The sequence below is a fragment of the Fluviicola chungangensis genome, assembly GCF_007558725.1.
In the GTDB taxonomy this organism is placed as follows: domain Bacteria; phylum Bacteroidota; class Bacteroidia; order Flavobacteriales_D; family Crocinitomicaceae; genus Fluviicola; species Fluviicola chungangensis.
The window spans coordinates 1,984-59,654 of the sequence record NZ_VLPL01000001.1 but is presented as its reverse complement, the minus strand read 5'-3'; the positions used below and the strand labels follow the sequence as shown (position 1 = coordinate 59,654).

General features: G+C 41.7%; 50 protein-coding genes (1 of these 50 running past the window's edge). 42 read left to right on the top strand and 8 right to left on the bottom strand.

The window, feature by feature from the left end:
• Together FO442_RS00260 and FO442_RS00255 are read left to right on the top strand one after the other, a co-directional pair.
• A protein-coding gene (locus FO442_RS00260; protein ID WP_144331131.1) for a hypothetical protein crosses the window boundary here: on the top strand, positions 1 to 120 show its 3' end. The gene continues 495 nt to the left of window position 1, outside the view; the window shows 120 of its 615 coding nt (coding positions 496–615); its start codon lies off the left edge, out of view; it ends in the stop codon at positions 118 to 120.
• A gap of 105 nt (positions 121 to 225) precedes the next feature.
• Positions 226 to 1,575 (top strand): FAD-dependent oxidoreductase, encoded by a 1,350-nt coding sequence (locus tag FO442_RS00255; RefSeq protein WP_144331130.1) that lies wholly within the window; start codon positions 226 to 228, stop codon positions 1,573 to 1,575.
• A 137-nt stretch (positions 1,576 to 1,712) separates the two neighbouring features.
• Here the strand turns inward: FO442_RS00255 and FO442_RS00250 are convergent, their stop codons facing one another.
• Positions 1,713 to 8,492, bottom strand: coding sequence for a T9SS type B sorting domain-containing protein (locus FO442_RS00250; RefSeq protein ID WP_186279789.1), 6,780 nt, complete (start codon positions 8,490 to 8,492; stop codon positions 1,713 to 1,715).
• A gap of 762 nt (positions 8,493 to 9,254) precedes the next feature.
• Between FO442_RS00250 and rpsA the strand changes: the two genes are divergently transcribed.
• Complete coding sequence (gene rpsA / locus FO442_RS00245) at positions 9,255 to 11,054, top strand: 30S ribosomal protein S1 (protein WP_144331128.1); 1,800 nt, start codon at positions 9,255 to 9,257, stop codon at positions 11,052 to 11,054.
• Between the two features lie 82 nt (positions 11,055 to 11,136).
• Entirely contained in the window at positions 11,137 to 11,688 is a 552-nt protein-coding gene (locus FO442_RS00240; protein ID WP_144331127.1) for a hypothetical protein, read from the top strand.
• Between the two features lie 6 nt (positions 11,689 to 11,694).
• Here FO442_RS00240 and FO442_RS00235 read toward each other — a convergent pair whose 3' ends face one another.
• Complete coding sequence (locus FO442_RS00235; RefSeq protein ID WP_144331126.1) at positions 11,695 to 12,159, bottom strand: hypothetical protein; 465 nt, start codon at positions 12,157 to 12,159, stop codon at positions 11,695 to 11,697.
• Between the two features lie 202 nt (positions 12,160 to 12,361).
• On the opposite strand from FO442_RS00235, the gene FO442_RS00230 reads away from it, so the two are divergent.
• The 7 genes from FO442_RS00230 to nth all read left to right on the top strand — a co-directional run bounded on the left by FO442_RS00230 (position 12,362) and on the right by nth (position 19,920).
• A complete protein-coding gene (locus FO442_RS00230) occupies positions 12,362 to 12,694 on the top strand; it encodes a PadR family transcriptional regulator (RefSeq protein WP_144331125.1) in 333 nt (110 codons plus the stop codon).
• Positions 12,695 to 12,696: 2 nt separating this feature from the next.
• Complete coding sequence (locus tag FO442_RS00225; protein ID WP_144331124.1) at positions 12,697 to 14,190, top strand: PspC domain-containing protein; 1,494 nt, start codon at positions 12,697 to 12,699, stop codon at positions 14,188 to 14,190.
• Between the two features lie 599 nt (positions 14,191 to 14,789).
• Positions 14,790 to 17,234: an alpha-ketoacid dehydrogenase subunit alpha/beta gene (locus tag FO442_RS00220; protein ID WP_144331123.1), complete on the top strand. Its 2,445-nt coding sequence runs from the start codon at positions 14,790 to 14,792 to the stop codon at positions 17,232 to 17,234.
• A gap of 7 nt (positions 17,235 to 17,241) precedes the next feature.
• Positions 17,242 to 17,643: a hypothetical protein gene (locus FO442_RS00215; protein WP_144331122.1), complete on the top strand. Its 402-nt coding sequence runs from the start codon at positions 17,242 to 17,244 to the stop codon at positions 17,641 to 17,643.
• 232 nt (positions 17,644 to 17,875) lie between these two features.
• Positions 17,876 to 18,772, top strand: a complete 897-nt coding sequence (locus FO442_RS00210) for a hypothetical protein (protein ID WP_144331121.1) — start codon at positions 17,876 to 17,878, stop codon at positions 18,770 to 18,772.
• Between the two features lie 2 nt (positions 18,773 to 18,774).
• Positions 18,775 to 19,179, top strand: a complete 405-nt coding sequence (locus FO442_RS00205) for a hypothetical protein (protein ID WP_144331120.1) — start codon at positions 18,775 to 18,777, stop codon at positions 19,177 to 19,179.
• A gap of 96 nt (positions 19,180 to 19,275) precedes the next feature.
• On the top strand, positions 19,276 to 19,920 hold the full coding sequence (gene nth / locus FO442_RS00200) for an endonuclease III (protein WP_144331119.1): 645 nt from the start codon (positions 19,276 to 19,278) through the stop codon (positions 19,918 to 19,920).
• A gap of 89 nt (positions 19,921 to 20,009) precedes the next feature.
• On the opposite strand, the gene FO442_RS00195 is transcribed toward nth, so the two are convergent.
• On the bottom strand, positions 20,010 to 21,458 hold the full coding sequence (locus tag FO442_RS00195) for a hypothetical protein (RefSeq protein ID WP_144331118.1): 1,449 nt from the start codon (positions 21,456 to 21,458) through the stop codon (positions 20,010 to 20,012).
• Between the two features lie 216 nt (positions 21,459 to 21,674).
• On the opposite strand from FO442_RS00195, the gene FO442_RS00190 reads away from it, so the two are divergent.
• The 10 genes from FO442_RS00190 to FO442_RS00145 all read left to right on the top strand — a co-directional run bounded on the left by FO442_RS00190 (position 21,675) and on the right by FO442_RS00145 (position 29,621).
• On the top strand, positions 21,675 to 21,893 hold the full coding sequence (locus tag FO442_RS00190; protein ID WP_144331117.1) for a DUF4287 domain-containing protein: 219 nt from the start codon (positions 21,675 to 21,677) through the stop codon (positions 21,891 to 21,893).
• A gap of 12 nt (positions 21,894 to 21,905) precedes the next feature.
• Positions 21,906 to 22,676: a hypothetical protein gene (locus tag FO442_RS00185; RefSeq protein ID WP_144331116.1), complete on the top strand. Its 771-nt coding sequence runs from the start codon at positions 21,906 to 21,908 to the stop codon at positions 22,674 to 22,676.
• An 8-nt stretch (positions 22,677 to 22,684) separates the two neighbouring features.
• Positions 22,685 to 23,176, top strand: coding sequence for a cupin domain-containing protein (locus tag FO442_RS00180; protein ID WP_186279787.1), 492 nt, complete (start codon positions 22,685 to 22,687; stop codon positions 23,174 to 23,176).
• Between the two features lie 3 nt (positions 23,177 to 23,179).
• A complete protein-coding gene (locus FO442_RS00175; protein WP_144331114.1) occupies positions 23,180 to 23,827 on the top strand; it encodes a hypothetical protein in 648 nt (215 codons plus the stop codon).
• Positions 23,828 to 23,874: 47 nt separating this feature from the next.
• A complete protein-coding gene (locus FO442_RS00170; protein ID WP_144331113.1) occupies positions 23,875 to 24,183 on the top strand; it encodes a hypothetical protein in 309 nt (102 codons plus the stop codon).
• Between the two features lie 298 nt (positions 24,184 to 24,481).
• A complete protein-coding gene (locus tag FO442_RS00165) occupies positions 24,482 to 25,648 on the top strand; it encodes a hypothetical protein (protein WP_144331112.1) in 1,167 nt (388 codons plus the stop codon).
• A complete protein-coding gene (locus tag FO442_RS00160; protein WP_144331111.1) occupies positions 25,648 to 28,095 on the top strand; it encodes a T9SS type A sorting domain-containing protein in 2,448 nt (815 codons plus the stop codon). Before FO442_RS00165 ends, FO442_RS00160 begins: the two co-directional genes overlap by 1 nt.
• 2 nt (positions 28,096 to 28,097) lie before the next feature.
• Positions 28,098 to 28,598, top strand: coding sequence for a hypothetical protein (locus FO442_RS00155; RefSeq protein WP_144331110.1), 501 nt, complete (start codon positions 28,098 to 28,100; stop codon positions 28,596 to 28,598).
• Positions 28,599 to 28,607: 9 nt separating this feature from the next.
• Positions 28,608 to 29,111, top strand: a complete 504-nt coding sequence (locus FO442_RS00150; RefSeq protein WP_144331109.1) for a hypothetical protein — start codon at positions 28,608 to 28,610, stop codon at positions 29,109 to 29,111.
• 9 nt (positions 29,112 to 29,120) lie between these two features.
• Positions 29,121 to 29,621, top strand: a complete 501-nt coding sequence (locus FO442_RS00145) for a hypothetical protein (protein ID WP_144331108.1) — start codon at positions 29,121 to 29,123, stop codon at positions 29,619 to 29,621.
• Positions 29,622 to 29,862: 241 nt separating this feature from the next.
• On the opposite strand, the gene FO442_RS00140 is transcribed toward FO442_RS00145, so the two are convergent.
• Positions 29,863 to 31,260 (bottom strand): dicarboxylate/amino acid:cation symporter, encoded by a 1,398-nt coding sequence (locus FO442_RS00140; protein WP_144331107.1) that lies wholly within the window; start codon positions 31,258 to 31,260, stop codon positions 29,863 to 29,865.
• 44 nt (positions 31,261 to 31,304) lie between these two features.
• Positions 31,305 to 32,594 carry an MFS transporter gene (locus FO442_RS00135; protein WP_144331106.1) on the bottom strand — a complete coding sequence of 430 codons (1,290 nt, stop codon included), beginning with the start codon at positions 32,592 to 32,594 and terminating at the stop codon, positions 31,305 to 31,307.
• 145 nt (positions 32,595 to 32,739) lie between these two features.
• Here FO442_RS00135 and ribD point away from each other — a divergent pair, with 145 nt between their 5' ends.
• From ribD to FO442_RS00120, 3 genes are all read left to right on the top strand, one after another.
• Positions 32,740 to 33,777, top strand: coding sequence for a bifunctional diaminohydroxyphosphoribosylaminopyrimidine deaminase/5-amino-6-(5-phosphoribosylamino)uracil reductase RibD (ribD, locus tag FO442_RS00130; RefSeq protein WP_144331105.1), 1,038 nt, complete (start codon positions 32,740 to 32,742; stop codon positions 33,775 to 33,777).
• Between the two features lie 93 nt (positions 33,778 to 33,870).
• The gene (locus FO442_RS00125; RefSeq protein WP_144331104.1) at positions 33,871 to 34,728 is read left to right on the top strand and encodes an MBL fold metallo-hydrolase; all 858 of its coding nucleotides are present in this window, start codon (positions 33,871 to 33,873) and stop codon (positions 34,726 to 34,728) included.
• Between the two features lie 29 nt (positions 34,729 to 34,757).
• Complete coding sequence (locus FO442_RS00120) at positions 34,758 to 36,062, top strand: SPOR domain-containing protein (protein WP_144331103.1); 1,305 nt, start codon at positions 34,758 to 34,760, stop codon at positions 36,060 to 36,062.
• Positions 36,063 to 36,617: 555 nt separating this feature from the next.
• Here the strand turns inward: FO442_RS00120 and gap are convergent.
• The 3 genes from gap to FO442_RS00105 all read right to left on the bottom strand — a co-directional run bounded on the left by gap (position 36,618) and on the right by FO442_RS00105 (position 40,940).
• Positions 36,618 to 37,622, bottom strand: a complete 1,005-nt coding sequence (gap, locus tag FO442_RS00115; protein ID WP_144331102.1) for a type I glyceraldehyde-3-phosphate dehydrogenase — start codon at positions 37,620 to 37,622, stop codon at positions 36,618 to 36,620.
• A 100-nt stretch (positions 37,623 to 37,722) separates the two neighbouring features.
• A complete protein-coding gene (locus FO442_RS00110; RefSeq protein ID WP_144331101.1) occupies positions 37,723 to 40,590 on the bottom strand; it encodes a proprotein convertase P-domain-containing protein in 2,868 nt (955 codons plus the stop codon).
• Positions 40,587 to 40,940 carry a hypothetical protein gene (locus FO442_RS00105; protein ID WP_144331100.1) on the bottom strand — a complete coding sequence of 118 codons (354 nt, stop codon included), beginning with the start codon at positions 40,938 to 40,940 and terminating at the stop codon, positions 40,587 to 40,589. Before FO442_RS00105 ends, FO442_RS00110 begins: the two co-directional genes overlap by 4 nt.
• A 131-nt stretch (positions 40,941 to 41,071) precedes the next feature.
• Here FO442_RS00105 and FO442_RS00100 point away from each other — a divergent pair, with 131 nt between their 5' ends.
• The 18 genes from FO442_RS00100 (at position 41,072) to FO442_RS00015 (ending at position 57,202) form a co-directional block, all read left to right on the top strand.
• Positions 41,072 to 41,917 (top strand): transketolase, encoded by an 846-nt coding sequence (locus tag FO442_RS00100; protein ID WP_425459995.1) that lies wholly within the window; start codon positions 41,072 to 41,074, stop codon positions 41,915 to 41,917.
• 35 nt (positions 41,918 to 41,952) lie between these two features.
• The gene (locus FO442_RS00095) at positions 41,953 to 43,275 is read left to right on the top strand and encodes a vWA domain-containing protein (protein WP_186279783.1); all 1,323 of its coding nucleotides are present in this window, start codon (positions 41,953 to 41,955) and stop codon (positions 43,273 to 43,275) included.
• Between the two features lie 2 nt (positions 43,276 to 43,277).
• Complete coding sequence (locus FO442_RS00090) at positions 43,278 to 44,231, top strand: transketolase family protein (RefSeq protein WP_144331098.1); 954 nt, start codon at positions 43,278 to 43,280, stop codon at positions 44,229 to 44,231.
• A 4-nt stretch (positions 44,232 to 44,235) separates the two neighbouring features.
• Complete coding sequence (locus tag FO442_RS00085) at positions 44,236 to 44,799, top strand: RNA polymerase sigma factor (protein ID WP_144331097.1); 564 nt, start codon at positions 44,236 to 44,238, stop codon at positions 44,797 to 44,799.
• A 22-nt stretch (positions 44,800 to 44,821) separates the two neighbouring features.
• Entirely contained in the window at positions 44,822 to 45,349 is a 528-nt protein-coding gene (locus FO442_RS00080) for a hypothetical protein (protein ID WP_144331096.1), read from the top strand.
• Positions 45,350 to 45,377: 28 nt separating this feature from the next.
• Positions 45,378 to 45,872, top strand: coding sequence for a hypothetical protein (locus FO442_RS00075; protein WP_144331095.1), 495 nt, complete (start codon positions 45,378 to 45,380; stop codon positions 45,870 to 45,872).
• On the top strand, positions 45,784 to 47,058 hold the full coding sequence (locus FO442_RS00070) for an aspartate aminotransferase family protein (RefSeq protein ID WP_342777649.1): 1,275 nt from the start codon (positions 45,784 to 45,786) through the stop codon (positions 47,056 to 47,058). Before FO442_RS00075 ends, FO442_RS00070 begins: the two co-directional genes overlap by 89 nt.
• Before the next feature lie 119 nt (positions 47,059 to 47,177).
• On the top strand, positions 47,178 to 48,338 hold the full coding sequence (locus tag FO442_RS00065; protein WP_144331093.1) for a T9SS type A sorting domain-containing protein: 1,161 nt from the start codon (positions 47,178 to 47,180) through the stop codon (positions 48,336 to 48,338).
• A 163-nt stretch (positions 48,339 to 48,501) separates the two neighbouring features.
• Complete coding sequence (locus FO442_RS00060) at positions 48,502 to 50,661, top strand: FUSC family protein (RefSeq protein ID WP_144331092.1); 2,160 nt, start codon at positions 48,502 to 48,504, stop codon at positions 50,659 to 50,661.
• Positions 50,662 to 50,694: 33 nt separating this feature from the next.
• The gene (locus FO442_RS00055) at positions 50,695 to 51,294 is read left to right on the top strand and encodes a sigma-70 family RNA polymerase sigma factor (RefSeq protein ID WP_144331091.1); all 600 of its coding nucleotides are present in this window, start codon (positions 50,695 to 50,697) and stop codon (positions 51,292 to 51,294) included.
• Positions 51,281 to 51,571 (top strand): IDEAL domain-containing protein, encoded by a 291-nt coding sequence (locus tag FO442_RS00050; protein ID WP_144331090.1) that lies wholly within the window; start codon positions 51,281 to 51,283, stop codon positions 51,569 to 51,571. Before FO442_RS00055 ends, FO442_RS00050 begins: the two co-directional genes overlap by 14 nt.
• 117 nt (positions 51,572 to 51,688) lie before the next feature.
• Positions 51,689 to 52,483, top strand: a complete 795-nt coding sequence (locus tag FO442_RS00045; protein ID WP_144331089.1) for a redoxin family protein — start codon at positions 51,689 to 51,691, stop codon at positions 52,481 to 52,483.
• Between the two features lie 4 nt (positions 52,484 to 52,487).
• On the top strand, positions 52,488 to 52,949 hold the full coding sequence (locus tag FO442_RS00040; RefSeq protein WP_144331088.1) for a YHS domain-containing (seleno)protein: 462 nt from the start codon (positions 52,488 to 52,490) through the stop codon (positions 52,947 to 52,949).
• Entirely contained in the window at positions 52,946 to 54,277 is a 1,332-nt protein-coding gene (locus FO442_RS00035; RefSeq protein WP_144331087.1) for a DoxX family protein, read from the top strand. Before FO442_RS00040 ends, FO442_RS00035 begins: the two co-directional genes overlap by 4 nt.
• A 4-nt stretch (positions 54,278 to 54,281) precedes the next feature.
• On the top strand, positions 54,282 to 54,782 hold the full coding sequence (locus FO442_RS00030) for a DinB family protein (RefSeq protein WP_144331086.1): 501 nt from the start codon (positions 54,282 to 54,284) through the stop codon (positions 54,780 to 54,782).
• Positions 54,770 to 55,483: an NRDE family protein gene (locus FO442_RS00025; RefSeq protein WP_144331085.1), complete on the top strand. Its 714-nt coding sequence runs from the start codon at positions 54,770 to 54,772 to the stop codon at positions 55,481 to 55,483. Before FO442_RS00030 ends, FO442_RS00025 begins: the two co-directional genes overlap by 13 nt.
• Positions 55,480 to 56,556, top strand: coding sequence for an ATP-grasp domain-containing protein (locus FO442_RS00020; RefSeq protein WP_144331084.1), 1,077 nt, complete (start codon positions 55,480 to 55,482; stop codon positions 56,554 to 56,556). Before FO442_RS00025 ends, FO442_RS00020 begins: the two co-directional genes overlap by 4 nt.
• Positions 56,543 to 57,202 carry a LysE family transporter gene (locus FO442_RS00015; protein WP_144331083.1) on the top strand — a complete coding sequence of 220 codons (660 nt, stop codon included), beginning with the start codon at positions 56,543 to 56,545 and terminating at the stop codon, positions 57,200 to 57,202. Before FO442_RS00020 ends, FO442_RS00015 begins: the two co-directional genes overlap by 14 nt.
• Positions 57,203 to 57,671 lie beyond the last annotated feature (469 nt).

Below are 57,671 nucleotides of genomic sequence, written 5' to 3'. Positions count from 1 at the left end.
AACCATCATTATACTTATTTCCCGAAGCAATACAGCCAAAAACTGCTTCCGAATATCCGGGTCAATTTCTACTGGACTTTTAATTCCCTGTTTACCTATTACACTCCTGTAAGAGAGTAGTTCCTAATCAAAAATCACCCGTTACCTCTCCTTGTTATTTACTGCAAGAACTCGTTAAAATCTTCCTATCTTAGTCGTTTTAATCTACAGAAAAACAACTGCTGCATGCAATTTTTCAAACGTTTCCTTATCCTGGGATTTATTTTACTTTCTCTTCATTCATTTTCGCAAACCAAAATCGCAATAATCGGCGGTGGAATGGCCGGAGTTTCCGGGGCATATTTTATCTTCGAAATGGATTCTTCGGCGCAAATTATTTTATTTGAAAAAGAAGAAAAGTTAGGTGGAAATGCACAGACCGTTACTGTAAAAAACAAGGAAGGGAAGCTGGTTAATGTGGATGCAGGCCCACAATATTTCATAGAAGGCCCCTGGGACGATTACATTGCTTTCCTAACCAAAACGCTTGGCAAAAATCCTTACGAATATGAAACGTTGCGAGCCAGTTTGCTCATCCAACGGGAAAAAGAGCCAAACCCCTTACTGGTTTCTCCTTTGGGACTGAAACTGCGTGGTGAAAAACTAAGCAAGCTAGTCCAATTCAAACGATTTAACAAAGAAGCATACGCGATCTTTAAATATCCTGGTGCTTGGGACGGAATTACGGTTGAAACATGGGTAAAAGGCCTGGATTTTGAAGAAAGCTACAAAAATGAAATCATCTACCCTTTCCTGGCCGCATCTCTAGGCACAACTGTTCCTGAGATCAAAACTACTTCAGCCGTTGATATTGTAAAGCTTTTTGCTTTCAGAAAACCCAAAGCGAATAACCAATTCAAAGTCATGACGGATGGAATGGGAACTTTGATCCAACGTATCGGCGAAAAAATGAATTCCAATCAAGTAACAATTAAATGCAGTTCACCGGTGAGTAAAGTTGTGCGTTCGAAAGAAAAATGGTTAGTGACATATTCATACAATGGAGAAGAACAAACAGAATTATTCGATTTCGTAGTTTTGGCAACACATGCAGACCAGGCAGCAAAAATCTTAAAAACAGAAGCCAGTTTGACAGAAGCAATCCAAAGCCTGAAACACCTAACCTATTTTGAAGCCCGAATTGCTTTACATACGGATTCCACATTCGTAAACAAAGATAAACCTGCTTTCCTGAATATCGTAACAGACAGTTCCAATCAACTGATATCCAATACCATGAATTTAAGCATGATCTCCAAACGGTTGAATGGTATTTATAAAAGCTGGTTAAGTAAAGATGCGATCGAAGACTTGAGGAAATCAGGTAAATTACTGCATGTCACTTCATTTTGGCATCCGTTGATCACAACAGATTTCATTTCACAATTAGAAATCTTGCACAAACAAATTGCAAAAGTTCCCTCACTTTATTTATCCGGAGGTTGGTCCGAAGGCCTGGAAACACAAAATAGTGCCATTATTTCAGGGAAGCACGCAGCAGAAAAATACAGGACTTTCCTGATGAACAAAAAGTAATCTAAGCTTTTTAAAGATCCGGTTTTTGCAAATCCCTTCGTTATATAACGAAATCACGGTGCAAAGAAATCACGATATCAAAAAAAACCGCCTGTCTCAAAGAAAACAGGCGGTTTGTATCGTTATCAGTCTTTACTTTATTGCAGTTTATTCACATGCCCGATATAGCTCTCACTCTTATTCTTCAACCCGTCTTTCACATCGATCTTCCAGGTATACGTACCGTCTTTAACAAACTCATTGTGGTACGTTCCGTCCCATCCGAAATCAGGATCGTGTGATTCAAAGATCAATTCTCCCCAGCGGTTAAAGATCATTAGGTTATAATCCTCAATCAAACGGTCTTTGGAGAAAATCGGTTTAAACTGGTTATTAAACTCATCACCGTCAGGTGTAAATGTATTTGGAACCCACACCAGGAAGTCACCATAGAACTTGATCGGTCTGCAAATAGAATCCATACATCCGTATTCCGATATAGCCAGCAGACAAACATTCACGGTTTCATCCGGGGAAACCCCATAGAACGTATGCGATGGATTTTCAAGAGTCGAGGTTCCATAAGAAGTTCCGAAAGTCCAGTCAAAGGCAGTTGCCCCATAGGACAAATTGGTAAATTCCACGTGATTTTCCAGTTCGCTCGGTAACTGAGGAGCGTATGTAAAGTTTGCAGTCGGATTATCGTACACACATACTGCAGAAGTGAACGCTCCTGAAACCGGACAACCATCAGTTGTTGTTGCCGTGAATGCTGCATCATAACATCCGGGACTGGTAAACTGAGCATTGATACTTCCGCAACCGCTGAACGTTTGTCCGTCAGAGAATGTCCAGGTACAATTCTGAAGATTCGTAATTGCCAAATCATTTGAGAAGGTAATATTCAACGGACTGCACCCCGATGCCGCACTTGTAACAAACTGAGCCGTCGGAACCGCATACATATTCACCTGTACGTTCGTATCTGCTGTAACACATACATCCGAAATGCTTACACTGTAAAGTGTCGGCACAACCGGATTCACTGTAATCTGGTCCAGCGTATCATTCGCTGATGTACTCCATTGATAAACATATGCAGGAGCTCCATCCGTCACATTGACCTGAAGAACAAGGTTATTTCCACTACAGATAGAAGTATCTCCTGTGATGGTGAAAGCAAGGATTGGCAGCATGGTCAGGTTAACAGAACTCGGTGCGGCTGTTGTACACCCATTTTGGTCTGTTACCGAAACCGTGTACGTTCCCGGTACAGATTGTATTACGTCTTGTGTTTGTCCCACAAACCCGTTACTCCAGGTATAGGTATAAGGTGCAGTTCCTCCGAATGCAATCGCATACAACGGAATGGTATCGCCTGTACACATCAAACTGTCTGCCGTAGCGAACAATTGAACCGGAAGAGGTTCTTCAATACCAACCGAGCCGACAGCTATACAACCCGCAGCATTTGTTGCCTGAACCTGGTAAGCCTGGGCACATAGAGAACTTAATGTATTCGAAGGCCCGAATGTTCCTCCGTTGTCGAAACTGTACGAAACTGCTCCAACAGCATAAATGGTTGCAGTACCATCACAGAAAGTATTACAAGTCGCATTTGTATGACCAACTGAATCAATCACAAACTCCGCAGGATCGGAAATCACATACGTTGTATCGAAAGAACAGTTATTTGCATCCGTAATTTCCAGGGTGTAATTTCCGGAACACAGGTTCGGGTTTGTATTGGAAGCTCCCGCTACCCCATTCCAGTGATACGTATAATTCAATGTTCCACCGCTTGCATTTGCTACGGCAGAACCATTGCAGAACGCAAAGCAAGTCGGATCAGTAAGATTCAATGTTGCTGTTAACAAAGCCGGTTGAGTCAGTGTTTCCGTTCCGGTAGCCTGGCAATTGTTGTCATCCCGAACCACGACGGTATAATTACCTGCCGAAAGGACTTGCGCATTATTTACCAATCCGAAAGTAACCCCTCCATCGTAGGAATAATTGTATGGAGCTGTACCACCCGTAACCGTAACAGCAATCGCACCCGTTTGGTTTTGGAAACAAGTCAGGTTGGTTGCCATGGTGGTAAATGTTAAGGTATCCGGTTGATCAATCACAATATTCAATGTATCCGTACATGCATTCACATCGGTGATCACGACATCATAAGTTCCTGCACACAAACCGTTGAAAAGACTGTCTGTTTGAGAGACACCATTGATCATAAAAGATAAAGCTCCCGTTCCTCCCGCAGCGCTTACCTGTGCAATTCCATCACACACACTGTAACAGGTTGGTTCGGTAACATACACTCCGGAAATAACCGGTGAAGCCATATTCACAACCGTTACAAGCGAATCAACGCTGCAACCGTTTGCATCAGCTGCCAGCAAAGGATAATCATCCGCCATTAACGAGCTAAACACGTTAGTTGTCGTAAAATTCGCCCCGTTGTCAATACTGTAATTATAAGGCATTGTTCCCCCGGTTAAACTCATCGTGATTTCTCCGTTGGAGTTTTCACAGGTTGAGGGAGTCAGAGTAACTGTTAAGCTTACTCCTGCCGGCGAACCGATAATCGTTGTTACCGTATCAGCACAATTGTTAAAATCATTGACAATCAAATCATATGGTCCGGCACACAAATTGCTGAATGAACCGTTTGCATTGAAAATAATTCCGCCGTCTACGCTGAACAGGTAATTAACCGTTCCACCGCTTGCTGATCCGCTAATTAACCCGTCACAGGCATTGTTACACAAAACATCCGTTGGAGTTGCCGCAGCTACTAATGGAGCTGGTTCTGTCAAAGTAATAGTCGTATCCTGGAGACAGCCTTCTTGGTCCATGACAACCACATTATAGGTTTGTGCAGTCAGACTCGTGAATGAACTTGTTGCCGTAAAGTTTGCTCCATTATCTATTGAATACTGATACCCGGAATTTCCACCCGTTGCCCCCAGTTGAATGAATCCGGTACTGTTATTGAAACAGGTCAGGTCCACTTTGTTGTTTGAAATCTCGATCGGAAGTGTTTGGGTAATCACAACTGAACCAAACTCCATACAGCCATTCACATCTGTCATTGCCAGGTCATAGTTTCCTACCGGAAGATTATCAAAGAAACCTCCGGAGGAGAAGTTTGAACCACCGTCAATACTGAACATGTATGAAGGGGTTCCTCCTGTTGTATCCGTAAATTGAATTTCGCCGGTAGAAGCCCCGTAACAGGCAACATTTGTTACAAGCGGGTCAAAAACCAGAGGATCCGGTTGGTTCATCGTAAACGGAATGGTAAAGACACAGTTCCCTGCATCCGAAATGACCACAATGTGACTTCCTGCACCCAAACTTGGGAAGAATCCTGAGAACTGTGTCATCCCTGAATTATCCAATTCGTAGCTGATAGGTGCTGCACCATTTACATTAGTTACTTCAACTGTTCCATCCGTTGATCCATAACAAAGCGGGTCGGTTTGGGTAATCAAAATACCATCCATTTCAATATCGTTCACCCCGAAAAACTCATGGACTTCACAACCCAAAACATCCGTTGCAACCATGTCGTAAGCTCCCGCATACAAGTTCGAGAAAGTTCCCGAAGGTTGGCCCGGACCTCCGTTCATGGAATAAATGAATCCCGGGTTCGGACCGGTTGCCGAAACAATCAATTCACCGTTATTGAATCCGCAATTTGATTCGATCATATCTACCAGGTCAATCTGGATAGCTGGAGGATCAACCAGTACCGGATTTACTTCAAAAGTACACCCGTTCGCGTCCGTGATAACCACATCCTGAGTACCGCTGCACACATTTAAGATCGTATTCGATGGTTGTGACGCACCACCGTTCAGGCTGTAATTATAGGTTGGAACACCGCCCGAAGGTGTTACCGTAATCGAACCATCACAACTTCCATTACAAACCGGATCAATCGACGTAAATGTTGCTGAGAGTGGTGTAGGTTGCGTAATGTTAACCGTTGAATTGGTCAAACATCCTTTCGAATCACGGACCACCAATTCCACATTTCCTGCACACAGGTTTGTAATTGGATTCGCCGGTGTAAATGTCAACCCGTTATCATGTGAATAATCGTATGGGGCTGTTCCGCCTGATGGAGTAATTTGAATTTGCCCGTTACACAAACCGTTACAGGTTGCATTCGTTATGCTTGTCGTATAAGTCAACTGAGTCGGTTGAGTGATTGTCAATGGGACCGTTGCCGTACACCCGTTTATATCTGTAACGGTTGCCGTATAAGAACCGGCCGACAGGTTGTTAAATACGTTGGAAGACTGATTTGTCGGCCCGGGAGATAACGAAAAAGTATATCCCGGATTTCCTCCTGATACTCCAATAACCGCAGAGCCGTTAAATCCACCGAAACAGCTTACCGGCTGCTGACTTAAAATAGAAGCAGTCGGTGAAACGGTCGAATTGACCGTAACCGAAAGAGTCTTGGTACAACCATTCGCATCTGTTACAATAACAGTGTAAGTTCCCGGAGCAAGTCCTGAAAAAGTACCTGAAGGCTGTGTCACAGCTCCAACTGTAAATTGATAAGCAGGTGTACCACCGGAAGCACTGACCGTTAACGATCCATTGTTGGTTGCACAGGTTGACGGAACTGTTGAAACCAGGCTGAGAGTTAACACCGGTGGTTCCGTTACCGTTGTATTGACAGTGATGGAACAACCGTTCGCATCCGTTACCAGAACGGTATATGCCCCGTCACACAAAGCCGTATAACTGTTAGATCCTTGATTCGGCGCACCATTCAAACTGTATTGATAACCCGGAGTTCCTCCCGAAGCAGTTACCGCAATACTCCCGTTACACGTGTTATTACAGGTCGCATTGACTGTAGCCAAAGTTGCTGTAACAGCTGTCGGCGCAGTAATAGTGACATTTGCAGTCGTGTTGCATGTATTTGCATCCGTCATCACAACAGAGTAATTCCCTGCACATAAACCGGAAATATTTTGGGTTGTTGCTCCATTACTCCAGGCAAAAGTATAGGCCGGAGTCGTTGGAGTTGTAATATTCAACGCAACACTTCCATTACAAGGCGTTGCACAGGATAAATTGGTACCTGTCAGAGCAATTACTGGATTCGGATTGACAACAACAGCTAATAAAAAAGTATCCTTACATCCACCGGGAGTTGTGTAAATCACCTGGTAATTCCCGGAATGAGTTAATGCAGCGCTGGCAATCGTCGGATTGGCAGCAGTTGAAGTATAACCGTTTGGTCCTGTCCAGGCATACGTTCCTCCCGGAGTTGAAACAACTGAAGTAAAATTGATTGCATTCCCGACACAAACCGGAGTATTGACAGTTGCTGAAATATCTGTTACAGTATACGTAATAAAGGTACTTGGGATGGTTCCCGTCTGACCGGTCCCTCCATCAGTTGCTCCGTTCTGAACGAACTCGGTCAACGAACTGGATAAGGTCATCCCACTTTGTCCGCCTGCAATAATTTGAGTAGGAGAACCCGCTGTGATTGCAATATATCCACCGCCGCCGCCGCCGCCGGGTCCTTCGCTTTCGTTACCCAAAGCTCCCTGATCACCACCTTTTCCACCGGTAACATCCAGTGTAAGTGAGTTGGCAACGGTTCCCTTAATAATCACTGTTCCACCGCCGCCACCGCCAGCAGGCGCATCATTCCATGCACCGTTGGAAGTTGAAATTTGGTTAACCGCTGCACCTCCCTGAGCGCGAATACTACCCGAACCGGCAATATTCGGAGCAATGATATAAACGATTCCTCCTCCGGTTCCCCCCGGTGCATTTGAACCATTATTCGAATCACCGGCACCACCGCCACCCCCAAAGAAAATACGTGTTTGAGGAGAAATTACCAAAGGCCTTCCCCCCAATCCACCGTTCGGGTCGCGGTAATCCCCGCCCCAGTTTGTATTGCTTGGAGCAGTTGACAATGCATTTTGGTTGCTTGAACCATACGAATAACCTCCTCGTCCGCCTCCGGATGAAGTTGTCAGTACATTGCCATTGGCAACAACATACGGGTCCAGTAACCATGCCGCAGCACCAGGACATGAGGAACACATAATTCCCTGCCCGTTCCATGGAGTCCCGTTCAATCCGTTGGCACCACCGCCACCACCGGCGTTGTGACCATTTCCACCACCACCACCGTTGGCCGGTGCACCTCTATTATAAGCTCCGGTGGCATACTCGGTACCGAAACCAGCGATACTTTCTCCTTTTTCAGCCCCATCGTTTGAACTTGCTGAGACATAGGAAGCAACAAAAGTGGCACCTGCGGAACTCGTATTTTGTTCGGTTGCTCCCGGTCTGAAACCGGAGCCGTTTGCCTGGATCATTCCATTTACAGTAATTGTTCCTACACAATGGATTGCAACCACTCCACCTCGTCTGAAATTTCCTCCATCCTGCCAGATCATTGGAACAATAGATGCTCCTGCATTGACCGTTAGTGTTGTATATGAAGGTACTTTGATTAACTGAATTCTACCGGAAGCGGTGTAATTGTTTGCCAGCGGATTCTGAAGAGTTACTGTATTTCCGTTATACGCGGAAACATAATTAAACTCATACAATCCTGAACTATTATAAGCAGTAATATCACCATACGAAGGAGAATCCGAAGTATTAATCGATGCTCCCTGGGCCTGATAGATCATAACCATATCACCACATTCCCAGTTGCAATTATTTCCCCCGGAGTTATTTACAGTAACCTGATTTGATCCTGCCGTCACATTATTTGTGACGGGACTGTAACAGTTCACTACAGTATTCAGAGCAGTAATCGTTACCGCTCCATTCTTTCCTGGCTGTCCAAACACCAGAGATGCGGACAAAAAGAGAATGACGGAGAGCGCAATTCGAATATATCCCATATCCTGTTTTGCTGGTTGAATTTTCATTTTCATCGCAGTGTATTAGTTACTTTAAAGACGCTATAATGTTTTAATATGAGTGTTTCCATGAATATTTAGTGGTTTTAATCTATCATTTTACAATATCAATCGAATATTAACATTTAAGATTCCCATTTTTCAATGCAAAATTCGTCATTACAATTGAATTAATAAGCTAGTTTCAATAATTGACATCTAGTTAAATCATTGAAAATCAACATATTAAATTAAATTATGTGATATATCAATTAAAAAAGTTATGCTTGCATGGTTATTTTAACATTCCTAGATTTTATTTTACATTTTTCTTCACAAAAGTAATCAATTAAATCTACTTAATTAACAATTAGGATTTCAATATTTATTTTATAGAACAAGTCGGGGTTAAACAACTCATCCACTTCACATTCCCTTCATCCTGACACTCCCATAAAAACAATACTGAAAGACAATAAACAAGCAAAAAATAACGATCTAAAACTAATTTCACAGCTTTATTTTCACTTCTCAACTAAACCGATTAAATAAGCAAAATTTAATATTGAGATTCCAATAATTTAAAATCCAAGCAATTAAACCCTCCATCTCCCTGTTAAAGTTGATTAAATTATTTATCGAAATACTTTCGCAACCCTTTGTAAATAAAAGTAATAGTTGTATCTTTGCACCCGTTTTCATTGGGAAACACTGTAAGTTTCGTTTGCAGTTTATGTTTAATTTCTTTCAGGAATAAGCGAAACATCCTGAAATACAAGTAGAAAAAGCCAAATGGCAAAACAAATTAGCGCGCAGGGATCTGCGGATTTTGATTGGGACGCATTAGCGTTGGACGGGTACACTTTAGCAAAACGCGCAGAGCTTTCTGACGTTTACGAAAAGACCCTTACTTCAATTAACGAAAAAGAAGTAATTGAAGGTACTGTTATTGCAGTTTCCAAAAAAGAAGTAATCATCAATGTTGGTTACAAATCTGAAGGAGTTGTTCCTGCTTCAGAATTTCGTTACAATGCTGAATTGAAAGCTGGTGACAAAGTAGATGTATTTGTTGAGTGTCAGGAAGACAAAAGTGGTCAGTTGATCATTTCTCACCGTACAGCTCGTATGCACAAAGCATGGATTCGCGTAAACGAAGTATTGCGTTCAGGTGAGGTAATCACAGGATACGTAAAATGTCGTACGAAAGGTGGTTTAATTGTTGACGTATTCGGAATCGAAGCATTCTTGCCAGGTTCACAAATCGACGTGAAGCCAATCCGTGACTACGATGTATATGTTGGTAAAAACATGGAATTCAAAGTTGTTAAGATTAACCAGGAGTTCAGAAACGTAGTTGTTTCTCACAAAGCGTTGATCGAAGCAGAATTGGAAGAACAAAAGAAACAAATTATCTCTGGCCTGGAAAAAGGACAAGTATTGGAAGGAACTGTGAAAAACATTACTTCTTATGGTGTGTTCATCGATTTGGGTGGTGTAGATGGATTGATTCACATTACAGATTTGTCTTGGGGGCGTGTTAACCACCCGGAAGAAATCGTTGAGTTAGACCAAAAATTGAACGTTGTAATCTTAGACTTCGATGATGACAAGAAACGTATCGCTTTAGGTTTAAAACAATTACAACCACATCCATGGGATGCTTTAGATGCTAACTTAGCTGTTGGTGATAAAGTTTCAGGTAAAGTTGTTGTTTTAGCTGATTACGGTGCATTCGTTGAAATTGCTCCGGGAGTAGAAGGATTGATCCACGTTTCTGAAATGAGCTGGTCTCAGCATTTGCGTTCTGCTCAAGACTTCATGCAGGTTGGTGATACCGTTGAGGCTGTTATCCTGACTTTGGACCGTGAAGAGCGTAAAATGTCTTTAGGTATTAAGCAATTAATGCCGGATCCATGGTCTGCAATCGAAGCAAAATATGCTGTTGGAACGAAGCACCACGCGAAAGTTCGCAACTTCACTAACTTCGGTGTATTCGTAGAATTGGAAGAGGGTGTTGACGGATTGATCCACATTTCCGACCTTTCATGGCAGAAGAAAATCAAACATCCTTCTGAATTCTGTAAGGTAGGTGATGAAATGGAAGTAGTTGTATTGGAAATCGATCGTGAAAACCGTCGTATTTCTCTAGGACACAAACAATTGGAAGAAAATCCATGGGATGTGTTTGAAACAATCTTCGGGGAAGGTTCTGTTCACCAGGGTACTATTATCGAAACAAAAGATAAAGCAGGTATCGTAGCACTTCCTTATGGAGTTGAAGGAATTTGTCCTTCCAAGCATTTACGTAAAGAAGACGGTTCTAACGCGAAAGTGGAAGAAACGCTTGACTTTAAAGTTATTGAATTCAATAAGGAATCTAAGAAAATCGTAGTTTCTCATACACGTACGTTTGAAGACGGAACAGATGAGAAAGTATCCAAGCCGGCAGCAGGTGGTAAAAAAGGAGCAGCAGGAGCTGGTTCTTCTACATCTCAAGCTGTTAAAGCTAACAACTCAAGTAACGAGAAATCAACTTTGGGTGACTTGGATGCTTTAGCTGCATTGAAAGAAAAAATGGAAGGAAACGAGTAATCACCTCCTTCTTAAGATAAAAAATCCTTTCGGCTTGGCCGGAAGGATTTTTTTATTTCAGCAATTTTCGTAGATTTATTTTATGAAAATATCCTTCCTGCCTGCTACATTGCTTTTGGTATTCTTCTCATCCTGTCAGAAAAATGATGATTTAATCATTCAAGTTCGAAACGTATCTTTTCAAACGGCAAGCACCGAAAATGAATTTCATGCAGCTATTCCAACAACAGATTCTATTTCCGCACCCCATTTCATCCTGAACGTGAATTGGGATATCGAACGAACCAATGATGCGGATTACGATCCGGTCGAAACAGCAGTCATCAATGAAAACCCCGTCGATTCTATCAAGATCTGGTCCGACCAGAGCATCGCAGGAAGAAGTCCCGGCAGTTCTTTAAACACCTTATTTACACAATACTATTCTTTCAACGTAGCTGCAAAACCTTTGACGGAAAACGGAGGATTGATTTACTTTTCAATGTTCAATTCATTTGACGAACCCCTACGCAAAGTTTCATTCCTGCAACCAACCGTTCAAATTGAATCGGGCACGTATGATTTCTATTTCAGATGTGTATTAAGAGACGGAACCGTTATCTCAAATTCACTGACACATATTCTTATCAAATAAAAACAACTATTTCAATGAAAGAATATAAGCAGCAAACTCCTCCGATACATCCTTTGGTGTGATTCCGAATAAAGGCGGTTCGTCACTGGTCAGGAAAAGGTCGATTTTGTTAAGCAAACAATATTGTTCCGAAATACTTTTTAATTCATTCTTTACTTCATTGTTCAATGAATCAATCATAAGGGAAGCATTAGCCCAAACCAATTCCTGTTCCCGGACCAATCGCTCATGATCCGAATTCCATTTTTCGCACCTTGCTTCATCCCACCCTAATGTACAACCGCGAGGAAAATGATCATAAATCGAATCGTCATAGAGTCGAATCCGATTTTCAACTGAGTCATACGTACATATTAATAAATTGTACGAATCCAGTTGACAAAACACATCTTCCAAATGAACAGACACCACATTTTGCGCATCCGCGTTAAACGTAAAAATCCATACAAGAAAAAAAATGTACTTAAACATGATCAACTATTAACGCAATTCAGATCAATTCATTGTTAAAGATGTAAAAAGTAAATTATTCTTTCATTTTTTTTCAAATCACAAATCCCTTACTCCCGCTGAGTTTTAAGAAGCTTCAAAAAAAATATTTTCCATTTTTATAGTACTTTGTATTGCATAGTACCAAATTATACATATATTTGTGTCATAAATAGTACTTGTTATGAATGTAGAAAATACTCAGGCCCAAATGCGGAAAGGAATCCTGGAATTCTGTATTCTCAGCATCCTGAATTCGAAAGAAGCATATCCTTCCGAAATCCTGGACCAACTGAAACAAGCAAAGCTAATTGTGGTGGAAGGGACGCTTTACCCACTTTTAACACGCTTGAAGAATATCGAACTCCTCACCTATCGCTGGGAAGAATCCACTTCCGGCCCTCCCAGAAAATATTACTCCATCACAGAAGGTGGAAAAAGTACGCTGGAAGCTCTTCAAATTACCTGGAACGAACTCCAGCATGCTGTAGAAACATTAACTGCTAAAAAGAACTGATCATGAAAAAAACACTTTCAATACATTTAGGTCGTCAATTATTTGTTATCGAAGAAGATGCATACGACCGTTTACAGGCTTACCTGAAAAAACTGGAAGCCTCCCTGGCAAATGAATCCGGAATTACAGAAATCGTTGAAGATATCGAAATGCGCTTCGCCGAATTATTGATGCAATACCTGGGTGAAACACGCCAAGTGGTAACAATAACCGATGTCGAAAAGGCCATTGCTTCTTTAGGTGAACCGGAGGAAATCACGGAAGAAACCGAACAGCCGAAACAAACTCAAGCAACTTCCGAATCAAGTGGTCAAAAACGCATGTACCGCGATATGGATAATGCGATGCTGGGCGGGCTTGCCTCCGGATTTGCAGCTTACTTAGGCATTGACCCGGTAATCATTCGCATTATTTTCGTGATCTTCTTATTCATGGGATTCGGTTTCCCGGTGTATGTGATTCTTTGGATCATTATCCCCAGTGCAAAAACTCCTTCAGAACGCTTGCAAATGAAAGGGAAACCTGTCAATATCGACACGTTAAAGGAAGAGTTTGAAAAAACAGCCGGTCGCATAAAGGACGATACAATCCATGCCGCTAACCGGTTCAAAAATCAAAACAAACACCTTACAAATCAGGCCGCGAATGTTTTACGCTTCATGGGAAAGATTTTGGGAGTCATTTTAATTGCCGGTGCACTAATCTGGCTAATCGTATTCTCATTAATTGTAAGCGGTGTAATTGATGTGGTACCGATGACCGGAGATCAAAACTTTGCTTCCTTATATGAATTTCTGCAATTAGTGTCGCCGGTAAATAAATCGTTTTCTCTGATCTGGATGGGAATTCTGCTGGTTGGGTTTGCCGGACCGTTACTTTCTATTGTTTTCGGAATCAGGTTAATTATCGGGAAAGTAAATAAGTACTATAAACTAAATTACATTCTTCTTCCTACAATCATCTGTATTGGAGTTGTACTCGGATTTATGGGCGCTATCAATTCTGCAAGGGATTATGAAGTATATTCTGAAGTTGAGAACCAGCATCTGACAATCAATATTGATGAACTACAACTGGAAGAGCTTCCGATAATCGTCAATAACAGAAGAATTGTAAGTAATGGTGGAATTGATTTCATCTCAGTTAACAAGGGGCAAATCATGGAACACGGTGTTCATGTAAAATACAAAGAGTCAAACGATAGTTTGTTTCATGTTTCACAGGTATTCAGTGCACACGGAATTGACCGCACAGCCGCCCAGAAAAGAAGCATGCACATTAAGCACCAATTACGTGTGGAAGGAAACAAATTGCTGATCGACCCCTACTATTCCTTTCCTTTAACGGATGGATTGAGAAACCAGGAAATTGAGGTGGTCATTGAAGTGCCGCAAGGAAAAAAATTGTTCATCAATGATCGGGAAGTTAAAATAGATGAAAAAGAATACGTAGGAGTTATGTATGCAGACGAGGAATTTGAAGCATACGAAGACTAAATAAAACAGTCCCGGACGATCAAAAGAATGAATCTTCATATACTTTTGGTTTTGAAATCCGGAACTAGCTTAGAATCAATACCAACCCAACATAAGTAAAGTAAGCAAAGTAGGCGGTATTCGGGTAAAACTGAATGCCGCTTTTGCTTTTCCAAATAAAGATAAAGTTATGATAATCAAATAGTTGATTTGAAATCTGTTCGTATCTTTGCGAACACCCGAATTCACGAATTTTAGAATTTTACTCCTTTGATTGGATCAAGTTCTCAAAGAAGACCGGGGGTATGAGGATTAAACCGGGAATGTAAAAACAGAATTGATTTTATAGCGACCCAGACACAAAATGATTTGGAAAGATGCGTTAATCACCGTAAAAGCACTCGTCCCCGCTATTAGCAAGTTTACTAACTCACTTACAAAAACAAGCAACAAATTGTATATCATATAATTACCCGAAAGCAGTTAGTAAGTTTACTAACTTACTCACAAATACCGCTTTTCAAAATCACAGTTTATCAAAAACTTCCTCCCCAAATCCCCCACCATCCTCTGAATCTTGCCGAAGATTCATTATATTTGTGCAACTTTATAATAAAGCTATGGCAGCACAAACACCCCAGGAAGAACTGATCGCAGTTGATTTTAATACATTCAAATCGGAAGTTTTGAAAGACTTTCGTTTGGCAACTATTTCAAGAGAAACCTCGCTTCTAGGACGAAAAGAAGTGCTTACTGGTAAAGCAAAGTTTGGAATCTTCGGCGACGGAAAGGAATTGGCACAAATTGCATTGGCAAAACAATTCAAAGACGGGGACTTCCGCTCGGGATATTACCGCGACCAAACCCTGATGATGGCTATAGACCAATTAAACGTGCGCGAATATTTCTCCGGACTTTTCGGTCATACAAACGAAATCATCGAACCGCAATCTGCAGGACGCCAAATGGGAGGACATTTTTCCACCCGTAACCTGGATGAGAACGGTGACTGGAAAGACCTGACCAAACAAAAAAACTCATCAGCAGACATCTCTCCTACTGCCGGACAAATGCCGCGTTTATTAGGATTGGCTCAAGCTTCAAAAGTATACCGGGAACATCCTACTTTAAAAGACCTCGAAGCATTCAAAAAATTCTCCAACGGTGGAAACGAAGTTGCTTTCGGTACCATCGGTGATGCATCTACCTCTGAAGGCCCTTTCTGGGAAACCATCAATGCTGCCGGAGTGTTACAGGTTCCGATGGTTATGTCGGTTTGGGACGACGGATATGGAATCTCAGTTCCTCGTGAGCATCAAACAACCAAAGGAAGTATTTCAGAAGCATTGAGCGGAATGCAGCGCTCTGCGGATTCCAAAGGCTATGAGATCTTCGTAACCAAAGGTTGGGATTACGCCCACTTATGCGAAACATACGAAAAAGCAGTAGAATTAGCTCGAAACGAACACATTCCGGTATTGGTTCACGTCAAAGAGGTGAATCAGCCGCAAGGTCACTCTACTTCCGGGTCACACGAACGCTACAAAGATGCTGCGCGTTTGCAGTGGGAATCCGACTTTGATTGTATTAACAAATTCAAGGAATGGATCCTGAACTTTGATGCGGACGGTCAAAAATTAGCTACGGAAGAAGAATTGGCACAAATCGCGAAAGAAGCGAAAGAATATGTAAATGAGCAAAAGAAAGAGGCATGGACCATGTTTACCCAGGATCTGAAGCAGGATATGGACCGTGCGGTTGCAGTGCTGGAAACTCTTGCAAATGAAAGCTCAAACAGCGTCTTTATTAAACGTGAAATCGAACTGCTTCAAAAAACAATGAACCCGATTCGCAAAGACGTATTCAATACTGTTCGAAAAGTATTGCGCCTCGTTCGGGATGAAAATATTCCCTCAAGAACTGCTCTCATTGCCTGGCTGAAACAGGAAACTGAAAACAACGCAGATCGTTACAGCAGCTATTTATACTCCAATTCCGAAAACAGTGCCTTAAAAGTAAAAGCTGTTGCTCCTGCTTACGATGGAAGCGGGCACATGGAAGATGGTCGGATTATCCTGCGTGATAACTTCAAAGCAATCTTTGAAAAGCACCCGGAAGCATTGATTTTCGGTGAAGATGCAGGAAAAATCGGAGGAGTAAACCAATCACTGGAAGGGCTGCAGGAACAATTCGGAACATTGCGTGTTTCGGATGTCGGAATCCGTGAATGCACCATTATCGGACAAGGAATCGGAATGGCGATGCGCGGATTGCGCCCGATCGCGGAAATTCAATACCTGGATTACCTATTGTATGGAATTCAGATCATGTCTGACGATTTGGCAACAGTACAATACAGAACAAAAGGCGGACAAAAAGCACCGTTAATCGTTTCAACCCGCGGACACCGTTTGGAAGGAATCTGGCACAGCGGATCTCCAATGGGAATGATTATCAATTCCATTCGGGGAGTGCATGTTTGTGTCCCAAGAAATATGACAAAAGCGGCAGGTTTCTACAATACCCTGATGCAGGCCGACGAACCTGCTTTGGTAATTGAGCCGCTCAACGGATACCGGATCAAAGAAGAAATGCCTTCCAATATCGGAAGCTTCACTACTCCACTCGGAATCCCGGAAGTTGTAGCAGAAGGAACAGATTTAACGCTGGTTTCTTACGGTTCGACTTTCAATCTGTGTGAAGTTGCCGTAAAATCACTGACTGAAATGGGAATTTCGGTTGAATTGATTGATGCACAAACCTTACTTCCGTTTGACATCCATGGAATGGTTGCGGAATCGTTGAAAAAAACAAACCGTTTGATGATTGTCGACGAAGATGTAAGTTCAGGTGCAACAGCCTTCTTGTTAGACCAAATTCTGGTAAAACAAGGCGGATACGTTCATTTGGATTCAGCTCCGGTAACATTAAGCGCAAAGGATCACAGACCTGCTTACGGAACAGACGGGGATTATTTTTCCAAACCAAGTATTGATGACATTGTGGAAACAGCTTATTCTATTATGAACGAAGCGGACCCGGCAACTTTCCCATCAATTTACTGATAATGATTTGAAAAGAACCGCGGGCATATTGAGTATTGTTTTTGTAATTGCCTTACTATGGAAGGATATTGCGGCATTCTCATGGAACGTCTGGTTTTACAACAACCAGGTCGAACTCGCAGCAAAATACTGTGTCAATAAGAAAAAACCAATGCTTCATTGCGACGGTAAATGTTATTTGGCCAAACAGTTAAAAAAATTGGAACAGGAGGAAAAGAAAAATCAGCCTGTTCCGAAAATGCCTTTGAAACTGAAAGAAAATGTTTGGAATGCAGATTCTCAAAAACCGGTTCCTTTCGAAAACCTCTTTATTTCATCTTTAAAAGAAACGGCTGTTTTCTTTTATCAAAACCAGAAACTGATCTCCTTTTCAGGCTCCGTATTCCACCCACCTGCTATCGTAGGGTAAACTATTTTTTGAATATTTCCCGCTAATAGCACTGATTACGCTGATTTTATTGGTTACTCTTTAAATGAATTCGTTACTGCTAGTAGTATGCATATTCATTAAATATCACTCACATACGAAATAAATGTAGTTTAGCTCATCAAGTTTCTGAGAAATCTGCGTAATCCGCGGGCTAAAATGCTACATGCTCCTTTTCGTATAACTATTTCTCAGAATTTATTAATACAGCAACATGAAAAAAATCTTATCCTTTTTCGTGTGTTTTGTCGTGTACCAAAATGCACTGTCTTGTGACGTCTGCGGGTGTGGGGCTTTTAACTCCACCCATGGGTTGGGAACATTGGCACAAGGCAATCGAACGAGTATCGGACTGAATTATCAATACCGCCTCTATAAGAGCGAGCATCCGGAAGTTTTCGGAAATGGTATAGAACACAGCACTGATTATTTCCAGCGGTTGGATGTATTGGGACAACTGCGCCTTTCAAAAAAATGGCAGATCCAGCTTTCCCTGCCGATTGGATTCAATAAGCATGTAACCCGGGATACCGTTTCTCAGAAGAATGGCTTGGGAGATCCTACCTTAATGGTTAACTTCTTCCTGTTCAACAAACAAGACAGCGCAAAAGCACAATTATTTCGCTGGATTGTGGGAGCCGGGGTAAAAAGCCCGATCGGGAAATTTACGAATCCCAATGATATCGATTTGTACCTCTATCCCGGAACAGGAACTTTTGACGCGGTGTTTCAGAATTCCTTCTTTTTTCAAAAAAAGAAATGGAGTTTATTGCAGACATCCCAATACATTCTCCGGGGTGAAAATAAATACAAATACATCCCGGGATCCTTGTTTAGCGCCAGTTTGTTCGGGCAATACAAGTTCCGGACCTGGGGAATGTATGCCGGAACACAATATTCCTGGAGCGGTGTTGATTACCTGAACAGGAAAGCAATTTCCAGTTCTCCTACTCAGGGACAAGTGCTTACGGGAATTGTCGGAGCTTCGGTACAATTTAATTCCTGGGTGATCCAAGGGAATTACCACATTCCGATCGCTCAAAACCTGGGAGATGGAAACTCCCGTCAAAAAACCGCTTTTAGTATTTCACTTAATTATTTTTTCAATTAGATATGAAACCATTTTTTATAACAACAATTTTAGTAAGCTGCATCAGTTTAACCGCCTGCAAAAAGGATAAAACAACGGATGATGATCACACAGAAGAAGATCACCCGACCGCGGTGATTACCATTACCTCTCCGAATGAAAATGATACGATCCAGGGGAATTTTTCCGTTACCGGAAACATTGTAGGGACCGGAAATCTGCATGGATACCAGGTAACCGTTACAAACACATCGAATGATTCGATCATTTATCAAAATGATATAGATGATCACGTTGCTAACTTCACGATCAATCAGGCGGTAACCAACCCATACAGTGTTTACGCTCCATTAAAACTGGTAGTTGTGGCTGCATTGGACCACGAAGGGCATACGGAAACTAAAACCGTTCATTTCGTAGTACATTAATTAATTTAAAACTTGAAAATGTGGGCAGGCGATTAATCGCCTGCCCACATCAATCACCCATATTTTCCCACTCAAAATTGTTTACTTTTGTTCACCATGACAAAAAAAGAAAAAGCGCAATATGTAATTGATGAATTGGAGAAATGTTATCCGGAAACTCCCGTTCCGTTAGACCACTGGGATGCTTACACCTTACTGATTGCCGTTTTGCTTTCAGCACAATGTACGGATGAACGTGTCAACAAGATCACTCCGATTCTCTTCAAGCGTGCTTCCCGTCCACAGGACATGATCAAGTTGTCGGTGGAAGAAATCCGCGACATCATTAAACCATGCGGCCTTTCTCCACGAAAATCTCAGGCAATTTACGATTTGTCTCATCTCATCATTGATAAACACAACGGTGAAGTTCCGCAAACCTTTGAAGAACTGGAAGCATTGCCCGGAGTCGGACATAAAACAGCATCTGTTGTGATGTCACAGGCATTCGGAGTTCCGGCTTTTCCTGTTGATACACACATTCATCGGCTTATGACACGTTGGGGACTGACAAGCGGTAAAAATGTAGAAGAAACCGAACGTGATGCCAAGAAGCTCTTCCCGCGCGAATTGTGGAACAAACTGCATTTGCAGATCATTTTCTACGGAAGAAGCCACTCACCTGCCCGTTCACCGAAACGGGAAATCGATTACATCACAGCAGCCATCGGAACGAAGAAAGCTTTGGAGGAGTTGAAGTAGGATTTTTTATCCTTCTTCGATAAAATTCCAATAAGTAGTCTGAAATTAATTTTATGGAAAGCTGAATACCTGAATAAGTTGCTCTTCAGTTAATAAGTGATCCTCACCCATTTATTTTTATTGGTTTTCGTAAACTGGTAGCGGAGCAAATAATCGTTCGTGCCAAGTTCCGTAACCGGCCAAAAGAAGTCATATTTCCTGGACTGCAGATTAACGATCGGCTTATGAGAAACGATCTTTCCTTCTTCCAAATCAATGATCCGTTCCGTCAAAACAACCGACAAGCCGTCTGCAATTTCCCTTGAATCATCGTATAGATAAGTTCCCGTGGAGAAATTCTTCGCGAATTCTTTGGTGTAAACGTGTAATTCATCGTTTTGCAAAAAGAAAAAGGCATTGGTATACAATTCATTCGAAGAATACGGAAGGATTTTGGTCCATTTCAACTCACCGTCTGCCGAAATACACAGGATGAATTTACTATTCGTGATTCTCATGAAATTAGGAGAAGCAATCGTATTCACAACATACAAAGCGCTTCCGTCGCGCAAAAATTCAAAAAGCGAGACATTGGCATCTAAATTCAAGCGGGAAGCTTTTGACTCATCAAAGTCCGATTGGTTCATTACCTCCCGAGTGACCAATTCAGTTTTCTTCAGCGGTGCCAACTTCGTGAGCACAGATTTCCCTGATTCGTCCCATTCCTGGTAGACATACCCGTATTTCGAATCGGATTCAGTTGCTTCACCGGAAAATCCTTTTATCATAAAAATCCCCTTATAAACAGCTGATTCCTGATCAAAACGAACTTTCACGGAACGAATGTGAAATCCTTCTTCCAACTCATATTCCAGAGTCGTATTCAGCGAATCTCCTGAAAAATCGGCCCTCAAAAAAGTGATGGTTCCTTTTTGCAGTTTTCCCTGCTCCTTTGTTAGTGTTTTTTGAACAATCGGAACACACAACGCAGAATTTTCGTCCACCGAAATCTCGTTCAGATAAGGATTCAGACGGGATTCGTACGCACTCAGTTCCAACGAGACCAAAGGTTCCAGATCGTAGTCAAATCCTTTGATGAGCGTCGGGATAATTTCAGACGGATTACCAGCAGTCAGGTAATTCAGTCCTCTTCCATGAGACATGTACGAATAACCGAAACACACATAAAAACCTTCGTTCAGGGTTTTGACAAACTTGACTTGTGTATTCAGGCGGTTGATCATGCACTGATTGACAATCCGCATCGTTCTCAAGTCGCGCTTCACGATCACCGTGTACCCTTTTGCATTTCCGGCGTGTCCGGGCATAACGGTATTGGTAAAAACATAATACGTTTCATAAATGAAATTATCGTGAATAAAACACGTTATTGCAGCGGTATTTTTGGAATGTTCAACCTCCGGACCGATTTTGAATGTTTTGATTTTCGGTTGCACATCAGCTGTATCCAGCATTTTCAGTTCCAGGCCGAAAGCAGTATTACACGAAATCAGTTTACTTCCCCAAAAACCAATAATTTTCCCTCCTGATTCAGGCATTTCCCTGAAAATAGTGAGATCCTGCGAATAACTCCGGGATGTAAGAAAAATAAGAAATAAAGCTATGATCAATTGATTTAGGCGCATTCTGAATGTTTATGAAAATCATGGCAAAAATACCATTTTCAGAAGAATATCCATTCAATTTTTCAGTACTCCAAGCTCTCATCTTTCAGATTAATCCTACCTTTAATCCAAATCTTTTAATTCGATCACATGTCCTTTCAAGCATACATAGACAACATCAAAGCGAAAACCGGCAAAACTGCGGAAGAATTTCAAAAACTGGCTCATGAAAAAGGATTTCTGAAAGATGGAAAGTTGCTCGCGGAAACCAAAGCCGGACAAATTGTGGCCTGGCTGAAAGAAGAATACAACCTGGGACACGGTCACGCCATGGCAATTTATGCTTATTTCAAAGGAAAAAGATCCTAATACCCGAAACCGATGAAAATACACCACATTTTTTACTGCCTGTTTGCATTCATATGGGCAATACCTTCCTGTAACAAGGAAAAGAAATGTTCTAAAAACAGCGAAGAAATTCCTCTTTATGCAGAGAAAAAAACAGTCGTAGTTGGCTGGCCGATCAAGTTATCGACCCCAGCAGACGACTACGATCAATACGATTATCATTGGAAGGGACCGCATGTTGACCTCCTGAAACCGGAAACTGATAATCAACCCAATGTGTATGTTAAAGAAAGTGCGGATTTCAGCGATGCCGGAACTTATTCTGTAGAAGTAATAGACGGAAAATGCATAAAAAAAAGAGGAACCGTGCAAATTACAGTTATTGACCCGCCTTCAGAACCCTGCACAGTTCAGAATAATTATGCCACTCCTACAATCGTTCTGGGAGTTGGTGGAGTTACATATACTTCTATTCAGGAATACACCCAGTTTCCACCGGTTTACTTTATCGAAGCCACAAGCGGGCCCAGTACTGCATTGACATTTACCTTCAGAAACGGCGGTGTGCAACCTAAATTAGGGGTTTACAAATCAAACGGGCAATCAAGTCCGGATGGTGAGGACCAGGAAGAATTATCCGTTACTATCAATTCCGGATTCTATGAATTTGTTATGAAAGCAGGCTTTGAGGTGTATGTAACGCGCGTAAACGGCAAACTGCACTTGGCTTTTTGCGATGCTGAATTTGACAATCCCTTATCAAACGATCAACTCATTCTTTCAGGAAGTATTACTTTACCTTAAAAATGCTCATGAATAAGACCATACAAATTTCAAATAGCGCCTCCTCGGAAACCATTGCAATCGGGGCTTCTGCTTATACTATTTTATTAGGCAGTAATCATTCGGAAGGTCAATTGACCATCATTGAAATGCTTGTTCCTTCCAATGGCGGGCCAATCCCACACGAACACAAAGGATTCCAGGAGTGTTTTTATGTATTGGAGGGGGAAGTGGAAATGATCACGAAAGAAACCCGGATTCCTGCGAAACAAGGAGATTTGGTGCATATTCCCTTAGATGGGCCCATTCATTGTTTTAAGAATACAGCTTCTGTAAACGCACGGTTATTGTGCATTGTTGCCCCTGCCGGATTAGACCGGTTCTTTGAAGAGGCTGGCAGGAAAATTCCTTCCGGAACACTGCCGGATCCTGCTCCTCCAACTCCTGAACAAATTGCTTTTGCCAACCAAACGGCAGAAAAATACGGACAAAAGTTATATCCGAAAGATTATTTGGATTAAATCATGAAGCAGATCCGGTCCATACTGGTTGTTACCGTTTTCCTGGTTGGATTTTCCAAAACCACCCTGGCGGATACTATTATTCCAAAACGGGAAAGAATGTCCCTGCAAATCTCCCCGCTCTCATTCCTGGATTTCTTCAACGGATCCAGCTACAAACTGGGAACAGAAGTAAGAATATTCCGGACTTTTTATTTCTCAATAAACGGTGGAGGTTATTTTCCGAATTTCAATGCCCTGAAAAATATGAAAGGCGGTAATCTTGATTTCCGGATCAAATACCGATTCCCCCATTCAAATTCAGCTGTTTCAATTAGCTACTTCTATAAAAAGCAGTCTTTTGAATACCACGATGCATATGAAGAAGAACCCGATGTTCCGATCACAGTTTATACCCGAAAAACGGTCAGCTGTTTCAATTTGAATTACGAACACCGCGTTGGACAGCTTTTCAGGAAAGGATACATCGACGTTTTTGCAGGATTTGGAATGCGACTCAGGGACGTAAAATCCTCTTTTGAAACAAAACACGATTTCGATAGGCTCGTCAATGGCGGTGATTCTCAATCCTTGTATCTCGTTCTCATTCCCGGTCAAAAAACCTGGTTCAATCTGAATTTCGGCCTTCGTTTGGGTTATTACCTGTTCTAAACAAATCAAATGCACCATTCGTAATTCGTAATTCGTAACTTCACACTATGATCTCAGTAATTGTAAGCTACCGGATAAAACCGGAATTCATTGAAAAGAATAAGGAAAACATTCAAATCTTTTTAAAAGACTTCGAACAATTGGATACCTCGAAATTCAAATACAGCGTGTTTGTAAAAGAAGACGGCGTTTCATTTGTCCATTACTCGCAGTATGCAGATGAAAATATGCAGAACGAGCTTTTAAATGTGCCTTCTTTCAAAGCTTTCCAGGAAATGCGTGATGCCAGCGGATTAGACGGTTCACATAAAGTAGAAATCCTTCATTCGGTTGGTACAAAAGGAAACCTGGGATAATAATAACCGCAAAGAACTTAACTGCTTAACACGATTTAAAATGCCTTCTATATTATTTTTTCGCTTACAGACAGAACGTAAATAGATTACTATCGTGCAGACTACTTTTGTAACGAATCTGAAATAAGTCATTTAATATCCACAAAACAAATTATTCACTGATATGCTTCGAAATTCAACATTGAACAGCACCTAGAATCTTTTTCCCATTTTTTAAAAACTTAAATCATGCGTTGACATTCAAGCCGAAAATGTCTTTGTATTATACTAATATCGGCATTCTAAAAAACAAAAACTTATGAAAAAAATCACTTATTTGCTGTCAGTATCAGCTTTATTTATTTCAGGACAATTCTTTGCGCAAGAAAACACCATTTCAGAAAATGGAAATGTTGGATTAGGAACAGGTTCAACTGCACCAACTGCACGTTTGACTGTCGCGGGTTCAACACGTATTGATTCTACACTTACTGTGAATGATTCGGTAGTCATGGCATCCAACGCACTTGTTGGAGAAGATTTAAAAGTCGAAGGAGACTTATACCTACCTAATATTGCTCAATTGGATGGGCTTAACGGCGAAACAATTCTCGCTAGTGGTGAAAATGGAATCACTAAAAAACTTGCTGTCGGAACTTTAAGAGACATAATCTATTCCCGGAATTGTGATTTGGCCGGAGGTACCGTTACAAGTCCGACTTGGGCAAACGGACCGAACAAATTGTTCAGTGAATGCCCGCAAGTCCTTGTCGGAATCGGGACTTCCACACCAACCAGGCAGCTTGATGTTGTAGGTGAAGCGAAGGTAAGTTCCAATTTATGGGCTCAAGGTTCCATTTCCATCGGTTCTGATCTGAATACCTTTTCCAAATTGAGTATTGTCAATACAAACAGAACTGCTGCAATTCAGTCAAATACAGTGGGAAATACCAAGCCTTACCAGCGTTTGATGTATTTTGAATACGATAATGCCGATACTAAAATTATGGAAGTTGTCAATACTGCGACTAGTAGAACTCCATTTCTATTACAAGCTAATGGAGCAATGGATATAGACAACGGAACAACAACGATTTTCCATTTGGGTACAGAAGGTTCATTGGAACTTAGAAGTGGTTCATTGCAAACTTTCAAAGTTGAAACAACCGGATTGATTCGCGGACGCAGAATGAAACTGGATTTGGATACGTGGGCGGATTATGTGTTTGAACCGACTTATCACTTGATGCCTTTAAGCGAAGTAGAATCGTTTGTAAAGAAAGAAAAACACTTGCCTAACGTACCATCTGAACAAGAATTGAAAGTTGACGGTGCAGACGTTATGGAAATGAACAAGATTCTAATGGAAAAAGTAGAAGAACTGACTTTGTACCTGATCCAGCAAAACAAGAATACCGAAGTATTGAAGCAGCAGGTAGAAGTATTGCAGGCGAAATTGGCTGAATTGGAAAAAACACAGAACTAATGAGTAAGTATTTATTCTTAGTCCTTTTGTTGTTAGGGATAACAGCAAATGCAAACGCACAGGATATGATGCTGAACGGGAGCTTTGAAGAATGCGATGGAGTTGCACCGTCGGGAACCGTTGATGCTTATAATATCGAATATGGAGCATACTGGCACAATCTTATTGGCACATGCGATTTGATTAACCCTTGCGTTCCGAATTCGGTTACCGGAAGCTCTTGTTTTGGTGCGGGATGTGGTCGGTTCGGTCTTAATAGTACTGGTTACATAGAGTATTTGTACGGTACAACGCTGCCTTTAACTGCCGGACAGATTTATGAAGTATCTTTTTGGATCAAAAAAGATTACACAACAGAATCGTTGAGGAGAGTAGGTTTAGCAATTACTGAAACGGTTCCAACTCCTGCTATAACTTCAACTACACCATTAATTTCAGAAGTTATAACCAGTACACAATGTGTAAAGCTAAAAGCCTGTTTTACCGCTCAGAACAGTGTAACACATTATGTGACAATTGGTCCGTTTGGAGGAGCAGCTCCCGAAACTATTGTTTATTTGGTAGATAGTGTTAGCGTTATGACTATTCCTCCAACCACTCCACTTGCTCAAGCGAGTCTAAGTGCTTCCGAACCAGTACTTTGTTTCGGTGAACAAGTGACTTTGGACGGAACGGCTTCAGCAAATGAAACTTCTTACGAATGGAACATTTATAATACAACTACTGGAAACCAACTTTTTTATAGTTCTGGAATAATCCAAGGCACGGCAGGCACTTTAACTCCCACGTTACAATTTCCAATTCCGGGGAGTTGTTACAGGGCAGAACTAACAGTCTATGGTGTCTGTAAGGATGTCGCTACGGTAGAGTTTTGTATTGCAGACCCTGACATAGATTTCATCTTTGACGGCAACCCCGTCTGTGAGAATTTTCCAGTTGATCTGCAAGTCACAGGAGACAATGGATGGGTTTACACTTGGACTCAGACGAATGATACATTAAGTTCCGGTGTTGGATTGAAAACACTCACAGTAACGCCAACCGTAGGAAATGCAACTTATTCAGTTACAGTGACCACTCCGGAAGGATGCACGCATACGGAAACGTTGACTTTGAATGTCAATTCACAAAATAATATAGCACCATGGATGGATGGAATTAATGGGACAGGAGAATATACCTATTATGTAAGCCAGGGAGACGCTGTTTTTTTTAATTCATTGTTGTCTAATGATCATCCAAATGAAGAGATTGATCTTATACCAAACACCAATATTCCACCGGGATTTATTACTATTCCCCCTGGTTCATCTGGAGGAGTATTTTCTTTTAGTTGGATGACTTCATTAGGGACCTCCGTTGGTGAATATTACTATCAAATTACGGCATTTGATAACAATGCTTGCGATCCTGATACCAGTATTTTCAAGTTTCGAATTATCGTGGTTTGTGATCAATGTCCTGTTTGTATCAGTTATGAGAACAGAACCCCAAGCGGAACGCCACTTCCGGCAGAAACAAAAGCCGGGAAATGCATACAATCAGGTTTCACTCAGGTTGTTTCTACCGGAGATGCGAATGTAACCTTCATTGCAGGAAAAACTCTTGATTACGGTACTTTTTGGGATGCTGGACCAGGTTATGAAGGTATTATTGAACCGACAACGTGTATAACCGATTGCGAAGACTGTTGTTCCGATTGGGCTGGATTTACCTATGATGAATTACCCAACCCGTTTTTTATGAATTTTGGCGATGAAGACCCAACAAATGATTTCATTCAGGTAACAGATACTTATCATCCTTTTTGTGCCTTTAATGCAAAAGGATATAGTTTTGAAATCGTCGATAATCATCAAAATTTAATGAATAATATTGGGTCTACGGGACAAATAGGAAGTGCTTGTTGTTCTTTTGAATCCCCAGCACCGGAAAACCCGATTGCTCATTCTTCGATATGGTGGGATGGCTACACTGAAAACATGTGGGGCAACAATGTTAGACCAAATTCAGGAGTTTATACCTACGTTCTTACCCTCTACGGCTGTAACGGTCAGGAAGTAACTATGCATGGATTTATTGAGGTATTTGGAAGTAATGGAATGGTGCAAGCACCCGGAGGAACACAACAAGCCGAAGCAACACTTTCAGATTCACCTCTAGGACCTGAACAGCAAAGGCAGTTGGAGGAGTCTATTGCCGAACATGAACGTTTTGATAAAGAGCTAAGTTTATCCCCAAATCCGACAACTGATTTAGTAAAGATTTCAGGTACTGGATCAGATGACGTGTATTATCAGATATTCGACGATAAAGGCGTTATGCTCTCACACAAAGAGAAAGCGGAGAATTTAAGCTTTTCTTTAACAAATTATTCCAAGGGAACGTATTATATTCGTATATATTCCGGAACAACTTATGCTGTTCGGAAGGTAGTAAAAATGTAAAGATGGGTTTCATTAAAAGATACCAATTACTAATCCCGGCATTCATTGTCGGGGTTAGTATGTTTTTTGCCTGTACAAAGGAAAAAACGCCGACTCCCGTCACACCGGAACCAACTAAGTGGGAAAAAATTGCAGGACATTACAAGGTGTACGACACAACGGGGGTGTATTTGTACGACATGGATTTGATTCATAGTCATAATAATGCAACAAATAGAGATTCGATCCGATTCGAAAATTTTGATGGAGAATTTACTTTTACTACTCAACAAGAAGAGACTTCCAACGCACCAATGAATATTGCAATTGGAGTACATAATCTTCTTTATGATTCGAATTCTAAGAGGTGGAGAATATTTGGCCCAAGTTATTTAGATTATAATAATTATAGTAATGACACCATAAATCTCCGTTTTGATAAAACCAACATCAATTACTACATTTCGGATCTTACGCCTTATTATGCATGTGATTGTAAGCAGATTGCTGTGAAACAGCATTAATTCTGAAAGATGGGTTTCATTAAAAGATACCAATTACTAATCCCGGCATTCATTGTCGGGGTTAGTCTATTTTTTTCCTGTACCAAGGAAAAGACACCAACGCCCGTTACCCCTGAACCTACTAAGTGGGAAAAAATTGCAGGACATTATAAGGTGTATGACACAACGGGGGTGTATTTATACGACATGGATTTAATACATATTCATGTAAGTGAGCAAATTGATTCTTTGAGATTTGAAAATTTTGATTCCGAATTTACTTTTACTGTTAAGCAATTATATCCTAGTCCTATGAATTTCCCAATGTGTGTATCAATTGGTGGACATGATACCCTTTATGATTCGAATTCTAAGAGGTGGAAATTGAGTGCAGGTATATCTGAAGAATACAATAATTTCAGAAATGACACCATTCATTTAAATTTTCAGAAAACAAACATCAATTATTATATTTCTGATTTAACTGCTTATTATGCGTGTAATTGCAAGCAGATAGCGGTAAAACAGCATTGATTTGAGAAAATGAGTTTCATTCAAAAATATCATTTACTAATCCCGACATTCATTGTCGGGGTTAGTATGTTTTTTGCCTGTTCGAAGGAAAAAACACCGACACCGGTTACACCGGAGCCAACGAAATGGGAAAAAATCGCAGGACATTACAAAGTTTATGACACCACAGGTGTTTATTTATATGATATGGATTTAGTACATATTCATAATGATGCTACTAATGAAGACTCTATTCGATTTGAAAATTTTGATAACAATTTTACGTTTATAGCTCTTCAAGTAGATTTTAGTTCAATCCCTATGTATATAAGAATTGGGGGGGGGGATCCTTTGTATGATTCAAATAATAAAAGATGGAAATTGAGTGCTGGGATATCTGATTATTATAATAATTGGAATAACGATACAATTAAACTTCGTTTTAACAAGACTAATATAAATTATTATATCTCGGATGTAACACCTTATTACGCTTGTGATTGTAAACAGATAGCGGTGAAACAGCATTGATTTGAGAAAATGAGTTTCATTCAAAAATATCATTTACTAATCCCAACATTGATTGTTGGGGTTAGTATGTTTTTTGCCTGTACGAAGGAAAAGACACCAACACCCGTTACTCCGGAACCTACTAAGTGGGAAAAGATTGCAGGATCGGTTTTCATATAGAAACCGATTATCCGCCGAAACGGACTTTAAATCCTATTTACAAGACCATTAGAATACTGTAAATCTAAAAAATAATTCGGAATTACTTAAGGGCTTTCTTCAATGCCTCCGGATCCAATTGCTTTTCCCAGCGGGCCACAACAATCGTCGCAACGGCATTTCCGATTAGGTTCGTCAAGGCGCGGCATTCGGACATAAATTTATCTACTCCGTAAATAATCGCAATCCCTTCGACCGGGATATCGGGAACGACAGCCAATGTTGCTGCAAGTGTTATAAAACCTGCTCCTGTGACTCCCGCTGCTCCTTTGGAACTGAGCATCGCAACCAGCAAAAGGGTGATTTGCTGCGTCCAGGTCAATTCCACATTACACGCCTGTGCAATAAACAACGCTGCCAGTGTCATGTAAATATTGGTTCCATCCAGGTTGAAAGAATATCCTGTTGGTACAACCAAACCTACCACCTGACTGGAGCATCCTGCATTTTCCATTTTGGTCATTAATCCGGGCATGGCAGGCTCGGAAGAACTGGTTCCGAAAACAAGGAACAATTCATCTTTCAGATAGCGGAGTAATTTTAAAATATTGAACCCGTTGTATCGTCCGACCAGGCCAAGCACCACGACCACAAAGAATGCAGATGTCAAATAGAAGGTGCCGACCAGTTTACCCAAATCCCATAAAACCTGGATCCCAAAATTACCAACGGTAAACGCCATCGCTCCGAAGGCTCCCAACGGAGCTAATTTCATCAGGATAGCCATGATCTTGAAGATCGGATGAGTAAGCAGCTTCAGAAAATCAATAACCGGCTGACTCTTATCTGCAGTGAAAGCCAATCCAAGCCCGAAAAGAATTGCTACAAACAACACCTGGAGGATGCTCTCTCCCGTCAATGCCCCAAGGAACGTCTTGGGGATAATATCCAGGATAAATTTGGAGAACGAGTGTTCTTCCTTCTTTTCAACCGGTTTGGTCGTTACTGGTGTTTTGACAGCTCGCTTCAGTGAATCTTTCGTACTGACTGTAACAGTTTCTGCCGGATGCGAATCAGCAGTTGTTTCTCCTTCATGCTTGTACGAACTGATATAGGTATCTATTTTACTCGTATCCAGCTGTTTCGGGTCAATATTCATTCCGGCACCGGGTTGGATCAAATGACTGGAGACAAGTCCGATAATGAGTGCTAGGGTCGAAAAACTGATAAAATACAACAGCGCCTTTCCTGCTACTTTACCAACTTTCTTCATATCATTCATTCCGGCAATTCCCAAACTTACCGTCAGGAAAATCAACGGTGCGATCATCATTTTCACCAGATTGATGAACCCGTCTCCGAGAGGCTTCATGTCAATTCCCCAATCCCTGTTAAAATATCCAAGTAAGACTCCTGCAACAATTGCAACAATAACTTGAAAATATAAAGCTTTATACCACGGTTTCGGTTTGGAAGGTTTTGCGTGCAGATCTATTTCCATCAGGGATTTTCTTTTTTAAAAGAATAATTCGTTGAATATATTAATTATTGGTCAATTAGGTCTTCGTTCTTATAGGAATCTGTCTCAACAAAATCCAGGTCTCTTCCGTGTGTTTCGGAAATACTCCACGTACTGTATATCCCGATAGCAAAGGAAATAAACCCGACAATTCCCGCAGAAACCAAAACAGTGAACCCGGATTCCATGAGGGATTCAAATCCGATGGTCATCAAAATAACCGTTCCCCGCACCATATTCGGAATAGTCGTAGCTGCCGTAGAACGGATATTGGTCCCGAACTGTTCTGCTCCGATGGTTACGAACATCGCCCAATAACCGGTTCCGAAACCGAACCAGCAACACATCACATAATACATATCTGCAGTATGAATCGTACCTGAAAGGATCCAGATAACACTGATCAGGGTGAATGCCATCATCCATAAAATGGATTTCCTGCGCGATTTCAGCCAATGGCTCAAAATTCCACTGAAAATATCTCCCGCTGAAATCCCGATATATCCCCACATGATCGCATCGCCGGGACTAATCCCTCCTTTGATTCCCAACTCTTTTCCGAAAACATTTCCGAACATAGCCAGGATCCCGATGCAAAACCAGGTGGGAAGACCGATACCGATACAACGCAAATACCTCCAAAAACGGTTCCAGTTGGTAAAGAACATCCCGAAATTTCCCCTGCTGACCTCCCGTTTCCTGGTTTCATTAAAAATCCCGGATTCCAGGACTCCGATCCGGAGCAAAAGCAATCCGATCCCCATTCCTCCACCGATAAAATAGGCTATATTCCAATCGGGAGTAAGCTTTACAGTCAAATTGGCAACCACAGCTCCGGAAAGACCGATTCCGGCTACCAGCGAAGTTCCCAATGCCCGCAGTTCTTTTGGTAAAACCTCTGAAACAAGTGTAATTCCCGCTCCAAGTTCCCCAGCCAATCCAATTCCGGCAATGAAACGCAATGCAACATAGGTATAAGTCAGGTTCTCTTTGTCATTCGGAAAATAAGGCAGGAATCCGCACATGATATTGGCCAAAGAATACAGCACAATCGAACCGAAAAGAACCGACAACCTCCCTTTTTTATCTCCCAGGATTCCCCACAGGATTCCTCCCAATAATAAACCGCCCATCTGCCAGTTGACAATCCATGTGCCGACTTGTGTGACTTCGCTCTCTGTAAATCCAAGACCTTGCAAACTGGGAACCCGAACGATTCCAAATAGAAGCAGATCGTAAATATCTACGAAGTAGCCCAATGCTGCAACAATGACAGGCAGCGACCACAAAGGTTTGTAAGAGGTTATTTTTTCCAAAGCAGTTTGTTTGATCCGAAAGTAGTCATTGAAAATGTAAAATAGTCAATTGAAAAGAAGAAAAAGCCAAGCTTTTGATAAAACAAGCGGCAGCACAGTTTCCTTATCCATTTTACAATCAATCCGGAATTTGTAATTTTATACCATGAGTTCCGATGAAAAATACATGCTTCGTGCTTTGCAATTGGCGAAACTAGGAGGTGTTGCAACCGAATCCAATCCGATGGTTGGAGCGGTTATCGTTCTCAATGACACCATTATCGGCGAAGGATACCATCAAAAATACGGTGAAGCACATGCCGAAGTCAATGCCGTCAATTCCGTAGAGGACAAATCATTGTTGAAAGAAGCTACGATTTATGTCACGCTGGAACCCTGCTCCCATTTCGGAAAAACTCCACCTTGCGCCGATTTATTGATCCGCTCGGAATTCAAACGTGTGGTGATTGCTCAAATTGATCCTTTTTCGGAAGTTTCGGGACGGGGAATTGAAAAACTCAAAAATGCCGGAATACAGGTCGATTGCGGAATACTTGAAAAAGAAGCTCGGGAATTGAATAAGCGTTTCATCACTTTCCATACCAAGAAAAGGCCTTACATCACCTTAAAATGGGCGCAGACAAAGGACGGTTTTATCGACCGTGACAGGTTCTCCGAAAATCAAGCCGGAATCAACTGGATTTCACAACCAGAAACACAAGTTGTTACGCACCGGATCCGAAGTACGGAACAAGCAATCCTGGTAGGCTGGAGAACCATCCAAAATGACAATCCTTCCCTGACAACCCGTGCATTCAAAGGTCCGGATCCTCTTCGCATCATCATCGATCCGCAGTTGCAGGCGCCAAAAGAAGCTTCCGTATTCACGGATGGCAGAAAAACCCTCGTAATCAACTCACTGGAAGACAAAGAAGTCAACAATCTTCGGTTTATCCGCTTAAATGACCTGACTCCGGAATCCATTCTTAACACCTTGTTTCAGCTCGGTATCAACTCTGTACTAATTGAAGGTGGTGCCAATACACTCACCCGCTTCATTAAATCTGATCTTTGGGACGAGGCATTGATTATTACCGGAAACCAGGAATTCAAAGAGGGACTTAAAGCTCCTGCACTTTCAAAAATACCGGTGAAAAGTATTCCATTCGGGAAAGACAGCCTCTTGTATTTTCGGAATTTCTGATGCTAAAAATCGATAAACTATTGCCAAACCCTTTGAATTTTCTATTTTTAGTTCGCTGTAAGACGTAGATCGCATGCACTGAAATACAAAAAGATGAAAATTTACCCAATTGAAACCGGCACATTTAAATTAGATGGCGGCGCAATGTTCGGAGTTGTTCCTAAAACCCTTTGGTCCAAAACAAATCCCGCAGACGAAAATAACTTATGTACCTGGTCAATGCGTTGTTTATTGATCGAAGATGGAAATCGACTGATCTTGATTGATACCGGTATCGGAGACAAACAATCTGAAAAATTCTTTTCCCATTACTATTTAGCCGATACCAAAACATTGGAGCAAAGCCTGAACAAGCTGGGATTCGGACTGGACCAGATCACGGATGTTTTCCTTTCCCATTTGCATTTCGACCATTGTGGTGGCGCCGTTAAATGGAATTCGGACAAGACAAAACTGGAAACTGTTTTCAAAAACGCCATTTATTGGAGCACCGAAAACCACTGGAAATGGGCAACGGAACCCAATGCCCGTGAAAAAGCATCTTTTTTAAGTGAAAATATCCTTCCATTACAGGAAAGTGGTCAATTGAAGTTCATCGAACGAACCGGAAATTACGCGGAATCGGTATTTAACAATTTTGATGTCTTGTTCGTAGACGGCCACACAGAAAGTATGATGATTCCGCATATTCATTACCAGGATAAAACCTTGGTATTCATGGCCGATTTGTTGCCAAGTACCGGACATGTTCCTCTTCCCTATGTGATGGGATACGATACAAGACCTTTGATTACCCTGAACGAAAAAGGAACATTCCTGGAAAAGGCAGCGAATCAGGAGTTTGTGTTATTTTTAGAGCACGACTGCATCAATGAGTGCTGCACGGTAGAACAAACGGAAAAGGGCGTGCGCTTAAAAGATCGCATGACTTTTTCATCCATATTTGGATAAAATTGTAAATTAGAACAAAACTTCACATCATGAACAATTACTTACTGCAACTATTAAAAGAAGTCAAAACATTGATTATTCCGGGTCTTGGAGCGTTAACCGTTACCAATGAATCGACCGGGGAAATTCTGTTTATGCCTTATTTAAAATTTGATGATGGCACATTAGCCAAACACATTGCAAGTAAGGAAAACATGGACTTGAACGATGCGTCGAACCTGATTTCCAAATTTGTTCGTGAAGTAACTATTGAATTGGACAAAGGGAATTCATACGATATGTACCAGTTCGGTCGCTTTGTAAAAGTCGACGGGGAAATTGCTTTTGAAGCATGGACACCGAACTCCGGTGAACAGGGAAAAGCGCCGCTTTCAAAGTCAGAAACCGCACCTCCCCAAGAGAAAATAGCAGAGACACCCAAGGTAGAAACACCTCCGGTAGCAGAAACTCCAAAAGCGGCTGAACCTCCTAAAAAGGAAGAACCAAAGGAGGAAAAAGCAGTTCCTGCGATCGTTGAAGAACAGAAAACACCGAAAACCGAGCCTGTACCTATAAAAGAAGAGACAAAGAAAAAAGCAGAAGTTCCTCCGGTAATGGAAGAACCCAAAAAAGAATCCAAACCTGCAGAAGTACCGAAAGCACAACCAAAACCGGCTGCACAGCAAAAAGAGCCGGTAAAGAAAGAAAAACCGGTCAAAGAACCGAAAGCTCCGAAGGAAAAGAAAAAGAGCTCGGTCCTATCCTATATTTTGTGGGGATTCCTGGTACTTATCTTAGGCTCAGGGACTTTCATTGCCATCAAATTTGATACCCTGAAAAAAGACTTCCCTATTTTGGCTGATCTGGCAGGAGAAAATGACGATGCGGCGAAAGGCAGTGAAGATGTAAAGCAACTGGAAGACGAGCCGGATGTTAACATCAATTCCGAAACAGCATCGGAGCCGGTCCCGGAAGATGAAGTACAAGTGGTGGAAGATAAACTTCCTGAAGAGACTGTAAACGAATCAAATAAAACAACTGCTCCGGCTCCAAAACCCAAAACAACGGTGACTGTTAATAAGAAACCGGTAACAAAAACACAAAGCAGCCATTCGACAGCAACTTTTGACGGTTCAAAACATTTCCACGTGATTGCAGGTTCCTTCGGATCGGAGGCAAATGCCAACAGGCTGGCAGGAAAACTTCAATCCAAAGGATTTGCAGAAGCCTCGGTCACAATGAACGGTGGAATGTATCGTGTAAGTGTAAAAAGGTTTGCAACTCTGAATGAAGCAACCGCCGAAGCAGCGAGTATCCAAAGTTCCGTTCCGGGAGCTTGGGTATTGAAAATGTAAAAAATAATACTGCGTAACAAGTAGGCGCGCGATTAATCAGGGTATACGTATTATTCGCACCCAAACTATTTTATAATACAAACTGTGTTATATTTTACCACAAATGCACAAATATTGGAGGCGCTTACCAGTGGGAATTATATACTTTAAACAGGTAGTGCCAAAATATCCTAGGTGTTTCATCATTTCAGTGCCTGCTGGCAGGCACTCTTTATCTTTCCCACAGATGCACAGATTAACTGCTCGGCTACCGCACTCGCCTAAGTGGCGACTGGTAAGCGCCACAAATAATCAGCGCATCTGTGGGAAATTATCACTTAGATTCTTGGAGAAGATTTTTCAAAAAGAACCTATTTCATAAGTTACCTGTGTTAAGTACACAACTCCCCTTACCAGTCGCCTCTTCGTCTTGCAATGACTAATAAAACTATGTGTTTACACGATTCAAAAGCGAGTGCGGTAGCCGAGCTAAAATTTGCGCATTTGCGGTAAAAATTAAGTCTGGGTGTCAATTGTGATTAATTCCCGATTAATCGTGCGCCTACTTGTTTTTTGTCATCCTATTTTCAGCACCAGATCGATCAAACGATTGGAGAAACCGGCTTCGTTATCGTACCAACCTACTACTTTGATCATATTTCCAATCACCGAAGTCAATTCACTATCGAAGATGCAGGAATTGGGATCTCCCAAAATATCTACTGAAACGATCGGGTCTTCCGTATAACGAAGAATTCCTTTCAAATGAGATTCTGACGCCTGCTTAAATGCAGTATTGATTTTCTCTACAGTAGGCGGATCCTGTTTCACGATCACTGTCAAATCCGTCAATGAACCATCCGGAACAGGAACACGCATTCCACAACCTCCCATTTTCCCTTCCAACTCCGGAAAAATCCGGGTAATTGCTTTTGCAGCACCGGTGGAAGTCGGTACAATACTCTGAGCTGCAGCCCGTGCTCTTCTCAAATCTTTGTGTGGACTGTCGTGCAAACGTTGATCAGAGGTGTAACTATGGATCGTAGTAATATACGCTTCTTCAATATCACAAAACTCTTTTAGAACAGCAACCAACGGAGCAGCAGAATTTGTTGTACAGGAAGCATTACTGATGATTTTATGCTCATCCGTGATCAACTGATCATTGACGCCGATCACCACGTTAAAAATATCGTCCCCAACAGAAGGAGCACTTAAAATAACGCGTTTCGCTCCCGACTTTAAATGAACCCCTGCCTTCTCAGAACTTAGGAATAATCCGGTAGATTCGATGACAATATCAACACCCAAATCGCCCCATGGAATTTCCTCCGGGTTCTTATGCTGCAAAAAAGTGACTTGCTGGTCACCGTTAAAAATAAATTGGTTGCCTTTTATTTCGAATGCGTCATGCATTCTTCCGTGAACCGAATCATATTTTAATAAATGAACAAGTGTTTCGATTGGGGCCAGATCGTTGACAGCGACTAAGTCAATCCGGGGATTCATTAGTGCCAATCTGCTAAAATAACGTCCGATTCGTCCAAAACCGTTCACTCCTACTCTTATGCGTTGTTCCATCTGTTTTAGTATGAAATTAAAAAATCAGTGTGCAATGAATGTTTGATTGGTACAAAAATAAAAAAGGCTCTGTTTTCACAGAGCCTTTTAACATCATTTATTAGTGGAAGACTTGAACAAATCCTTGTTGTTGTATTTCTTCGCCTGTTTGCAGTTTTGCAGTAAAGTTGTAGAAGTAAGTTCCTTCGGAAACAACTTCGCCGTTTAAGTTTCTTCCGTCCCATGCAGCGCCCGGATCATCGTATTCGGTGATCAGGTTACCCCATCTGTTTACAATAGAGATATGGAACTCTTGTACTCCGTCATAAGAAAGGAAGAATTTATTATTTCCTGAAGTAGACGAAAGAACAATAATGTTCGGAGCAGTAATGTAACATACCTTACCACCGATGGTCATGGTTGCAGAATGTGAATTACATTCGTTGGTGGCTGTAACGGTATAAACACCAGGTCCGGCAAGAATATCATGTCCAACCGTACCATCACTCCAGACATACGAGTCATTTTGTGGGTAAACCCCGCAAGAAGTTAAAACAGTCGATCCCATACAAATTACGGTATCAACCGTATTTACGAATGCATAATTTATGAATTCAATCTGAGATGTTACCGAAGTATTACACTGGTTATCCGTAAAAGTCACCTCGAACGTTCCAGGGATACTGGATGTAATGATCGGATTCATTGCATTCGCATTCGGCATAAAGTGAATGTTCGTATCTGCACTTGACCACACACCGCCATTGGCAGCAACTGTTCCTGAAACATTGTAAATAAAATTACATGCCGATGTATCAGGGAAGATCTCAGGCAGCAGGAACAAAGTCACTTGGGAAGATGTTGAATTATTACATACATTATCCGTAAACGTTACAGTATACTGGCCGCTTGTCGTTGCTGTAATAATCGGGTTGGTTGTTGTATTATTCGGAAGGAAAATAACTTCGGGTGAGATCGCCGACCAGCTTCCTCCCGTAGGATAGACCAGAGTACCGGCTACCTGGAATTCATCCCCACAAAGCAGTGTATCATTGAATATCTGAGGATATGGCGGGAATATGATCGTCGAAGTGACGGTATCATTACACGCGTTATCAATAAACGAGACGGTATACGTTCCCGCTGAGTTGGCCGTAATTAATGGATTATTACTCGCAGAAGTATTAAAGTTCAATCCATTCGGAACAGCGCTCCATACTCCGCCTGCATAAGCTTGAGTACCGGCAACCTGGAAAGTCATATCACATCCAAGCGTATCATTGAAAATGTTTGGTAACGACAAGCTGAATACATCAAACGTTGTATCGTATTCACATCCGAAGTCATCAACTACATTATAGGTATAGAAACTGTGTCCGGCTGCATTGGTTTGAATAACAACCAACGTGTCGTTTTGTCCGGAAATAATATTCGGAGAAGGACTCCAGAAACCATCCGTATAATAATTTTGATAAGTTTCAAAGTTTGGATATAAAGATGCATCAAAAACAATTCCCCATTGGAAAATATATCCGTCATCAATCCCTTGATTATCCTGAACAGAAATAGTCCAGTTTCCATCCAAAGGACAACCGATAAAATCATTGAAGTCTCCATCCGGGGTATATGTTCCCGGAATCATGGACTGGTATCCGGAAGGATTCGTATAAGTATTTCCTAAATTGTTACAAACTGTACCAAAATCAGGATTCACAAAGCTAAAACAGTATGTCTCAATCGGAGAACCTGGTGCGCCACCATCTGTATCCGTATCGCTTCCTAAACCGATACCACCACCAAAACATCCTCCTGGAACCAGACCGTTTCCACCGTATGTATTCATCAATGAAACTTCTGTTCCATTCGGACAAGTCAATGTAATTTCAATATCGCCGATGTAAGAGTGCTCAATATCCAAACAAATAGAAGCAATATCAGAAGGTTGTGTTACTGTTCCGTTTCCTAGTCCGGAAATAGGAATAGTTGTTTGATACAGCTGACCGGTTCCATCAGGTAAGAAGGTCAAGCCGGCAAAACTTCCACCGATAGTAAACTCTCCTCCTGGCACATCAACACCAGCAGTATCCTGTGCCGTCACACCACCAACCAATATCGTCGGTGTACCGATACAAATAGTATCCTCCAGTGGTCCGGCAGTAGCAAACGAAGGAAGGATTGAAACGCGGACTTTAGCAGTGATTCCCTTTAGTTGAGGAAACTGATCTGTCATTTTCAAATCAATAAAATATCCCTGACGTGCTGTAGGTACAAACCAGACGGAATCATTATTGACACCCAAAGGTCCGATTGTAGAAATACTCCAGTTATAATTGAGATTCGTCAAAGTTTGTGAATAACCATATCCTGTAGACTCTAAAGAATACGGAAATAATGGTTTTGCAACAAATAAAATACTGTCACCCAAACATACGTTTACGTAACCGGTATCAATCGGGTTAAGCACGTTTTGAGGGTTTCCGTTAACATAAGCCTCCAAATGCGGATAATATGGCTGAGCCAGGTTACCACATGCAACTTTCGCGATCCATCCTGTTCCGTCACCAGCCCCATCGGTTTTAAATCGCACTGTCAAACAACCACTAGGGTTATTCTCAAAACTCGCTTGCCAGTTACCGCCCGTTGGGTTCGTTCCGCTATTTGCAGCCGTCAATAAGGGTGCTGAAGTATTCGGTCCGTCATAGATGTATAATGTATCTGTCGGGTGAATATCAAATTCATACCCAATATTGGTTGCAAAAGCAATCGAAACTTTTGTTCCTTGAGTTAAATCCGGACAAAACGTAATGGTATCATCAAAATTGGCAGAGTAGTTACCCGCCATATCAATAAAGTTTACACCTCCTGCTCCCAATGCCGAACAATCCAATTGGTTTGCTCCAACGTAATCCGGATCAGACATAGTCATTTGTCCGTATGAAACCGATCCCAAAAAGAGAGATCCTATCGCTATTAATAATTTTCTTCTCATTTATTCGCCGTTTTCATTTCGTTATCAAGAACCCAGGTGGATTTAACCACTAGTAGATCAGTCGTACCCGTAATTCCATAATACTGTGTTCTGTCGGTAATTTTAATTCCCATAGCCGCAGGATCCACCAATTTTGCTTTTTCAAGACTGATTTCCCCATTCGGAGTTAAATCTTTCCCTTGCGGTTTAGCAATGATATAAGTTCCTTTTTTGGCAGCATAAGCTTGCATTTCCTTAGAAACAACAGGACCTTGCGTGGTGGCGGACTTCGTTGCATCCTTGTTCAGGTTTTGTCCGTAAGACAAACTTGCACCAAGAAAAACAACTGCGGAAAACATTATTTTTTTCATGTTTATAGTTTGCAATTTATAATTCTAGACTGTTATATTAAAAAATAGTTGCATGAGGGTTTAAAAGTAGTTAAAAAAAAACGAAGGGCAAGCCAATATAAACCTTAGATTTGCATTGCCAAACAGGAATAATAATGGAAATTCAACAATTACAAGCAATTGCAACTCAAGTGCGAAGAGACATCGTTCGAATGGTTTCGGGTGCAAATTCAGGCCACCCGGGAGGGTCTTTGGGATGTGCCGATTTCTTAACCGTTCTCTACTTCGAAATGATGAAACACAATCCAAACCACTTTTCGATGGACGGGAAAGAAGAAGATTTGTTCTTCCTTTCGAACGGTCACATTTCTCCTGTTTGGTACTCCGTTTTAGCAAGATCAGGTTATTTCCCGATTGAAGAATTGGCAACTTTCCGTAAACTGAATGCACGTCTTCAGGGTCATCCGAGTACGGATAAAAAAATCCCGGGTGTTCGTATGGCTTCCGGTTCGCTGGGACAAGGCCTTTCCAATGCGATCGGAGCAGCGCTGACCAAAAAATTGAATCACGATAACAGAACGGTTTACACGTTGCATGGTGACGGTGAATTACAGGAAGGCCAAATCTGGGAAGCAGCGATGTATGCTGCGGCAAACAAAGTTGATAACTTGATTGCAACCATCGATTATAACGGACGCCAAATCGACGGCGATGTAGAAGATGTGCTTTCTTTGGGAGACCTTAACGGAAAATGGCAAGCTTTTGGATGGGAAGTACTCGAAATGGATGGGCACAGTTATCCGGATTTGATTGAAACACTCTCAAAAGCAAAAAGTATGACCGGGAATGGAAAACCGATTGTTATTATAATGAAAACTGAAATGGGACAGGGTGTTGATTACATGGTTGGATCCCATAAATGGCATGGTGTAGCTCCGAATGTGGAGCAACTGCAACAAGCTTTAATTCAATTGGAAGAAACGTTAGGAGACTATTAATGAGGTATTGCGCGGTAATTTGTTGTTTGTTTGTTTTGAGCTTTTCGAAAGTTCATGGACAACAACTGACCCGTATTTTGTTTATCCTTGATGCTTCCAATTCAATGAATTCGAAATGGGATGGGTCACAAACGCGAATAGATGCAGCTAAAGAGCTACTGATCAAAACCGTCGACAGTTTGAATGGAGCTGCAAACCTCCAGATTGGTTTGCGGGTTTACGGACATCAGTCACCGATTACTGCAACTTACCAGGATTGTAACGATACGAAATTGGAGGTTCCCTTCGGGCCGGACAATTTCACAAAAGTCCGCAATAAAATTAAAACCATTCTTGCCAAAGGCACCACTCCGATTGCCCGGTCTCTTGAGGCTGCAGCTGCAGATTTTCCCGACACCAATGCCCGGAATATTATTATTTTGATCACCGACGGATTGGAAGCCTGTGACAATGACCCCTGCGTTATTGCAAAAAAGCTGCACGACAAAGGAGTTAAAGTGACACCGTTCGTAATTGGTTTGGGATTGGACATCTCCTACCTGGATCAATTCAAATGTATCGGAAGTTATATGGAAGCGGAAACAAAGGAGTCTTTCAAAAATGTTCTTAAAACTGTTGTCGCAAAAGCAGTGATTAATACCACTGTGCAAATAAATCTCAATAACATTCACAAAGTACCCAACGAAACCGACGTAACCATGTTCCTGTATAAAGCAGGCACAAAGGAATTGATGTATACCTTCGTTCACACATTGGATCGCCAGGGAAATCCGGATACACTGACAATTGATCCTGCCTACAAATACGACCTGGTTGTCAATACCATTCCAAAAGTTCACAAAAACAATATTTCCATTATTAAGAATACACACAATGTCATACCGGTTGATTGTCCGCAAGGGTTTATTAAACTCCGCTTTACAAATGCCACCAGTCCTTACCAGGTTATTTCACGGATTTACAAAAAAACGGATCAGCAAACTCTGAACACCCAATTAGTCGGATCAACGGACAAATACATTGTAGGAACCTATGAAGTGGAAATACTCACCCTTCCACGCATTTATCACAGCATCAACGTGACGCAAAGCAGCACGGAAACAATTGATCTGCCGGCACCGGGACAATTGACTTATAGTACATCAAAGATGGTAGCTGCCCAAATATTTGTGGAAAATGATAACGGCACGATTGACTGGGTTTGTAACCTGGATCAGGTCAATTTAAAAGGGTTGATTTATCTTCAGCCGGGGAAATACCGGCTGGTGTACCGACAAAAACAATTGAGATCGACTACTTACACGGTAGAAAAGGAATTTAAAATACAATCCAATAAAACAACTTCGATTAATCTATAACAATGAAGCAATTTGAAATTTTAGGAAAGAAAGATACCAGATCTGGTTTCGGTGAAGGGTTATTAGAAATAGGTCGCCAAAACCCGGATGTGGTTGCATTGTGCGCCGATCTGACCGGATCTCTTAAAATGGACGCATTCCTAAAAGAATTTCCTGAACGCTTTTTCCAGGCTGGAATTGCAGAGGCGAATATGATTGGAATGGCAGCTGGTATGACAATCGGCGGGAAAATTCCATATACCGGAACATTCGCTAATTTCTCTACAGGGCGTGTCTACGATCAGATTCGCCAGTCTGTCGCTTATTCTCAAAAAAATGTAAAAATCTGTGCTTCTCATGCAGGTCTGACACTGGGAGAAGACGGTGCAACCCACCAAATCCTGGAAGATATCGGAATGATGCGCATGCTTCCGCATATGACAGTCATCGTTCCTGCTGATTTCAACCAAACAAAACAGGCTACCATGGCCATTGCAGATCATAAAGGACCTGTTTACCTACGTTTCGGAAGACCTGTTGTTCCGATCTTTGTTCAACCGGATGCGAAATTCACCATCGGTAAAGCAGATGTGTTGATAGAAGGAACGGATGTAACCATCATTGCCTGCGGTCATTTGGTATGGAAATCAATCGAAGCTGCACAGCAATTGGCTGAACAGGGAATCAGTGCCGAAGTAATTAATATGCATACCATTAAACCTTTGGACGAAAAAGCAATCCTAGACTCAATTAACAAGACAAAATGTGTTGTTACTGCAGAAGAACACATGTTGAATGGAGGTTTAGGTGATGCCGTCGCTCAAGTACTGGCGCGGCATTTACCAACACCACAGGAATATGTCGGAGTAAACGATACATTCGGTGAATCAGGAACACCTGATGAGTTAATGGTGAAATACGGTTTGGATACTCCGAACATTGTTGAAGCAGTTAAAAAAGTGATCAAACGCAAATAAATATATGACTCAGATTCCCGATGAAAATACTATCATTTCTTATTTTCATCGGGATGATGATTTCGCTTACAAAGCGTTTACCTGGATCGTAGATCTGCACAGTAAACGACTTTACACGACTATTCGCAGGTGGATAAACAACCACGAAATAACCAACGACATCCTTCAGGAAGTTTTTATAAAAGTATGGAATAACCGGAAGCAATTTCAGGGCAGCAGCGCTTTATTTTCCTGGATCTACCGGATTGCTTACAATGAAACCATCCATTTCCTGAAAAAAGAGAACAAACACAAAAGTCTAGACATTACCGACCCCATTGTAGCCTTCTCACACCAATCGGAACATTACGGTAAAATCACTTCCGAGGAAATTTCTCAGTTCCTTTTTGAAGCAATTGAAACATTGCCCGAAAAACAACGCATGGTATTCGAATATAAATACTTTGAAGATTTAAAATATGAAGAAATAGCAAAACTTACGGGCGGTTCGGTTGGCGGATTGAAAGCCAATTACTTCCATGCTGTCGGAAAGGTTGAGGAATTTTTAAAAAACAAATTAAACCATTGAACAAAGTGATAATCTTAGAGTTATGATTCAGGAAAACAAACATATAGTAGATGATTTAGAACGGATTCCTATTCAAATACCTTCAGACGCTTACTTTGAAGAACTGAAAAAAAATCTGTTGACTGAAATCGGAACACATCGTTTGAAAAAGAAAGGTGCACCGGGAATTATTTCCATGTATCGTCGCTGGTACGTTTGGGGATCTGCTGCAGCAATTCTTGTGTTCATCCTTCTATTTCCCTGGAACAATACAGGTACGTCGTCATCGGAACCCATCAACTTGTCTTCCGTAAGCAATGAAGAAATCTATGATTACCTCAACGAAAACATCGAGGATTTGGATGCAGAAACGATTGCGGTTCATTTAAGCACTGACGCTATTGCAGCTTCTGAGGATCCTGGAAAGGATAAAAACGCTTTCCTCGAAGAAAACAACGGAAGCCACTCTTACACATCGCCTTTATTGGAGCATATTGAAGACGAGGAGATTCTGGATTACCTGAACAATGAATCCGGTGAATTAGACGAATACCTGCTCATCGAAAGCTAACATTAGTGCAGATTTAAAAATGAAAAAAATGAAAACAATACAACAACTCGCATTCATCCTCCTCCCGATCCTGCTTACGGCAAATTCCTTTGCCCAGGGACCTGGTGATGACAAAGAAAAGGACGATAAAATTGAAGCACTGAAAGTGGGCTTTATTACCAAAGAACTGAGCCTGACAGCCGGTGAAGCGGAAAAATTCTGGCCCGTTTACAATGAAATGGAGGAAAAAATGAAAGAAATCCGCCAAAGTGTCCGCAAAATCAACCAGGAACTAAGGGAGTCGGAAGATAAAATCTCCAACGACGATGCCAAAAAAAAGCTGAATACGCTTTTTGAAAACGACCAAAAAGAATTGGATCTCAAAAAAGAATACAGCGAAAAATTTATTAAGCTCATCGGCGAAAAAAGAACCTTAAAACTCTTAAGTTTGGAACATGAATTCAGACGGGTTCTCCTGGAGCGGCTCAAAGATCGCAGGGAGGGACCTCCAAACGACAGAAGACCGCATGGAAACAAGCCGTAAAGAAGATTTTTTAACCCATTTGGGACAAACAAATCCCTTCCCCTATTTAATTGACGTTAAATCGGCGGAAGGGATTTTCATTTACGATAAATCCGGGAAACGTTATACCGATATGATCTCAGGCGTATCCGTAAGCAATATCGGAAATCGCCACCCACAGGTCATCAAACGCATACGCGAACAGCTGGACAAATACCTGCATGTGATGGTTTACGGAGAATTTATCCAGGATTCCTCCCTGGAAATGGCACGTTTACTGCGTAAATTCCTTCCGGAAGAATTGGATTGCGTCTATCCGGTAAATTCCGGGACAGAAGCCAATGAGGCAGCACTCAAACTGGTAAAACGGGTAACCGGCCGCTCACAGCTAATCGCTTTTAAGGGTTCTTATCACGGGAATACGCATGGTTCCTTGAGTGTTTCAGCCAATGAGATCAAAAAGACTCCTTTTCGTCCGCTCTTACCTGATGTCGATTTCATTCGACTGAATATAATGGAGGATTTACAGCGCATTACAGAGCGAACCGCCGGAGTGATCCTGGAAACCGTTCAGGGCGATGCCGGTGTAAGAAAAGCATCAGATGAATTTTTGAAAGCCTTGCGCAAACGCTGTGATGAAGTCGGGACTTTGCTCATCTTCGATGAAATTCAATGCGGAATGGGAAGAACCGGAAAAATGTTTGCTTTCGAGCACAGTGGAGTTGTTCCGGATGTACTCACTTTGGGAAAAGCACTTGGCGGAGGTTTGCCTATCGGGGCATTTATCTCGAAATACGCATACATGAACCAACTCAGCCATTCGCCGATGCTCGGACACATTACCACTTTTGGCGGAAATCCTGTCATCAATGCCGCAGCCTGGGGAACTTTAGAAGTTTTCGATACAGAAATCGACTTTAATGAAGTAGAAAGATTAGGTGCTTTGCTGGAAAGCTATTTAGAGGAAATCGACGAAATCTTCGAGATTCGACGCGAGGGAATGATGTTTGCCTGCGACATGGAAAGCGATGAACGTGTGGCAAAAGTAGTGGATCGTTTGCTTGAATTGGGAGTCATCAGTTTTTGGTTCCTCTCCCATCCATACAGCTTTCGTCTTTCTCCTCCTCTAAATATCACGGAAGAACAAATCCATGAAGTTGGAAAATTGATCCAACGGGCAGTTGCAGAAACCAATTATCAATTATGAATAAAATAATTATCAAGAGAGATTCCTTTCTTGATAATTCATAATTGATCATTTATAATTATTTCTGTCAGCACAAACGATTTTCCCAAATTCTGCGTTAGTCAAACAAACACGTTATCATGAAGGGAATATTTATCCTGTTCTTATGCTTTACCGCCACTATCCACGCTCAAACCTGGACTTCGGTTAGTTCTGTTCCAACAGCTGGACGGGATGATGGAATTTGTTTTTCCCTCAACGGGTTCGGCTATATTGTGACAGGATACCTCGGCTCCTTCAATGAAAGCAATAAATTATTCCAATACGACCCGAATACCAATTCCTGGAATGAAAAAGCAAGTTTTCCCGGAACCGCCAGGCAATATTCTGCCGTTTTTACATTACAGCATAATGCATACCTGGTTGGCGGGTACTCGGAATCCGGGCAGGCTTTGAAGGACGTATGGCAATACGACGGATTTACCGATTCCTGGTCCCAGTTGAATGATTTTCCCGGATTGGCACGCTGGCACGCAACCGCACTTCAAATACAAGAAACCGGCTATTTCGGAATGGGAACGACTGCTGATTCCACACTTGCAGATTTTTGGAAATACAACGTCGGTCTGGATTCCTGGTCCCGGATTGCGGATTACCCGGGAGGATCGAATCGCAGCGTTTTGGGATTTCAATTATTGAATGAAGGAATTTTTGGTGAAGGATTCGATATCAACCCGATTACCTATTCAAACGCCTGGTTTTCATACAATCCCGGAACAGATGCCTGGAGTGCCATTTCTCCCCTTCCTGCGGGTTTGCGTTCTTATGGAACGGCCATCAGCACAGACTTCAGCGCTTTGATCTCTGCCGGAATGGACCAGAACAGTATATTCCACAATGATTGCTACATCCTCGACCACACAAAAACATGGAAAGCAGTGGATCCACTCCCTGTAAGTGGAATAAAAGGAGCCAAAGGATTCGCTTTGAACGGGAATTTCTACATCGGAAGCGGTTTAAAAGACAATCTCACCAGGACTTCCGAGTTCTATAAAATGAACGTGCCGGTATCAACTATTCAGGAAAGTCAACTGTTCCCCAATCCAAGTAAAGACTATTTCAACCTGATATCAGAACCCAATGCAAAAGTTTCCGTTTTTTCAGTTGGCGGTCTGCTCGTTCAGGCTCTAAAGACAAACGATGCAGGCTTTTTGGAAATCCGTCAGCTTCCGGTAGGTTTGTATGTTTGCCTGGTAGAGGGTAAAAACACTTCCGAAATCATTAAAATTGCCAGATTGTAACTCATAAGCGGGTGATTTCAATCGGGAAACAACTTTTAATCCCCTTGAACCCGATACCTCTTTTTCCAAATCAAACCATTTTAACATTCTTTGATCGCTCCTCCTTTCGAAGATTAGTTCTTTCGATCCCGAGTGACTATCTTTGTTAGGAAATTCACTCCGTATGCGGTTTCAACCGATTAAGCAGTTTAATACCATTCTTCAGCAGGAATATTTGGAACCCACAATCAGTTGGTCCATCCGGGTGGTTCTGGCTTTAAACGTTCCCTTAATTGTTTTCCCGCTTTTCAGTGGTTTTTCCTATCACATCATTTGGGCCGCTTTCTCCGCTTATATGCTCACACTAATTGATTACAGAGGATCGCATTATAAAAAAATGCTGATCCAGATGGTGGAAGCATTCCTGATCCTGATTGCCGCAATCCTGGGAATGAACATTGGGAATTCTGTCGCATTATCTGTAATCGGTATGCTGGTAATTGGAGTTTTTGCCGCTTTAATCCGGAACTGGAGCGATTACGGGTCTACCATCGGTGTCGGAGTCGGGTTCTTTTACCTCTTTGGAATTTCCAATCCTACCAGTTTCACCGAATCACTGGTTTATGGAAAATACATCCTGTTTGGAGCTGTCTGGGCAATCGCGATCATTTTTCTTTCTTTCCCGTTTTCAGCGTCCAACCCCTTAAGACGATCGGTAGCAACCATCTGGAAACGGAACACCGATTACCTGGATGCTTTGATTGAACAATTTTTAAAACCCGCAGCAAAGGCAGATCTCCTAAAAATAACGGCCAAAGAAATTGAAATCCGCAGTGCGGTTGATAAATCCATTGAATTATTCAACCGGAGAAGCGAGGATTCCCGTTTCCAGGCAGAACACTACGACCAAATGATCGAGATCCGAAAATCAGCTGCTTATTTCGGAGCAAGTATCAAATTACTGCACGAAGAATTGGAATCCATTAAAAACGAACCCGTTTTATTGCAAAACCAATCCATTTTCTACAAAACCCTTTCGGCGCTATCCCAAGCTTCTGCCCGGTTATCCATTGTCATTTTCACTTTCAGGGGAGAAGATTTGACCATGGCAAAAGTGCGTATCAAACGTTTTGAGATTGCGGCCGGAATTCTGAAGAAAAATTTGCAGCACCAGGAATTATCGGAAGATCACAAATTAATTCTGAACCAATTCATTGTGAGCCTGAACCAATGTCAGCAGTTCATGGAAAATACGATCCGGCTGATGGACCAAAAACTGAGTTTCAAGCGCAGTAATTATTTTGAGAACTACAAACTGTCCTTCAATCATTTTATTGCCGGATTGCAACCGCGTGTGTTATTCCAGGTAGTTCGCGAAATTTTCAACTTTGATTCACAGCAATTCAAATATGCCTTGCGAGTCGGGTTGGGATTGGCGCTTTCTGTTTTCATTTTCAAATTCTTCAAAATTGACCATGGTCACTGGATTGCCCTGACCCTGCTTATTGTGATTCAGCCTTATTACGGTGCGACACGCAAAAAAGGATTTGAACGGATCATCGGTACCATTGCCGGAATCCTGGTCGGCGGGACCATTATGCTCCTACCGATCAAACACGAAACATTTGTCGTGATCCTCATCTTTATTTCCTTCTTCGTAGCCTATTACTTGCGGAACAATTACAAAGTCGGTGTATTCTTCGTAACCATCATGCTGGTGGTAATGATGCAGCTTTCCAAACAGGGTTCGTGGGAACTAATCTGGTGGAGAGTCCTTTCCACCCTGATCGGTTCCGCCCTCGCCATAGTTATCAGCTTCGCATTCTGGCCTATTTGGGAAAAACAGCGCTTCCCGGCTTTGTTGAATAGCTCTTTGAATCAAAACCTGTTCTTTCTAAACCAAGTGATTTTGAGTTACCAAAAAAAACTTCCACCCGGGATTACCTGGCACAAAAGCAGAAGACTCAGTGAGGCCGCAAACAACAATCTTTTTGCATGCATTCAGCGCATGTATGAAGAGCCGCAGGCGCATCAGCGGCAGATCGACATACATTTTGCCAAAGTAGGTTCCAATATCCGCATTTCCAGGGAAATTACCAGCCTGGCTTTTGCTTTGGAAAAGGAAACATCCGGTAAACTGGAGCAAGTACTGAACGAATATATGGAAGCCATCCAGATTATTTTTTACCGGTTCATTCAGCAACAAAAAGAAATGGATTTCAAACCGGTAAAAACCGTGATTCAGAATCCGGTTTTCGAAGAAAACGAGCAGTTCCAGGCCATCCAGGTTGATTTGGAGAAGATTGTATTTGAATTGGAGGCACTGAAAGCATTCAGAGGATGATTCATCTTCTTTAATCATTATATTAGCCGGCTGATGAGTTCCAATAAAAATACAGAACCTGCATTATGGGTAGAGCGCTTTGCGGATTACCTCTATTCTATCGCATGCATTCAGCTGAATGATAAAGAACTGGCAAAGGATCTGGTAAGTGAAACTTTTTTGTCCGCACTCCAAAACCTGGAAAAATTTCGGGGAGAAAGCTCCGAAAAAACATGGCTTACACGCATTTTAAACAATAAAATAATTGATCATTACCGAAAATCCAGTACCCGTTTAAAAAACCTGAGGCACTACCTGGAATCTTCTGATGAACAATTCTACCAGGCATTTTTTGAACCTTCTTATCTTTCTGATTACCATTGGAAAGAAAAGACTTCACCTGTTAAAAACGAACAATTCACAGATTATCTCATTACAAACGGTGAATTTCAATTGGCATTGGAATATTGTTTGAAACAGTTATCACCTAAACTAAAACCCGTTTTTATAGCCAAGTTTATTCACGAAGATGATTCTGAAACTATTTGTAAGGAATTTGAAATCAGTCCGTCTAATTATTGGATTATTATCCATCGGGCCAAACTGCTCATGCGCGCTTGTCTCGAACATAAATGGTTAAATGAAAGCAGATAAAATTACAACAAAGTCAAAATGGAACCTCAACTGCAAGGAGGCTACTTTCCTAACTGAATTAAGTAAGGAAAAGAAACTTTCTATGCTCTTACGGATCAGGTTGTGGTATCACCTGAGTGTTTGCCCGCCATGCAAACGATTCAAAAAACAAACGCTGCTTATGGCTAAAAAGCTAAAAGAACTTGGAACCTTTTCAAATTATTCGTTGGAGAATTCAGAAAAAAAGAAGCTTCAGGAGCAAATTCAACAAGCTTTGGCACAAAAGAACAAAGGATAATCTCACCGTAAACAAAGCCTTTCACCTTTTAAATCTTCTCTTTTTTTAAAAAAGTTTCTTTTTCTTGTAAGGAATCAAAAACCAGCCCGTCTGTTCTTTCATATTAAATGACTGAACATGAAAAAAACACTGAATTACCTCTTGTTTTCCTTCGGACTGGTTGCTTCATCCGGTAGTTACGGACAACTTCAAAACGGAAGCACGGCCCCAAACTTCACATTGACCGATATCAACGGAACCACGCATACCTTGTATGATTACCTGGATGATGGAAAAACTGTTTATCTCGATTTTTTTGCCTGTCATTGCCCGACTTGCTGGAATTATCATAATACACACGCTTTAGCGGACCTTTACACTACCTATGGTCCCAATACCAATACAAACGACGTTTTTGTATTTGCAATCGAACTCGATCCCAACAACGGGACCAATGAATTTTATGGAATCAGCGGTGTTACGCAAGGAAATTGGGTAGCCGGAACCAACTATCCGCAAATCAATCCGGAAGGAACAGCAAGAACAGCCATTATCTCAGACTTTGCGGTGAATTATTATCCCTTGATCTATGCCATTTGTCCCGATCGCACCATTACCGAAATCGGTAAAAAAACAACCGATCAATTATATGCGCATATACAAACATGCGAAAACGCTTTGGGCATTCAGGATTCAAACAAAACCTTCACTGTAAATCAACATTACACGCAAATAACCATTCAATCTTCGGTTGATTTCAGTGATTCCAATACCACTGTCGTGCTAACAGATATTCAGGGAAAACAAATCCTCCGGAAATCTTTCTCCGGAAAAATGGAAACTTTCACTACTGAATCCCTTAACCATGGAATTTACTTCCTTCAAATCCATCAACAAGCAACCATTCTTTATTCTCAAAAAATTCAATTATAACAACATGAAAGCACTTCTTTTTACAGCACTTATCCTTTTAGGAAATCATTCAATCGCTCAATCTTCCAATCGGAAATCACAATTCAACCTGGAACATGGCCTGGCTATTCAGGGATATGACCCGGTAAGTTATTTCAATGGAAAACCACTTCCCGGGAAAAAGGAATACAGTTTCATTTTCGAAGAAGTCACCTACCGGTTTGCAAGCATTGAAAACAAACGTGCTTTCGAAAAAAATCCAAAGAAATACGAACCGCAATACGGTGGTTGGTGCGCATACGCAATGGGAAACAATGGCACCAAAGTAGAAGTGAATCCGAAAACCTATAAAATCACTGACAATAAGCTCTATTTGTTTTACGACTTCTACTTTACCAATACCCTTGAAGACTGGAACCTGAAGGAAAAAATGCTGAAAAATAAAGCTGATGCCAACTGGGCAACTTTTTATAAGGAAAAACCATGAAAAAGTATCTTCCATATATCGCTGCCTGGTTAGCTGCTGCAATCATGGCGCAAACGCTTTATTTCAAATTTACCGCTCAAAGCGAATCCGTGATCCTATTCGAAAAATTAAACATGGAACCATACGGCCGAATTCTCATTGGAATACTGGAACTCATTGCATCGTTCTTGCTGGTAATTCCAAAAACGAGATTTATAGGTGCCTTTATCGGAATCGGTTTAATGAGCGGTGCCATTTTCTTTCACCTCACAATAATCGGAATTGAAAGCAACGGGGATGGTGGAATGCTTTTTTTTCTGGCGTTGATTGCCTGGCTTTGTTGTTTTTATTTAAGCTTCAAACCTACCTTGAAACTAGTCAAATCCATACTGGGGAAGCGCACGAATATACTGATCCTGGCAGGTATCGGAATGATTGCTCTTGCCTCCGCCAAAAGCTTTGCTCAAGGATGCAGTGATGCCGGCTTTTGTTCCGTTGGGACCTTGAAAAGTGAAGCAACAGATTCAAGTAATGTGTCGCCGTACAAAAACAAAATCAGCCTGATCCCTTCTATCGGAATTGGGGAAGACAATACATTTATTCTAACCCCCGCACTTCAGTACGACCGGCAGTTCAATCAATCCTGGAGCATTCAGACCAAATTCACTGTTAATTACGCCAACGGGAATTTAGGAAAAGCCTTTGGACTTGGTGATGTCATTCAAAGTTGTTCTTACCTCATTCCGTCGCAGCAGAAATGCAGGGTAAGTTTTACGCTGGGAGCAAAAATTCCATTGAGCAACAGCAACCTGACTCAAAACGGCAGTGCGCTTCCTATGACTTATCAAAGCAGTCTCGGGACCCTGGACCTCATAGCCGGAATTGGTCTGAAACTCTATGAGTTTAAAGCAGCCTTTGGACTGCAAGCGCCGCTTGTAAATCTGTATTCATCCACCGGAACCCGGAGTGCCAATACCTATCTTCCGGAGAAATCAAATCCGGAATATGCAGATCGATACCCGGCTACCAATGGTTTTAAAAGAGCTTCGGACCTCCTTTTTAAATTGGAATACAACTGGAAAACAGGTAAACGATTGAATCTCATACCCGGCGCACTTGCCATTTACCATCTGGCCAAAGACAGTTACCTGGATCAAAGCCATTCCACTATCCCGATCACGGGTTCAGACGGGCTTACGCTAAATCTCATTGCAACGGCCGCTTATAAGATCACTAAAAGTTTAAGAGCTTCCATTACAGCAGGTTTTCCGGTAATTGTAAGAGAAGTTCGCCCCGATGGATTAACACGTCGGTTTGTAGTAGGTCCGGAAATCAGTTATCAATTTTAAATCTATGACAACAATTATCTCCAAATTATCCTTTCAACTCCATTCCATTGCTGCTCTTTTACAAGGAATTGATTCCATCGATTACACACTTCCGATCCAGGAAATGGGAAATGCAACGATTGGACAACACGTTCGCCATACCATTGAAATTGCTCAAAGCCTGGTCAACGGATACATTTCGAATGAAATTAATTATGAAAACAGGAAGCGTGATCCGGAAATTGAAACATCTCTGAATTATGCCGGCAAGTTATGCTTCGAACTGGTTTCCTTAATTGCCAGAACAGACAAACAGCTTGTACTTGTGGAACAGAATGACGCAGGCGAAATCACGCATATCAACAGCAATTATGCCCGGGAACTTCATTTTGTCCTGGAACATACCATTCACCACATGGCCCTCATAAAAACGGGACTCCAAATTCTGAAAAAAGATGTCACGGATCCGGATTTCGGTGTAGCCTATTCCACGATTCAACACCGCATAAAGTCATGTGCACAGTAATCTATATCCCCTCTGAATCCGGAGCATACATGTGTTCTGTGCGGGATGAGAATCCCATGCGGGAACGTGCACATTTTCCAAAAAAAATCACGGAGAAACAAGCTGCTTTCTGGGCACCCATTGATCCGAAAGGCGGCGGGACCTGGTGGACCATGAATGAAACGGGAGACCTGACAATTTTATTAAACGGTGCCTTTCACAATCATTTACCGAATACACGTTCATACCGGAAAAGCAGGGGATTGATCGTTATTGAATTGAGTCAGGAGGTGAACTTTAAAAACGCCTGGGAAAACCTGGATTTGAACGACATCGAACCTTTTACTTTGGTTCATAAATGCACCAGTCAACTGATCGAATGCCGGTGGAACGGAACAAACAAGTTTTGGAAAGAAGTAGCAATCGATCAGCCTCATATCTGGTCGTCTGCAACGCTTTATCCACTCGAAATAAGAAGAAAACGCGAATTGCTTTTTTACGAATTCCTGAAGACCCCGGTTTCCAAAGCACTGGAAATTGAACCGTTTTTATTCAAACACGCCGAACCGGTTAACGGATTTATCATGCATCGCCTGGAAACCCTGCGCTCATTATCCGTATCCATCTTGGATATCCGTAAATCTTCCGCTGAGATCTATTACCACGATTTGCTTTCTGAAAAGCATCAATCAAACACCATTTCATTGAAAAAAACACTATGAGAGATTACCTGAAACAGCAACTGATCCGTTTAAAGCATTGGGAATATTGGAATTCGGGGATTATTTATCTTCCCGTCTTTCCCTACCTGCTCTTTTTAATGATTAAACGCAGGGATCCGTTTTTTTTCATCGCAGCAAACCCCGGAATTGAGAACGGTGGATTTACCCTGGAATCCAAATGGAAAATCCAGGATCAAATGCAACACAAATGGTTCCCCGAAACACGTTTGATTCTGAAATCGACAGCTCCGGATCAAATCAGGGAACAAATCCGTGACATCCAATTCCCTTGCTATTTAAAACCGGATATCGGTGGAAAAGGACGCGGTGTGGTACAAATTCAGTCGATGGATGAACTAATCGAATACCACGCCCACTGTCCCATCGATTTCCTGGTGCAGGAGAAAATTCCTTATCCACTTGAAATCGGTGTTTTCTTCATTAAAAACCCGCTGGATTCATCCGGAACTATTTCCGGGATTGTGTTGAAGGAATACATCTGCCTCACCGGTGACGGAACGAGTACCATTGCAGAATTACTGCGGTCAAATCCGAGGTATTTTCTCCAATTCAACCGATTAAAGAAAGCATACCCTGAAAAACTCACCCAAGTTCCCGGCAAAGGAGAACAGGAAATCCTGAGTGAAATCGGAAATCATGCGCTGGGATCAGCTTTCCGGGATTGTTCCAATCAAATTACTCCTGCTTTAACCGATCTCATCAATGAACTTGCTTCCGAACTACCGGATTTTTATTTCGGCCGGTTCGATATCCGCTTCAATTCATGGGAAGAACTGAACCGGGGCGAACAATTTGCCATTGTGGAACTGAACGGAGCCGGTAGCGAACCAACGCATATCTATGATTCTTCTCACAGCCTCTTTTTTGCCTGGTCGGAAATCATACGCCACTGGAAAGCCATGAGCCTGATCAGCAAATCGGTTAACCGGCAAAAAAGACATAAAATTTCATTCATCGAAGGAATTAAACTATTTAAAAACCACGCAAAAGTGATGAAACAACTGGACCGTTTTTCCAATTCAATTCAATTAAAAAAGCATGAGATTTTTTAAAAACTGGAAACACATCGGATTCATCGGCGGATTCATCAGTCTGATGGGAACATTGCCTTTCGGTGTACTGAATGTACTGGCATTTACTATCGGGGCAAAAGAATCTGTTGCGGATGCCCTGCTATTTTCTTTCGGGGTGATTATCGCCGAAGTGGCAATCGTTGCATGCTGTTTAAAATGGTTTCTATTCCTATTCCGAAAAAAGCGTCTGTGGGAAATGCTTCAATACCTAATGATCGGATTCATCTTTTTCCTGGCGATTCAGCAAATACAGCAAATCGGAACTCCTTTGGCTCAAAAAACAGATCTATTGGCTTCTAAATTTCCCCGATTCTTCCTGGGTTTGAGTTTAAGCGCACTTAATCCGAGTCAATTTCCGTTTTGGATTGCCTGGAATACCGTATTGAAAGAGCAGGGACTTCTTTCTGAACGCCATGCCCGAAACAAGTATTTAATTGGCATTGGTTGTGGAACATTCCTGGGACTGGTTTGTTTTATTGCCTGTTCCCAACTCATTGATGATGCTTCAGGGCTTCTGGAGTCTCCCGCATATCATCTGATTATCGCGTGCCTATTTGCCGGTATCGGACTACTGATTCTCTTCAAATCTTTCTGGAAAAGATGGTATTCGAATGGGTGGCGTTGAAGGTGTTTAGAGGGGAATCTCCAGGAGAGAGAGTAATTCCCCCTTTGAAGGGGGACTAAGGGGGATGGCTAGCGCGGGCGTCCTCCGCACAACCGGCTAATGCCCTAATCGGTCTTCACGCCACCTCTCAATCCTCAGCCCCCCCTCTCGGTCTCCCCTCAAGGGGAGAGGACTTGAGAATATCTCTTAATATTAAATAGCAGTACTTCTTATTGTTATGATAGGCGGTCTATTCTATCTCCCCCTTTGAAGGGGGACTAAGGGGGATGGATAGCGTGGGCGTCCTCCACACAAACGGCTGCAGCCCTATTCGATTCCTCAGGCCACCTCTCAATCCTCAGCCACCCCTCTCGGTCTCCCCTCAAGGGGAGAGGACTTGAGAATATCTCTTAATATTAAATAGCAGTACTTCTTATTGTTATGATAGGCGGTCTATTCTATCTCCCCCTTTGAAGGGGGACTAAGGGGG

Excerpts from the sequence above, each read along its gene's own strand:
- FO442_RS00255 (WP_144331130.1), top strand. The coding sequence starts at position 226 with ATGCAATTTTTCAAACGTTTCCTTATCCTGGGATTTATTTTACTTTCT.
- FO442_RS00250 (WP_186279789.1), bottom strand. The coding sequence starts at position 8,492 with ATGAAAATTCAACCAGCAAAACAGGATATGGGATATATTCGAATTGCG.
- rpsA (WP_144331128.1), top strand. The coding sequence starts at position 9,255 with ATGGCAAAACAAATTAGCGCGCAGGGATCTGCGGATTTTGATTGGGAC.
- FO442_RS00240 (WP_144331127.1), top strand. The coding sequence starts at position 11,137 with ATGAAAATATCCTTCCTGCCTGCTACATTGCTTTTGGTATTCTTCTCA.
- FO442_RS00235 (WP_144331126.1), bottom strand. The coding sequence starts at position 12,159 with ATGTTTAAGTACATTTTTTTTCTTGTATGGATTTTTACGTTTAACGCG.
- FO442_RS00230 (WP_144331125.1), top strand. The coding sequence starts at position 12,362 with ATGAATGTAGAAAATACTCAGGCCCAAATGCGGAAAGGAATCCTGGAA.
- FO442_RS00225 (WP_144331124.1), top strand. The coding sequence starts at position 12,697 with ATGAAAAAAACACTTTCAATACATTTAGGTCGTCAATTATTTGTTATC.
- FO442_RS00220 (WP_144331123.1), top strand. The coding sequence starts at position 14,790 with ATGGCAGCACAAACACCCCAGGAAGAACTGATCGCAGTTGATTTTAAT.
- FO442_RS00210 (WP_144331121.1), top strand. The coding sequence starts at position 17,876 with ATGAAAAAAATCTTATCCTTTTTCGTGTGTTTTGTCGTGTACCAAAAT.
- FO442_RS00205 (WP_144331120.1), top strand. The coding sequence starts at position 18,775 with ATGAAACCATTTTTTATAACAACAATTTTAGTAAGCTGCATCAGTTTA.
- nth (WP_144331119.1), top strand. The coding sequence starts at position 19,276 with ATGACAAAAAAAGAAAAAGCGCAATATGTAATTGATGAATTGGAGAAA.
- FO442_RS00195 (WP_144331118.1), bottom strand. The coding sequence starts at position 21,458 with ATGCCTGAATCAGGAGGGAAAATTATTGGTTTTTGGGGAAGTAAACTG.
- FO442_RS00190 (WP_144331117.1), top strand. The coding sequence starts at position 21,675 with ATGTCCTTTCAAGCATACATAGACAACATCAAAGCGAAAACCGGCAAA.
- FO442_RS00185 (WP_144331116.1), top strand. The coding sequence starts at position 21,906 with ATGAAAATACACCACATTTTTTACTGCCTGTTTGCATTCATATGGGCA.
- FO442_RS00180 (WP_186279787.1), top strand. The coding sequence starts at position 22,685 with ATGAATAAGACCATACAAATTTCAAATAGCGCCTCCTCGGAAACCATT.
- FO442_RS00175 (WP_144331114.1), top strand. The coding sequence starts at position 23,180 with ATGAAGCAGATCCGGTCCATACTGGTTGTTACCGTTTTCCTGGTTGGA.
- FO442_RS00170 (WP_144331113.1), top strand. The coding sequence starts at position 23,875 with ATGATCTCAGTAATTGTAAGCTACCGGATAAAACCGGAATTCATTGAA.
- FO442_RS00165 (WP_144331112.1), top strand. The coding sequence starts at position 24,482 with ATGAAAAAAATCACTTATTTGCTGTCAGTATCAGCTTTATTTATTTCA.
- FO442_RS00160 (WP_144331111.1), top strand. The coding sequence starts at position 25,648 with ATGAGTAAGTATTTATTCTTAGTCCTTTTGTTGTTAGGGATAACAGCA.
- FO442_RS00155 (WP_144331110.1), top strand. The coding sequence starts at position 28,098 with ATGGGTTTCATTAAAAGATACCAATTACTAATCCCGGCATTCATTGTC.
- FO442_RS00150 (WP_144331109.1), top strand. The coding sequence starts at position 28,608 with ATGGGTTTCATTAAAAGATACCAATTACTAATCCCGGCATTCATTGTC.
- FO442_RS00145 (WP_144331108.1), top strand. The coding sequence starts at position 29,121 with ATGAGTTTCATTCAAAAATATCATTTACTAATCCCGACATTCATTGTC.
- FO442_RS00140 (WP_144331107.1), bottom strand. The coding sequence starts at position 31,260 with ATGGAAATAGATCTGCACGCAAAACCTTCCAAACCGAAACCGTGGTAT.
- ribD (WP_144331105.1), top strand. The coding sequence starts at position 32,740 with ATGAGTTCCGATGAAAAATACATGCTTCGTGCTTTGCAATTGGCGAAA.
- FO442_RS00125 (WP_144331104.1), top strand. The coding sequence starts at position 33,871 with ATGAAAATTTACCCAATTGAAACCGGCACATTTAAATTAGATGGCGGC.
- FO442_RS00120 (WP_144331103.1), top strand. The coding sequence starts at position 34,758 with ATGAACAATTACTTACTGCAACTATTAAAAGAAGTCAAAACATTGATT.
- gap (WP_144331102.1), bottom strand. The coding sequence starts at position 37,622 with ATGGAACAACGCATAAGAGTAGGAGTGAACGGTTTTGGACGAATCGGA.
- FO442_RS00110 (WP_144331101.1), bottom strand. The coding sequence starts at position 40,590 with ATGAGAAGAAAATTATTAATAGCGATAGGATCTCTCTTTTTGGGATCG.
- FO442_RS00105 (WP_144331100.1), bottom strand. The coding sequence starts at position 40,940 with ATGAAAAAAATAATGTTTTCCGCAGTTGTTTTTCTTGGTGCAAGTTTG.
- FO442_RS00090 (WP_144331098.1), top strand. The coding sequence starts at position 43,278 with ATGAAGCAATTTGAAATTTTAGGAAAGAAAGATACCAGATCTGGTTTC.
- FO442_RS00085 (WP_144331097.1), top strand. The coding sequence starts at position 44,236 with ATGACTCAGATTCCCGATGAAAATACTATCATTTCTTATTTTCATCGG.
- FO442_RS00080 (WP_144331096.1), top strand. The coding sequence starts at position 44,822 with ATGATTCAGGAAAACAAACATATAGTAGATGATTTAGAACGGATTCCT.
- FO442_RS00075 (WP_144331095.1), top strand. The coding sequence starts at position 45,378 with ATGAAAACAATACAACAACTCGCATTCATCCTCCTCCCGATCCTGCTT.
- FO442_RS00070 (WP_342777649.1), top strand. The coding sequence starts at position 45,784 with ATGAATTCAGACGGGTTCTCCTGGAGCGGCTCAAAGATCGCAGGGAGG.
- FO442_RS00065 (WP_144331093.1), top strand. The coding sequence starts at position 47,178 with ATGAAGGGAATATTTATCCTGTTCTTATGCTTTACCGCCACTATCCAC.
- FO442_RS00060 (WP_144331092.1), top strand. The coding sequence starts at position 48,502 with ATGCGGTTTCAACCGATTAAGCAGTTTAATACCATTCTTCAGCAGGAA.
- FO442_RS00055 (WP_144331091.1), top strand. The coding sequence starts at position 50,695 with ATGAGTTCCAATAAAAATACAGAACCTGCATTATGGGTAGAGCGCTTT.
- FO442_RS00050 (WP_144331090.1), top strand. The coding sequence starts at position 51,281 with ATGAAAGCAGATAAAATTACAACAAAGTCAAAATGGAACCTCAACTGC.
- FO442_RS00045 (WP_144331089.1), top strand. The coding sequence starts at position 51,689 with ATGAAAAAAACACTGAATTACCTCTTGTTTTCCTTCGGACTGGTTGCT.
- FO442_RS00040 (WP_144331088.1), top strand. The coding sequence starts at position 52,488 with ATGAAAGCACTTCTTTTTACAGCACTTATCCTTTTAGGAAATCATTCA.
- FO442_RS00035 (WP_144331087.1), top strand. The coding sequence starts at position 52,946 with ATGAAAAAGTATCTTCCATATATCGCTGCCTGGTTAGCTGCTGCAATC.
- FO442_RS00030 (WP_144331086.1), top strand. The coding sequence starts at position 54,282 with ATGACAACAATTATCTCCAAATTATCCTTTCAACTCCATTCCATTGCT.
- FO442_RS00025 (WP_144331085.1), top strand. The coding sequence starts at position 54,770 with ATGTGCACAGTAATCTATATCCCCTCTGAATCCGGAGCATACATGTGT.
- FO442_RS00020 (WP_144331084.1), top strand. The coding sequence starts at position 55,480 with ATGAGAGATTACCTGAAACAGCAACTGATCCGTTTAAAGCATTGGGAA.
- FO442_RS00015 (WP_144331083.1), top strand. The coding sequence starts at position 56,543 with ATGAGATTTTTTAAAAACTGGAAACACATCGGATTCATCGGCGGATTC.